53 protein-coding genes, 1 tRNA gene and 2 pseudogenes (2 of these 56 running past the window's edge) are annotated in these 56,543 nt (G+C 60.7%); 31 read left to right on the top strand and 25 right to left on the bottom strand.

All coding sequences use genetic code 11. From position 1 onward, the window contains the following. The 4 genes from argH to QDY28_RS18555 all read left to right on the top strand — a co-directional run. Position 1, top strand: a 1-nt sliver of a protein-coding gene (argH, locus tag QDY28_RS18570; RefSeq protein ID WP_331383123.1) for an argininosuccinate lyase. 1,400 nt of this gene lie to the left of the window's left edge; a 1-nt sliver of its 1,401-nt coding sequence is all that appears in the window; its start codon lies beyond the left edge, outside the window; the stop codon is cut by the window's left edge — 1 of its three bases falls inside, at position 1. A gap of 99 nt (positions 2–100) precedes the next feature. Then, a complete protein-coding gene (gene lptM / locus QDY28_RS18565) occupies positions 101–295 on the top strand; it encodes an LPS translocon maturation chaperone LptM (RefSeq protein WP_331383122.1) in 195 nt (64 codons plus the stop codon). 13 nt (positions 296–308) lie between these two features. After that, complete coding sequence (gene lysA, locus QDY28_RS18560; protein ID WP_331383121.1) at positions 309–1,580, top strand: diaminopimelate decarboxylase; 1,272 nt, start codon at positions 309–311, stop codon at positions 1,578–1,580. Positions 1,581–1,828: 248 nt separating this feature from the next. Then, positions 1,829–4,582 carry a TIGR02302 family protein gene (locus QDY28_RS18555; protein WP_331383120.1) on the top strand — a complete coding sequence of 918 codons (2,754 nt, stop codon included), beginning with the start codon at positions 1,829–1,831 and terminating at the stop codon, positions 4,580–4,582. A 50-nt stretch (positions 4,583–4,632) separates the two neighbouring features. On the opposite strand, the gene QDY28_RS18550 is transcribed toward QDY28_RS18555, so the two are convergent. The 3 genes from QDY28_RS18550 to QDY28_RS18540 form a co-directional block, all read right to left on the bottom strand. After that, positions 4,633–4,992 carry a response regulator gene (locus tag QDY28_RS18550; RefSeq protein WP_028754822.1) on the bottom strand — a complete coding sequence of 120 codons (360 nt, stop codon included), beginning with the start codon at positions 4,990–4,992 and terminating at the stop codon, positions 4,633–4,635. 186 nt (positions 4,993–5,178) lie between these two features. Further along, on the bottom strand, positions 5,179–5,721 hold the full coding sequence (gene hpt / locus QDY28_RS18545; protein WP_104824523.1) for a hypoxanthine phosphoribosyltransferase: 543 nt from the start codon (positions 5,719–5,721) through the stop codon (positions 5,179–5,181). Between the two features lie 86 nt (positions 5,722–5,807). Continuing rightward, a complete protein-coding gene (locus tag QDY28_RS18540; RefSeq protein WP_331383119.1) occupies positions 5,808–6,473 on the bottom strand; it encodes a hypothetical protein in 666 nt (221 codons plus the stop codon). A gap of 210 nt (positions 6,474–6,683) precedes the next feature. Between QDY28_RS18540 and ftsE the strand changes: the two genes are divergently transcribed. From ftsE to QDY28_RS18520, 4 genes are all read left to right on the top strand, one after another. Continuing rightward, the gene (ftsE, locus tag QDY28_RS18535; RefSeq protein WP_028754819.1) at positions 6,684–7,343 is read left to right on the top strand and encodes a cell division ATP-binding protein FtsE; all 660 of its coding nucleotides are present in this window, start codon (positions 6,684–6,686) and stop codon (positions 7,341–7,343) included. Continuing rightward, positions 7,336–8,382 (top strand): cell division protein FtsX, encoded by a 1,047-nt coding sequence (locus QDY28_RS18530; RefSeq protein ID WP_442967553.1) that lies wholly within the window; start codon positions 7,336–7,338, stop codon positions 8,380–8,382. Before ftsE ends, QDY28_RS18530 begins: the two co-directional genes overlap by 8 nt. 69 nt (positions 8,383–8,451) lie before the next feature. Beyond that, positions 8,452–9,177, top strand: coding sequence for a YdcF family protein (locus QDY28_RS18525; protein ID WP_331383118.1), 726 nt, complete (start codon positions 8,452–8,454; stop codon positions 9,175–9,177). Between the two features lie 97 nt (positions 9,178–9,274). After that, positions 9,275–10,075 (top strand): lysophospholipid acyltransferase family protein, encoded by an 801-nt coding sequence (locus tag QDY28_RS18520; protein WP_331383117.1) that lies wholly within the window; start codon positions 9,275–9,277, stop codon positions 10,073–10,075. Here the strand turns inward: QDY28_RS18520 and QDY28_RS18515 are convergent. Beyond that, a complete protein-coding gene (locus tag QDY28_RS18515) occupies positions 10,072–10,605 on the bottom strand; it encodes a gamma-glutamylcyclotransferase (protein ID WP_331383116.1) in 534 nt (177 codons plus the stop codon). The genes QDY28_RS18520 and QDY28_RS18515 overlap by 4 nt on opposite strands. 51 nt (positions 10,606–10,656) lie before the next feature. On the opposite strand from QDY28_RS18515, the gene QDY28_RS18510 reads away from it, so the two are divergent. Further along, positions 10,657–11,670 carry a DUF2125 domain-containing protein gene (locus tag QDY28_RS18510; protein WP_331383115.1) on the top strand — a complete coding sequence of 338 codons (1,014 nt, stop codon included), beginning with the start codon at positions 10,657–10,659 and terminating at the stop codon, positions 11,668–11,670. A 239-nt stretch (positions 11,671–11,909) separates the two neighbouring features. On the opposite strand, the gene QDY28_RS18505 is transcribed toward QDY28_RS18510, so the two are convergent. From QDY28_RS18505 to QDY28_RS18495, 3 genes are all read right to left on the bottom strand, one after another. Next, the gene (locus QDY28_RS18505; RefSeq protein ID WP_331383114.1) at positions 11,910–12,839 is read right to left on the bottom strand and encodes a prephenate/arogenate dehydrogenase family protein; all 930 of its coding nucleotides are present in this window, start codon (positions 12,837–12,839) and stop codon (positions 11,910–11,912) included. After that, complete coding sequence (gene hisC, locus QDY28_RS18500; RefSeq protein WP_331383113.1) at positions 12,836–13,945, bottom strand: histidinol-phosphate transaminase; 1,110 nt, start codon at positions 13,943–13,945, stop codon at positions 12,836–12,838. Before hisC ends, QDY28_RS18505 begins: the two co-directional genes overlap by 4 nt. A gap of 207 nt (positions 13,946–14,152) precedes the next feature. Beyond that, positions 14,153–14,932, bottom strand: coding sequence for a class I SAM-dependent methyltransferase (locus QDY28_RS18495; protein WP_331383112.1), 780 nt, complete (start codon positions 14,930–14,932; stop codon positions 14,153–14,155). Positions 14,933–14,985: 53 nt separating this feature from the next. Between QDY28_RS18495 and gloB the strand changes: the two genes are divergently transcribed. From gloB to QDY28_RS18475, 4 genes are all read left to right on the top strand, one after another. Beyond that, positions 14,986–15,756: a hydroxyacylglutathione hydrolase gene (gene gloB / locus QDY28_RS18490; RefSeq protein ID WP_028754810.1), complete on the top strand. Its 771-nt coding sequence runs from the start codon at positions 14,986–14,988 to the stop codon at positions 15,754–15,756. Beyond that, positions 15,756–16,181 carry a cupin domain-containing protein gene (locus QDY28_RS18485; protein WP_331383111.1) on the top strand — a complete coding sequence of 142 codons (426 nt, stop codon included), beginning with the start codon at positions 15,756–15,758 and terminating at the stop codon, positions 16,179–16,181. The genes gloB and QDY28_RS18485 overlap by 1 nt, the downstream gene beginning before the upstream one ends. A gap of 178 nt (positions 16,182–16,359) precedes the next feature. Next, positions 16,360–17,475 carry an esterase gene (locus tag QDY28_RS18480; protein WP_331383110.1) on the top strand — a complete coding sequence of 372 codons (1,116 nt, stop codon included), beginning with the start codon at positions 16,360–16,362 and terminating at the stop codon, positions 17,473–17,475. Positions 17,476–17,566: 91 nt separating this feature from the next. Then, positions 17,567–18,004, top strand: coding sequence for a VOC family protein (locus tag QDY28_RS18475; RefSeq protein ID WP_331383109.1), 438 nt, complete (start codon positions 17,567–17,569; stop codon positions 18,002–18,004). Between the two features lie 12 nt (positions 18,005–18,016). Here the strand turns inward: QDY28_RS18475 and yddG are convergent, their stop codons facing one another. Together yddG and QDY28_RS18465 are read right to left on the bottom strand one after the other, a co-directional pair. Beyond that, entirely contained in the window at positions 18,017–18,916 is a 900-nt protein-coding gene (gene yddG / locus QDY28_RS18470; protein ID WP_331383108.1) for an aromatic amino acid exporter YddG, read from the bottom strand. 43 nt (positions 18,917–18,959) lie between these two features. Beyond that, a complete protein-coding gene (locus tag QDY28_RS18465) occupies positions 18,960–19,736 on the bottom strand; it encodes a DUF3108 domain-containing protein (protein WP_331383107.1) in 777 nt (258 codons plus the stop codon). Positions 19,737–19,974: 238 nt separating this feature from the next. Here QDY28_RS18465 and rpmB point away from each other — a divergent pair, with 238 nt between their 5' ends. Together rpmB and QDY28_RS18455 are read left to right on the top strand one after the other, a co-directional pair. Then, positions 19,975–20,274: a 50S ribosomal protein L28 gene (rpmB, locus tag QDY28_RS18460; protein WP_283056090.1), complete on the top strand. Its 300-nt coding sequence runs from the start codon at positions 19,975–19,977 to the stop codon at positions 20,272–20,274. Positions 20,275–20,386: 112 nt separating this feature from the next. Beyond that, entirely contained in the window at positions 20,387–21,025 is a 639-nt protein-coding gene (locus QDY28_RS18455) for a queuosine precursor transporter (RefSeq protein WP_331383106.1), read from the top strand. A 276-nt stretch (positions 21,026–21,301) separates the two neighbouring features. Here the strand turns inward: QDY28_RS18455 and QDY28_RS18450 are convergent, their stop codons facing one another. Then, positions 21,302–21,808, bottom strand: coding sequence for a MarR family winged helix-turn-helix transcriptional regulator (locus tag QDY28_RS18450; protein WP_331383105.1), 507 nt, complete (start codon positions 21,806–21,808; stop codon positions 21,302–21,304). Positions 21,809–21,868: 60 nt separating this feature from the next. Between QDY28_RS18450 and QDY28_RS18445 the strand changes: the two genes are divergently transcribed. Beyond that, a complete protein-coding gene (locus QDY28_RS18445) occupies positions 21,869–22,837 on the top strand; it encodes a quinone oxidoreductase family protein (protein WP_331383104.1) in 969 nt (322 codons plus the stop codon). A gap of 14 nt (positions 22,838–22,851) precedes the next feature. On the opposite strand, the pseudogene QDY28_RS18440 reads toward QDY28_RS18445, so the two are convergent. The 4 genes and pseudogenes from QDY28_RS18440 to QDY28_RS18425 form a co-directional block, all read right to left on the bottom strand. Then, positions 22,852–23,859: pseudogene (locus QDY28_RS18440) on the bottom strand (esterase-like activity of phytase family protein); the annotation flags it as partial. Positions 23,860–24,047: 188 nt separating this feature from the next. Beyond that, positions 24,048–25,940, bottom strand: a complete 1,893-nt coding sequence (gene cobT / locus QDY28_RS18435) for a cobaltochelatase subunit CobT (protein WP_331383103.1) — start codon at positions 25,938–25,940, stop codon at positions 24,048–24,050. A 19-nt stretch (positions 25,941–25,959) separates the two neighbouring features. Continuing rightward, entirely contained in the window at positions 25,960–26,949 is a 990-nt protein-coding gene (gene cobS / locus QDY28_RS18430; protein WP_331383102.1) for a cobaltochelatase subunit CobS, read from the bottom strand. 310 nt (positions 26,950–27,259) lie between these two features. Beyond that, the gene (locus QDY28_RS18425; protein WP_028754800.1) at positions 27,260–27,880 is read right to left on the bottom strand and encodes a J domain-containing protein; all 621 of its coding nucleotides are present in this window, start codon (positions 27,878–27,880) and stop codon (positions 27,260–27,262) included. Between the two features lie 105 nt (positions 27,881–27,985). Here QDY28_RS18425 and QDY28_RS18420 point away from each other — a divergent pair, with 105 nt between their 5' ends. Next, entirely contained in the window at positions 27,986–28,273 is a 288-nt protein-coding gene (locus QDY28_RS18420) for a BolA family protein (RefSeq protein ID WP_331383101.1), read from the top strand. A 4-nt stretch (positions 28,274–28,277) separates the two neighbouring features. On the opposite strand, the gene QDY28_RS18415 is transcribed toward QDY28_RS18420, so the two are convergent. From QDY28_RS18415 to QDY28_RS18405, 3 genes are read right to left on the bottom strand one after another with little or no spacing between them, the layout of a single operon-like run. Next, on the bottom strand, positions 28,278–29,588 hold the full coding sequence (locus QDY28_RS18415) for an HlyC/CorC family transporter (protein ID WP_331383100.1): 1,311 nt from the start codon (positions 29,586–29,588) through the stop codon (positions 28,278–28,280). Continuing rightward, positions 29,585–30,718: a 3-dehydroquinate synthase gene (gene aroB, locus QDY28_RS18410; protein WP_331383099.1), complete on the bottom strand. Its 1,134-nt coding sequence runs from the start codon at positions 30,716–30,718 to the stop codon at positions 29,585–29,587. The genes QDY28_RS18415 and aroB overlap by 4 nt, the downstream gene beginning before the upstream one ends. Next, on the bottom strand, positions 30,715–31,305 hold the full coding sequence (locus QDY28_RS18405) for a shikimate kinase (RefSeq protein WP_331383134.1): 591 nt from the start codon (positions 31,303–31,305) through the stop codon (positions 30,715–30,717). The genes aroB and QDY28_RS18405 overlap by 4 nt, the downstream gene beginning before the upstream one ends. A 160-nt stretch (positions 31,306–31,465) precedes the next feature. Between QDY28_RS18405 and QDY28_RS18400 the strand changes: the two genes are divergently transcribed. The 5 genes from QDY28_RS18400 to QDY28_RS18380 all read left to right on the top strand — a co-directional run bounded on the left by QDY28_RS18400 (position 31,466) and on the right by QDY28_RS18380 (position 35,373). After that, the gene (locus QDY28_RS18400) at positions 31,466–31,633 is read left to right on the top strand and encodes a hypothetical protein (protein WP_028754795.1); all 168 of its coding nucleotides are present in this window, start codon (positions 31,466–31,468) and stop codon (positions 31,631–31,633) included. A gap of 14 nt (positions 31,634–31,647) precedes the next feature. Continuing rightward, positions 31,648–32,604 carry a site-specific tyrosine recombinase XerD gene (gene xerD, locus QDY28_RS18395; protein WP_331383098.1) on the top strand — a complete coding sequence of 319 codons (957 nt, stop codon included), beginning with the start codon at positions 31,648–31,650 and terminating at the stop codon, positions 32,602–32,604. 63 nt (positions 32,605–32,667) lie between these two features. Next, positions 32,668–33,621 carry an acetyl-CoA carboxylase carboxyltransferase subunit alpha gene (locus tag QDY28_RS18390; RefSeq protein ID WP_331383097.1) on the top strand — a complete coding sequence of 318 codons (954 nt, stop codon included), beginning with the start codon at positions 32,668–32,670 and terminating at the stop codon, positions 33,619–33,621. A gap of 230 nt (positions 33,622–33,851) precedes the next feature. Then, on the top strand, positions 33,852–35,147 hold the full coding sequence (locus QDY28_RS18385) for a murein L,D-transpeptidase family protein (RefSeq protein ID WP_331383096.1): 1,296 nt from the start codon (positions 33,852–33,854) through the stop codon (positions 35,145–35,147). Then, positions 35,140–35,373, top strand: a complete 234-nt coding sequence (locus QDY28_RS18380) for a sulfurtransferase TusA family protein (protein ID WP_442967552.1) — start codon at positions 35,140–35,142, stop codon at positions 35,371–35,373. Before QDY28_RS18385 ends, QDY28_RS18380 begins: the two co-directional genes overlap by 8 nt. A 213-nt stretch (positions 35,374–35,586) precedes the next feature. On the opposite strand, the gene QDY28_RS18375 is transcribed toward QDY28_RS18380, so the two are convergent. Together QDY28_RS18375 and QDY28_RS18370 are read right to left on the bottom strand one after the other, a co-directional pair. Next, positions 35,587–36,795: a CobW family GTP-binding protein gene (locus QDY28_RS18375; protein ID WP_331383095.1), complete on the bottom strand. Its 1,209-nt coding sequence runs from the start codon at positions 36,793–36,795 to the stop codon at positions 35,587–35,589. Positions 36,796–36,808: 13 nt separating this feature from the next. Further along, positions 36,809–37,975, bottom strand: a complete 1,167-nt coding sequence (locus QDY28_RS18370; RefSeq protein ID WP_442967551.1) for a D-alanyl-D-alanine carboxypeptidase family protein — start codon at positions 37,973–37,975, stop codon at positions 36,809–36,811. A gap of 216 nt (positions 37,976–38,191) precedes the next feature. Between QDY28_RS18370 and QDY28_RS18365 the strand changes: the two genes are divergently transcribed. From QDY28_RS18365 to QDY28_RS18350, 4 genes and pseudogenes are all read left to right on the top strand, one after another. After that, positions 38,192–39,352 (top strand): M20 aminoacylase family protein, encoded by a 1,161-nt coding sequence (locus QDY28_RS18365; protein WP_331383094.1) that lies wholly within the window; start codon positions 38,192–38,194, stop codon positions 39,350–39,352. Positions 39,353–39,471: 119 nt separating this feature from the next. Further along, positions 39,472–39,548 (top strand) — tRNA-Arg (locus QDY28_RS18360). A 69-nt stretch (positions 39,549–39,617) separates the two neighbouring features. Then, positions 39,618–39,891: pseudogene (locus QDY28_RS18355) on the top strand (BrnT family toxin). Between the two features lie 25 nt (positions 39,892–39,916). Continuing rightward, a complete protein-coding gene (locus QDY28_RS18350; protein ID WP_442967557.1) occupies positions 39,917–40,168 on the top strand; it encodes a BrnA antitoxin family protein in 252 nt (83 codons plus the stop codon). 66 nt (positions 40,169–40,234) lie between these two features. Here QDY28_RS18350 and QDY28_RS18345 read toward each other — a convergent pair whose 3' ends face one another. Together QDY28_RS18345 and QDY28_RS18340 are read right to left on the bottom strand one after the other, a co-directional pair. Continuing rightward, positions 40,235–41,047, bottom strand: coding sequence for a DUF2971 domain-containing protein (locus tag QDY28_RS18345; protein WP_331383093.1), 813 nt, complete (start codon positions 41,045–41,047; stop codon positions 40,235–40,237). Between the two features lie 516 nt (positions 41,048–41,563). Next, positions 41,564–41,830, bottom strand: coding sequence for a BON domain-containing protein (locus tag QDY28_RS18340; RefSeq protein WP_331383092.1), 267 nt, complete (start codon positions 41,828–41,830; stop codon positions 41,564–41,566). Positions 41,831–42,032: 202 nt separating this feature from the next. Here QDY28_RS18340 and dxr point away from each other — a divergent pair, with 202 nt between their 5' ends. Both dxr and QDY28_RS18330 read left to right on the top strand, forming a co-directional pair. After that, complete coding sequence (gene dxr / locus QDY28_RS18335) at positions 42,033–43,226, top strand: 1-deoxy-D-xylulose-5-phosphate reductoisomerase (RefSeq protein ID WP_331383091.1); 1,194 nt, start codon at positions 42,033–42,035, stop codon at positions 43,224–43,226. 35 nt (positions 43,227–43,261) lie between these two features. Next, positions 43,262–44,176, top strand: a complete 915-nt coding sequence (locus tag QDY28_RS18330) for a pyridoxal-phosphate dependent enzyme (RefSeq protein ID WP_331383090.1) — start codon at positions 43,262–43,264, stop codon at positions 44,174–44,176. Between the two features lie 83 nt (positions 44,177–44,259). Here the strand turns inward: QDY28_RS18330 and hemA are convergent, their stop codons facing one another. From hemA to QDY28_RS18310, 4 genes are all read right to left on the bottom strand, one after another. Then, positions 44,260–45,471 (bottom strand): 5-aminolevulinate synthase, encoded by a 1,212-nt coding sequence (gene hemA, locus QDY28_RS18325; RefSeq protein WP_331383130.1) that lies wholly within the window; start codon positions 45,469–45,471, stop codon positions 44,260–44,262. Between the two features lie 218 nt (positions 45,472–45,689). Then, positions 45,690–46,484, bottom strand: coding sequence for an FAD binding domain-containing protein (locus tag QDY28_RS18320; protein ID WP_331383089.1), 795 nt, complete (start codon positions 46,482–46,484; stop codon positions 45,690–45,692). A gap of 19 nt (positions 46,485–46,503) precedes the next feature. Continuing rightward, positions 46,504–48,849 (bottom strand): xanthine dehydrogenase family protein molybdopterin-binding subunit, encoded by a 2,346-nt coding sequence (locus tag QDY28_RS18315; protein WP_331383088.1) that lies wholly within the window; start codon positions 48,847–48,849, stop codon positions 46,504–46,506. Positions 48,850–48,933: 84 nt separating this feature from the next. Next, positions 48,934–49,422 carry a (2Fe-2S)-binding protein gene (locus QDY28_RS18310; RefSeq protein WP_331383087.1) on the bottom strand — a complete coding sequence of 163 codons (489 nt, stop codon included), beginning with the start codon at positions 49,420–49,422 and terminating at the stop codon, positions 48,934–48,936. A 299-nt stretch (positions 49,423–49,721) separates the two neighbouring features. Between QDY28_RS18310 and QDY28_RS18305 the strand changes: the two genes are divergently transcribed. From QDY28_RS18305 to QDY28_RS18295, 3 genes are all read left to right on the top strand, one after another. Further along, complete coding sequence (locus QDY28_RS18305; RefSeq protein ID WP_331383086.1) at positions 49,722–50,018, top strand: YMGG-like glycine zipper-containing protein; 297 nt, start codon at positions 49,722–49,724, stop codon at positions 50,016–50,018. 358 nt (positions 50,019–50,376) lie between these two features. Further along, a complete protein-coding gene (locus QDY28_RS18300; RefSeq protein ID WP_331383085.1) occupies positions 50,377–52,302 on the top strand; it encodes an autotransporter assembly complex protein TamA in 1,926 nt (641 codons plus the stop codon). Positions 52,303–52,365: 63 nt separating this feature from the next. Continuing rightward, positions 52,366–56,543, top strand: the 5' portion of a protein-coding gene (locus QDY28_RS18295) for a translocation/assembly module TamB domain-containing protein (RefSeq protein ID WP_331383084.1). 13 nt of this gene lie beyond the right edge of the window; only the first 4,178 of its 4,191 coding nucleotides appear in the window; the start codon lies at positions 52,366–52,368; its stop codon lies off the right edge, out of view.

Here is a 56,543-nt window from a genome sequence, read left to right as displayed (position 1 = left end):
AGAAAATCGCCGAAAATCACAATCAACAATCAGGGTGCACAAGGCTCGGAAACTTCGCTATGAAGGACTGCTTCCGCGTTTGCCGCCCAAGAGGATTTCGATGCAGATCAACATGCCGCAGATCATCCGCCTGACCGTCGTGCTTTCGGTCATCGGCCTTGCCGTCGTCGGATGTGGCCGCAAAGGGGATCTCGATCCGCCAAGCGCAGCAGCGACCAAGGGCGGCGACGTCAACAAGCCGACGAAACAGCCGGGCACCGAGGACAAGAAGTTCCTCCTCGATCCGCTTCTCTAAACAGGTCTCGACCGTGAACCATTTTCAGTATCGCGACGGCATTCTCTACGCCGAGGACGTTCCCGTTCCCGAGATCGCCAAGGCTGTCGGCACGCCCTTCTACATCTATTCGACGGCAACGCTCGAGCGTCACTATCGCGTCTTCTCCGAAGCATTCGGCGATGTCGACGCCATGGTCTGCTATGCGATGAAGGCCAATTCCAACCAGGCGGTGCTGAAGACGCTCGGCCGGCTCGGCGCCGGCGTCGACGTCGTTTCCGTCGGCGAACTGCATCGCGCCCTGGCCGCAGGCATTCCGGCAAGCCGCATCATGTTCTCCGGCGTCGGCAAGACGGCTGGAGAAATGGATGTGGCGCTCGAAGCGGGCATCTATTGCTTCAACGTCGAATCCGAGCCGGAGCTGGAAGTGCTGAACCAGCGCGCCGTCCGCGCCGGCAAGATCGCGCCTGTCTCCTTCCGCATCAATCCCGACGTCGATGCCCGCACCCATGCGAAGATTTCGACCGGCAAGAAGGAAAACAAGTTCGGCATCTCCTGGGAGCGTGCCCGCGCCGTCTACGGCCGCGCCGCCAATCTGCCGGGCATCAAAGTCACCGGCATCGACATGCATATCGGCAGCCAGATCACCGAGCTGCAGCCCTTCGAAGACGCCTTCAAGCTGCTGCGCGATCTCGTCGAGACGCTGCGCGGCGACGGTCACGATATTCATCATGTCGATATCGGCGGTGGCCTCGGTATTCCCTATCGCGACGACAACGATCCGCCGCCGGTGCCGGAAGCCTATGCCCATATCGTCAAGAACCAGTTGAGCGGCTTGAACTGCAAGATCGTCACCGAGCCCGGCCGCCTGATCGTCGGCAATGCCGGTATCCTGGTGACCGAGGTGATCTACGTGAAGGACGGCGGCCACAAGACCTTCGTCATTGTCGACGGCGCGATGAACGATCTGATCCGCCCGACACTTTACGAGGCCTATCACGAAATTCGCGCTGTCGAGATCACCGCCGCCAATGCCCCGCGCATCAAGGCCGATGTCGTCGGCCCGGTCTGCGAAACTGGCGACTATTTGGCGCTCGATCGGGAAATGGCGATGCCGAAGCCCGGCGATCTTCTGGCCATCAGCTCCGGCGGCGCTTACGGCGCGGTACAGGCCGGCACCTATAACAGCCGGCTTCTGGTGCCCGAAGTGCTGGTCAAGGGCAGCGATTTCCACGTCATTCGCCCACGCAAGACCTATGAAGAGCTGATCGGGCTCGATTCGATCCCGCCCTGGTTCGACGCGTAATTCGAAAATCCAAGCCGATTTCGGTGGGATTCACGCGCCTTGCCCAACCAAGCCGCTCAATCACGTTTCGGCGAAATCCGATGAAAAAGCGGCCTTTACTGCCGCTTGCCCTCGTCTTCGCCACAAAGAATGTTATCTTCCTGTAAAAGGCGTCTCGCCGGGCGCCGTGATTGCGGGCCCATGCGACGCCCCACCATCTCGAACGGAGAGATAGCCATCAACGTCAGATCGGGGAGAAAACCGGACCGATGACCAGCCCCAGCAACCTCAAGAAGGGCGCGCTCGCCACCCGTCCGGCGCTGGCGCGGCTGGTTGCGGTCAAGCGTCTCTTCGCGCGGCTGGTATTGGCCTCTGAGCAGATCTTGCCCCTGCTCCTGGTGCCGCTTTCGATCCTGGCTCTGTTCGTCTCGGCAGCATGGTTCGGCATTTTCCGCATCGCGCCCGATGCACTGCGCTTCGTCCTGCTTGCCGTTTTCGCCATCGCCTTCGCCATTTCCGTTGTTCCCTTCCGCCGCCTGCGCTGGCCGACGGTCGCTGAAGCCGACCGGATGCTGGAGGAGCGCAATGGCCTCGCCCACCAGCCGGTTACCGTGCAGGAGGACGAGCCGGCTTTCGACACGCCCTTTGCCCGGGCGCTGTGGCGGGAGCATCAAGCGCGCATGGCCGCGCGGATCGCCGCCCTGGACGCCGGCCTGCCCCGCCCCGATATCGCCCGTTACGACCGTTTCGCGCTCCGCACCATTCCGGCGCTGCTGCTGGTGACGGCCTTCAGCTTTTCCATGTCCAACAGCGGCGGCTCGCTGACGGATGCGTTCACCGCTCCGGCCGTGACCTCTGTTAATCCGGACGTGCGCGTCGACGCCTGGGTGACGCCGCCCTATTACACCGGTGAAGCCCCCGTCTACCTCACGGGCAGTGCCGCCAACACGGGTGACAGCGTCAACATCCCGCAATTCTCGGAACTCACCGTGCGCGTCACCGGCGCTTCGACGGATGAGAAAGTCCTTTTCCAGACCGCCGGCAGCGACACCGGTGCCGAGATCCCCGAGCAGGCCGCGGATGCCGGCAAGCAGCCGCCCGTTGCCGGCAACGCCGCCACGCCTCCGGCTGCGCAGCCGGTGTCGAATAGTGCCGCCGCCCCGGCTGTTGTCGACGCCATGACCGCCCGCACCCATGTATTGAAGCTCGAAAAGGGCGGCAAGCTCACCGTCAACGGCAAATCCTGGTCTTTCAAAGTGGTCACCGATAAGCCGCCGGAAATCGCATTCGACGGCATTCCGCATGCAACACCCAACGGCGCGCTCGAAATCGGCTTCAAGGTCAAGGACGATTACGGCGTCGAGGAGGCCCATGCCGAAATCGTACCTGTCGATACCGATCCCATGGCCACGCCGCTTTACGGTCTGCCGGAATACAAGCTGGAGATATCGCGTCGCGACCGGCGTAACGGCAAGGGATTGGCGAGCCATGACCTGACGCAGGATCCGCTTGCCGGCAAGCAAGTGCGCGTCAGCCTCGTCGCTCGCGACGGCGCTGGCCAGACGGGCCGCAGCGCACCCTATGAAATGACCCTCCCCTCGCGCAATTTCAGTGAGCCGCTCGCCGCCGCCGTTGCCGAGGAGCGCCAGGTTTTCGCGCTGGACACCCGCAAGATGCCCGAAGCGATCGAACTCAATCAGTCGCTGACGATCCGTCCGAATGAGACGATCCCGGATCTTGGCAACTATCTGCTGCTCGAATCGGCGCTGACACGCATGAAAATCGCGCGCGGCGATGCCGCCCTGAAGGATACTGCCGACTACCTCTGGCAGATCGCGCTCGGCATGGAAGACGCGCAACTGACCGATGCGGAAAAAGCCCTGCGAGACGCCCAGCAGAAGCTATCCGAGGCCCTGCAGCGTAATGCATCCGACGCCGAGATCAAGAAGCTGACGGACGAACTGCGCAAGGCGATGAACGACTATATGAGGGAGCTCGCCGAGCGCATGAAGAACATGCCGGCGCAGCCGAACCAGAAGTCGGCGAATATCCTGCGCCAACAGGATCTGCAGCGGATGATGGACCAGATCGAAAATCTCGCCCGCTCCGGCAATCGCGAAGCGGCGCAGCAGATGCTCTCCGAACTGCAGCAGATGATGAACAGCCTGCAGGCCGGAAGACCGCAGCGCGGCCAGAACCAGCAGCAGAACGAAGCCAACGACAAGATGCGCCAGCAGATGGACAAGCTCGGCCGCATCCTGCGCGACCAGCAGAAGCTGATGGAGCAGACCTTCAAGCTCGATCAGGCGATGCGCGACCGCATGCAGCGCGGCGATCCCAATGAGGATGGCGACGATGCGCTGAACCAACCTATGCCCGATCTGAACGATCCGACACAGCCGAACATGGGGCAGCCGGATATGGGCCAACAGGATCGGCAGCAAGGCCAGGACCAGCAGGGCCAGAAGCAGCAGGGCGGCAATCAGACGGATAACATGACCGCCGATCAACTGCGTGATGCCCTGAAGCAATTGCGCAAGCAGCAGGATGAACTCGGCAAGCAGCTCGGCGAGCTGCAGAAGGACCTCGGCTCCATGGGCATGAAGCCGAACCAGAATTACGGCAAGGCCCAACAGGAAATGAAGGGCGCCTCCGGCGACCTCGCCCAGGGCAATGGCGAAGGCGCCGTGCAGGGCCAGGGCCGCGCGCTTGACGCCTTGCGCAAGGGTACGCGCGATATGATGAACCAGCTCATGGCGCAGATGCAACAGCAGCAGGGTCAAGGTCAAGGCCAGCAGCAGGGTCAGGTCGGCCAGGGCAATCAGAACGGCCGCGATCCGCTGGGACGCGAGCGCAGCGATGGCAGTTTCTTTGACGAGACAAACGAGAATAAGATACCGAACATCATCGATACCCAGCGTGCCCGCGAAATTCTCGATGCGATCCGCGAGCGCTTGAGCAACAATCCGTCATTGTCGGAGGAACGGCGTTATCTCGAGCGCCTGCTCGACATGGGCCAATAAGGGTCACGCCAGCTTCGCCGCCGTCGGCGAAGCCCATTCCGCTTTTGCCGCTAAGCAGCCAGCGCCCGAGCCACCGCCTTGCGGATATCCGGCAAAGCAAAGGGCTTGGAAACGACGTCGACAATCTTTTCCATAAGGTCGTCGGCGCGCTCGCGCTGCTCGGCATAGCCGGTCATCAAGAGGATCTTCATGCCAGGGCAGGTCGAGGCAGCCTGATGGGCCAGTTCGATACCATCCATGACCGGCATGCGGATATCGGAGAGCAGCAGGTCGTAAGCTCCCTGCTTCAGTTTTTCCAAACCTTCGGCGCCGTCGGCCGCCTCTTCGGTCTCGTGGCCGTCCAGGCGCAGGGCGCGGGCGACAAAGGTGCGAAGAGAGTCCTCATCTTCGGTGATCAGAATTTTTGCCATGGTCTATGCTCCGTGGTCCGTCATGTTCCGCGACCGAAATCACCAGAATTCCGTTTGCGATCGGTAAACGACGGCGGTGCGATGCGGCTCCGTGGTTAATGAGTCGTCATCGCTGGAGCGTATTGGGACAGATTGCATGAGCATCGGATTGTCCCAAAACTGACAGCCATTTCTGGCCCCGAAGTCTCAGGCGTCCCCGGTTACCACGCCGACAAAGGGCAGCTCACGGAAGGCATAGGCAACGTCCATGCCGTAGCCGACGACGAAATAGTCGGGGCATTCGAAGCCGACATAATCGGCCTCCAGCTCTTCCTGGCGCTTGACGCTCTTGTCGAGCAGCACCGCGAGCGTGACGTGGCGGGCACCGCGCTCGTAGAGCAATTCCTTGGCGAATCGCAGTGTGCGGCCGGATTCCAGAATGTCGTCGATCAGCAGCACATCGCGATCCCGGACATCGCTGTCGATGTCCTTGACGATACGCACGCCCTGGGAGACCGTGCCCGCGCCATAGCTCGACAGCGTGATGAATTCGACTTCCGGCGCCAGTCCCGTCTCATGCAGCGCACGCAGCAGATCGGCGGCGAAGATGAACGAGCCCTTGAGAATGGCAATGACGAGGAGGTCCTTCGTCGGCCCGCTGGCGATTTCCTTCGCCATGGCGCGATTACGCTCGGCGATCTGCTCGGCGGTGAAAAGCGGCTCGATATTCTTCCCGCGTACGACAGGCATTGATTGGCATGCTCCATGGCTGTTGCGGCGCTTGTCCGCCGATCAAGCTCTAGCCCGTAGCACAATCCTGAGGGCCGACACACCCCCTAGGGCATAAAGGAAAGGCGAACATCCGGCATTTTTCCACCGGGATGCTGTAATCGCGTGGAAAATCCGCGGCTCTCATGCGGTCCGATGCGGTTGACCTGCGGGTTCACCACGACGCTCGACAGCAATTGCCCACCGGAGAAAATATCGGCGCGGACGGGCGGGACCGAGAGCGTGGCGCCGGTCTCGTTTTCGATGATGCCGTTGACGGTGAGCACCCGCATGCCGTTCTCGTCGCGCGGCGTCAACGTCACATGGGAGAACTGCAGCGGCTCCGACGTCGCCTGCGCCGGCGTACCTGACAATCCCGAGAATCCGCCGGCAAGGCCAAAAACGAGAATGGCCAGCGCAACGATGAGTGCCACGAAGCTGCGGCGCGAGGCCCGCTGCAGCCAGCTCTCGGCAAGATGCAGGCCTTTAAATGCATGAAGGACGGCGCCTTTGGGAGCCGGCCCTGACCGCTGTGCCGAGCGGGAAGCCGTGTTGTGGCCATTGCTGGTCGAAGCGGTTCTGATGCGGCTGGGGATGACCGTCACGAACTCTGCGTCGACGACATCCGGTTTCGGATCGAAGCGGCGCGTTAGTCCCGAACCCAATCCGCGCTCGGGCGGCAGCAGGTCATAGATCAATCCCGCCTGTTGCTGACGGTGGCGAAAAGTGCCCATGACGATCTCCCTTTCCGGTGATCCACATGGTTTCAACACCCATCTGAATTCTGGGCATTGAAACGAATCCTGCCCAGTCGTAAATTTTAATGGTTAATGCTTCGCAAAGATCGCCATGAATCGGGCGCCTTTCCAGCAAAATTTACCGGCTGTTAACGCCCTTGGTTAACAAGTCGCCTGATTGAACCCTGCGGAAGAGTGGACTGCCCGTTGATTCATTTTGAGAACGTCGGTTTGCGCTATGGTATGGGCCCGGAAATCCTCCGAGACCTGACCTTCGACATTCCGAAAAAATCGTTCCAGTTCCTGACGGGACCTTCCGGTGCCGGCAAGACGACGTTGCTTCGGCTTCTCTTCATGTCGCTGCAGCCGACCCGCGGACTGATCCGCATGTTCGACCGCGAGATTTCCTCGATCCCGCGCAACGAACTGCCGCTCCTGCGCCGCCGCGTCGGCATCGTCTTCCAGGATTTCCGCCTGCTCGAGCATTTGACGACCTATGAAAACGTCGCGCTGCCCCTGCGCGTGCGCGGCAAGGAGGAAAGCTCCTATCGCACCGACGTGCTGGAACTATTGAAATGGGTCGGGCTCGGCGAACGCATCAATGTGTTGCCGCCGGTGCTGTCGGGCGGCGAGAAGCAGCGCGCCGCCATTGCCCGCGCCCTGATCGACCGCCCGGAGATCCTGCTGGCCGACGAGCCGACCGGCAATGTCGATCCCCCCATGGCGCGGCGGCTGCTCAACCTCTTCCTCGAACTCAATCGCCTCGGCACAGCGGTGGTCATCGCCACCCACGACCTCACTCTCATGGATCAGATCGAAGCCCGGCGCATGATTCTATCGGGAGGGCATCTCGATATCTATGACTGAGCCCGCTCCCCGCAGGAAAGCCTCGAATGCCGGGGCTGCCAACAACCAGGAAAGACCCGCCGCACCTTCGCCGGAAAGGCGTCGGCCGGAAATGCGCGTGCGCCCCACCGGACCGATCGTGCCGTCCTCCAACATCCAGGGGAATGCGCTGATCGTCGTCATCGCCATCATGGCTTTCCTTGCCTGCCTGACGCTCGGCGCCGTCAGCATGGTGCGCTCCACGGCGGCAAGCTGGGAGAGCCAGATTTCCCGCGAAATCACCATACAGATCAAGCCGGACGACAATCTCGACATGGATAGGGCGCTCGCCAGCGCTCGCGACATTGCGCTTGGTTTCGTCGGCACCAAAAGCGGCCAGATCGTCGACGAGGCGGCGACGGCCCGCCTGCTCGAACCCTGGCTCGGCGCCGGCCTCGATCTTAAGGAGCTGCCCGTCCCGCGCCTGGTAATCATCACCATCGACGAAACGCATCCGCCCGATTTAGAGGCGATGCGCAATCTCCTCAAGGATCAGATTCCGCAGGCGACGCTGGATGATCATCGCACCTGGGTCGATCGGCTCGTCTCGATGGCGCATACCACCGTCCTCATCGGCACCGGCGTGCTGCTCCTGGTTTTCACCGCCATGGTGCTGACGGTGGTTTTTGCGACACGCGGCGCGCTATCGAGCAACCGCCACATCGTCGAGGTGCTGCACTTCGTCGGCGCCGAGGGCACCTTTGTCGCTACCGAATTCCAGAAGCATTTTCTGAAGATCAGTTTGAAAGGTTCGGCTGCCGGCAGCGCGCTTGCCGCCCTGTTCTTCGCCAGCGCCGGCTTTCTGCAAAGCCGCACGATCGCAACGCCGCAGACCGATCAGGCAACCGCTCTGTTCGGCACATTCTCGGTCGGCGCGCTCGGCTATCTCGGTATTCTCGCCACCATGATCATCATCGCCCTGCTCACCACGATCACGGCGCGTTTCACCGTCATGCGCACCATTTACGAGATCGATTTGATCCGTTCCGACCCGGGGAGGACCGAAACTGTGCAGAATTGACGCTACGGCGATGATTTTTTACGATCTAACGACCCGTTACTTGCCGCAATTTGCGCATAATGACGAATCATGAGCATGGACCTGACGACTCGCAAGACCGTGAGTTCGCAGACGTTGCGGGAGCAACCCCGCGGCGATAGGCCTGTGCGGCGTAGCCTCTTCCGCCGGTTTTTGCGCTGGGGCGGCTTCGGCTTCATCATCCTTGTCGCCATTGTCTTCGGCGGTTTCCTGCATTTCGCCGATTCGATCACCACGCTGAAGCCGCCGCCGGAGCCGAAGGCCGATGCCATCGTGGTATTGACCGGCGGCTATCAGCGCATAGGTCAGGCCGTGGAACTGCTGCGCACCGGCGCCGGCAACCGGCTGCTGATCTCGGGCGTCCATCCGACCACCACGCCGTCGCAAATCCGCAAACTGACCCAAAGCCCCGTCAGCCTCTTCAACTGCTGCGTCGATGTCGGCTATGACGCCCTCGACACCATCGGCAATGCGCGCGAGGCCGCGAAATGGATTCACGCCAGAGGCTACAAGAGCATTCTGGTGGTGACCAACAACTATCATATGCCGCGCAGCCTCGCCGAGTTGAAATATGTCGATCCGGGCACCGATTTCATCCCCTACCCGGTGGTCAATTCCGATCTCAAGACGAAGAACTGGTTCACCGATCCCAACGCGCTGCGCACGATGCTTTACGAATATGCCAAGGTTCTTCTCGCCGGCGCCCGCAATCTCACCGGCCTTGGACGCCCGCTCGGCTTGCGCTCGCGAGAGGCGGATGATGATGACCGGAGCTAACATCTTTGGCGAGACGCGACTGACTTTTTATTGACAGCGTAATCGTGTAGGCAAAGCTTAGGATGCTGGCGAAAGCCGGCGTGTTGGGAAAGCCTTGATGATTACCTTGCGTTCGATCCTGTTCAATATGACCTTCTATGCCAACCTGATCATTCGCATGATCGTGCTTTCACCGATCTATTTTCTGATGCCGCGCAAGGCCGGCTATGCGATTCCCAAAGCTTGGGCGAAATCCAGCGTCTGGCTGATGGAAAAGATCGTCGGCACCACCTTCGAAATCGAGGGCTTGGAGAATATTCCCGCCGGCAGCTACATCTTTGCCCCGAAACATCAATCCTTCTGGGATACCTTCGCGCTGCTGCCCTATCTCGACGATCCCGTCTACATCCTGAAGCGGGAGCTGATGTGGATTCCGCTGTTCGGCTGGTATGCGAAGAAGCAGCGCATGATTCCGGTCGACCGAAGCGCCCGCGGCAAGGTGATGTTTGACGTGCTGAAGCGCACGCGGGAAGAGCTTTCCACCGGCCGTCAGTTGATCATTTATCCCGAAGGCACCCGCCGGCCGCCGGGCGCCGAACCGGTCTACAAATACGGCATTGCACGCATGTATCGCGATCTCGACATTCCGGTCGTCGCGGTGGCCATGCATCCCGGTCTGTTCTGGCCGCGCCACACCTTCCGTAAATATCCCGGCCATTTCAAGGTGCGCATCCTGCCTCCGATCCCGCCAGGCCTCGACCCCGACGCTTTCTTCGCACGGCTGATGGAGGAGACGGAAAAGGCAAGCGACGAATTGCTGGTCGAAACCATCGCCAATAATTCGCATTTGCCGATCCCGCCCACGGCGGCACAGCGCCTGGCGGAGATCGCCAAAGCGAAAGTGGCTGCCGCGGTTTAAGACGCTTCCCGCATCCGCTCGATCTCGCCGGCTACCTGTTCCAGCCATTGGTCGCGAATGCCCATCTCGCGCAGGTGCGCCAGCGTGTTGAAGACATAGGCATCGTTCGGCCCGGACTGTCCGACGGCGGAATCGACGATATGGGCGGCCTCGATAGCGTCGAGCGTACCGGCATATTGCTGATGATACCGGTCGACGATATAGGCGACGGCGGTCACCTTTCGGCCATCGGCGAGGCGAATGGGCAGCATCCTTTCCAGATAGACGTTGGTGACCAGCTCGCGCTCGCGCAGATAATTCAGGACCTCCTCCCACTCGGCGGCGGCTATGCTGAATGCCATGCCGCGGCAGGAGCCGCCATGATCGAGGCCAAGCACCAGGCCGGGATTTGCCTGCGTGCCGCGATGGACCCAGGAATGGACGCAAAGGGAGCGGCGGTAGCCGAAAATCAAGGCCTCTGCTTTTTCAACATAGCTAAACCCCGGATTCCACATGAGTGATCCGTAGCCAAACACCCAAAATTCGTCCATATCCAACGCCAAATCACTGTGAACACATCGGTTCAACCATTGGAGAACAACATGGCAGCGTCAAGCCAGAGCGTAGCATCCGGCAGAGGCAGACGCGTGTGGCTCATCGGGCTTGGGCTGATCGTGATCCTCGCCGGGCTTTATACCGGCGGATGGTTCTATGCGACGACGATAGTGAAGACGACCGTGCTGAAGGCGCTCGGCGAGCAGAACGCCGCCGGCATCTCGGGCGAATGCAGCGACATGGCCTTCAGCGGTTTTCCCTTCTCCATCGGCCTTTCCTGCGCCAAGGTGACCGTCGATGACCATGTGAAAGGCGTCTCGGCCTCCTTCGACAATCTCAATGCCTCAGCGCCGGTCTACCAGCCGAACCATGTCGGCTGGAGCTTGAAATCGCCGGCAGAACTTCGTACCGCACAGGGCTTGACGGTATCGGCCGAGTGGACCGATCTGCAATCGAACCTCGTCGCCAAGGGCCGCGGCGTCGCGCAGAGCGAGACCGTCATCGATGGGCTGAAGGCCGGCATCGTCTCCTCCTTCACCGGCCAGAGCGCCGATGTGACCGCCGCACACACCGAAATGCACGCACGCCAGAACGGCGAAGACCTGGAGCTGGCGATCGGCATCGAAAATGCCACGGCAGTCATCAAGAATTTTCCGCAAACGCTGCCGACGGCATCGACAAGCGCCGATATCACCCTAACCGGCAAGGCCGGCCTTCTCGACGGCAGCGACGGACACGGCCTTTACGGCGCGACCGGCGTTTTGCGGCAGGTGGTGATCGATATCGGCGACGGCCGCATCATGACTCTTACCGGCCCCTTTAATTTCGACGATCAGGGCTTTCTGTCCGGCCAGTTCAAACTGGAGATCAATCAGATCGGACCATGGGGCGACAGCCTGAAGGCAACGATCCCGGGGGCCAAAAACATGATCGACACCGCCACGAAGCTCCTGAAATCGCTCGCAGCCGGCGGTGACAAAGTCTCGGTCGACCTCACCGCCGATCACGGACGCCTGTCCCTCAGCGGCTTTATCCCGCTCGGGAAGATTCCGCCGATTTGATAATCAACACCTTCGCCCCAGCGGGGGAGAAGGTGGACATGAACGGTGGAGCAAAACGAGGCCGAGATGGCCGGATGACGGGGCTTCGGAGCAAGCTTCGAAGGCCTTGAACGGGACGTCAAAGGCAATTCTCTGCCAGTAACCCCTCACCCCGCGGGTGCCGCGCGACCCTTCGGGGTTGAGCCACAGGTCTCAACCCGTCCTTCGGGACCCCCGCTGGGGCGAGGGTATGTTGATACTTACTTCTTCACATCCAGCGCGTGGCGACCGAAATCCGGCGCGTCGACGTCCTGGCCGGCCTCGACGATCGAGCGGCGAATGGCGCGGGTGCGGGTGAAGAGATCGAAGATCTTGTCACCCTCGCCCCAGCGGATCGCCCGCTGCAGATAGGCGAGGTCTTCCGAAAAACGCGCCAGCATTTCCAGGATGGCGTCGCGATTGTGCAGGCAGACGTCGCGCCACATGGTCGGGTCGGACGCGGCGAGACGGGTGAAGTCGCGGAAGCCCGAGGCGGAGTATTTGATCACTTCCGATTCCGTCACCGCCTCCAGATCATCCGCCGTGCCGACGATGTTATAGGCGATGAGATGCGGCAGATGCGATACGATCGCCAGCACCTTGTCATGATGGGCGGCATCCATTTCGTCGACGCGCGAGCCGAGCGATTCCCAGAAATGGCGAAGCTTCTTGATGGCAACTTCGTCCGTGCCGGGGATCGGCGTGAAAATGCACCAGCGGCCTTCGAACAGCCCGGCAAATCCGGCGTCAGGCCCGGACTTCTCCGTGCCCGCAATGGGATGGCCGGGAATGAAATGCACGTTGCCCGGCATATGCGGCTGCATCTGCGCGATGACGGACGCCTTGGTCGAACCGACGTCGGTGACGATGGCGCCCGGCTTCAAATGGGCGGAGATTTCCGCAGCGACACTTCCCGATGCGCCGACCGGCACGGAGACGATGACGAGATCAACATCCCTAACGGCTTCGGCCGACGACGGCGTATAGCGGCCGCCAAGCTTGAGTTCCTCGGCACGCTTCAGCGTCTCGGCGCTGCGCGTCGAGATCACCACCTCCTTGGCGAGGCCGAGCCGCTTGATATCATGGGCGATCGACGAGCCGATCAGGCCGATGCCGATCAGCGCGATACGGTCGAACTGCACGCTGCTCATGCCTTGCGTCCCATGAATTCGGTCAGCGCGTCGATGACACCCAGATTGGCCTCTTCCGTGCCGATGCTCATGCGCAGCGAATTCGGGAAGCCGTAGGCACGCACCGCGCGCAGGATATAACCGCGGCTGGTCAGGAACTCATCGGCATCGGCGGCGCGCTTGCCCTCGACGTCGGGGAAGTGGACGAGCACGAAATTGGCGACCGACGGCGTTACTTCGAGGCCGATCGCCTCGAATGCCTTCGTCACCTTCTCGATCCAGAGCGTGTTGTGCGCCACGGCCTTCTGGGTGAAAGCTTGGTCGCGGATGGCGGCGGCACCTGCGGCAATGGCTGCCGCGTTCATGTTGAACGGGCCACGCACGCGGTTCAGCGCATCCACCACATCGGCCGGCCCATACATCCAGCCGACGCGCAGCGCCGCAAGCCCGTAGATCTTCGAAAAGGTGCGGGTCATAACGACATTGGGGTTCGAGGAGACGAGCTCGAGGCCCGCCTCATAGTCGTTGCGGCGGACATATTCGGCATAGGCGGCGTCGAGCACGAGGATGACATGCTTCGGCAGACCCGCCTGCAGACGGCGGATTTCGTTGACCGGAACATAGGTCCCGGTCGGATTGGCCGGATTGGCGATGAAGACGATCTTCGTCCGCTCGGTTACCGCGGCAAGGATCGCGTCGACATCGACGGTGCGATCCTTTTCCTTGACCGTGACCGGCGTCGCGCCGGCGGCCAGGATCTGGATCTTGTAGATCAGGAAGCCGTGCTCGGTGATGATGCCCTCATCGCCGGCGCCGAGATAGACATGGCAGAGCAGACCGAGCAGCTCGTCGGAACCGTTGCCGCAGAGGATATTGGCAGTGTTCAGACCATGAACGTCGGCGATCGCCTGGCGCAGCTCCGTGGCCTGCCCGTCCGGATAGCGTTCCAAGTGTTCACCGGCTGCGCGGAAAGCTTCGATGGCCTTCGGGCTTGCACCGAACGGCGTCTCGTTCGAGGAAAGCTTGAACACCCGCGCCACGCCGTGCGCATGCTCCTTGCCCGGCACATAGGCGGCGATATCGAGAATGCCGGGGCGCGGGACGGGCTTGTTCATTTCCATGCTCATGGGATCGACCTTGGGAAGGGCCGGAAAATTCCGGCTTTAGACACCCCGTCGCATTAATGCGGATTGACGAATTTGTCGAGTGTTTGCCGGTAGGCTAGAGCATCCCGCCTTCAGGTGGAATCACCTGCAAGCGGATAAGATGCTCTAGATTCAAAAGATCAGAGCGACCTTTGTGCGTTCAAATGAACGCACGGCGCTCTGGCCAGATCATGCACCGTCGCGCGTGGTCGGAATGCCGCGCGGCGCCAGCACCGGCACGAAGACGCGGCGCGAGGCGCGGACAGCGACCGGCAGCCCCTGATAGAGCCGCTTCTGCGCTTCGACGATGATGACGCCGGAGAAGGCCGGCCAGAGGGTGCGCCCTATCCGCTCGAAGGCGCGTCTGAGACGCAGGACGGTGCGCAGTTTCGAAGGCGGAAAGAACAGCGCCTCGGCGGTTGCTCCCGGGGTGAAGTTGGTCTCGCGCAGCAACGAGGTGAGCTGCCCACGCGAATAGGGTCGGCCGGAGCCGAAGGGCGTATGCTCCATGCGTGCCCACACGCCCGTGCGGTTCGGCACGACGATGACCAGCCGACCGCCGGGCGCCAGCACCCGCCAAAGCTCCTTCAGCGTTTCGCGGGGGCTCTCGGCGAATTCCAGCGAATGCACCATCAGCACCCGGTCGATGGAACTATCCGGCAGCGGCAATTCCTCATCGAAGATCAGTGCTGTCGAGGAAACCGAGTCCATGGGCCAGTTCACGGCACCCTGCCCTGCCGGCATGAAGGCGAACGTGCGCTCGGTGTCGGCACGGAAACGATCGAGATAGGGGACGGCATAGCCGAGACCGACAAGACGCTCATCCGGCAGCCGCGACCAGATCGAGGAAAGCGCCATGGCGATAGACTGCTCGGCCAAGCGTCCAAGCTCGGAATGATAGAATTGACGGAGATCGACGATATCGGCGTGCATCGGCGCAAATGTTATCAGCCGCCCGTTGGACTTCAAGGCCGAACCGCCTACATTCCGATTCAACCGCATCGATGAGGACTATTTCGACCATGAAACCCTTGGAATTAGAGGTATTTATCTGCCGCTCCGACAATTTCGGCGTGCTCGTCCATGATCCCGAAAGCGGTTACACGGCGTCGATCGACGCGCCGGAAGCCGAGCCGATCCTGGCGGCCGCCAAGCGTCGCGGCTGGACGATCAGCCACATCCTCACCACCCATCATCACACCGATCATGTCGAAGGCAATCTGACGCTGAAGGAGCAATTCGGCTGCGAGATCATCGGCCCGATCAACGAAGCCGTCGCCATACCCGGCCTCGACCGGTCCGTCAGCGACGGTGACACCTTCGAATTCGGCGACCACACCGTCAACGTGATCGAGACGCCGGGCCACACGGCCGGCCATGTCTGTTATCACTTCGAGGATGACAAGCTGCTTTTTGCCGCCGACACGCTCTTTGCGCTCGGCTGCGGCCGGCTGTTCGAACGGCCCGCGGCCGATATGTGGGCATCCCTGCAGAAGCTTGCCGTGTTGCCGGACGAAACGGCGATCTATTTCGGCCACGAATATACGCTGTCCAACGCCCGTTTTGCCGTTACCATCGATCCCGACAATGAAAGGCTGAAGGCGCGCGCCGCCGACATCGAGGCGCTGAGGGCCGAAGGCAAATTCACCATTCCGACGACGCTTGCGCTCGAAAAGGAGACCAATCCGTTCCTGCGCGCCGCCGATCCGTCGATCCGCAGGCATCTGCTGATGGAAAGCCGCAGCAACGAGGAAGTCTTTGCCGAAATCCGCAAGCGCAAGGACAATTTCTGATGCGGCCGGAAGAGATCATCGAGGCGCTCTCCATGCAGCCGCATCCGGAAGGCGGCTGGTATGTACAGACATTCCGCGATGAGCATGGCGGAACCCGCGGCCATTCGACCGCGATCTACTACCTGTTGCAGGCGGGCGAGCGCTCGCATTGGCACCGGGTGCGCGATGCCGCGGAAGTCTGGCACTATTATGCCGGTGCGCCGCTTGCGCTGTATCGCTCCGCCGACGGCAAGGCGCGCGAGACCATCGTCCTCGGCATCGACTTCGCAAAAGGCGAGCGTCCACAGGCAATCGTCCCCGCCGACTGGTGGCAGGCCGCCGAAAGTCTCGGCGACTTCACCCTCGTCGGCTGCACGGTCGCGCCGGGCTTCGATTTCTCCAGCTTCGAAATGGCAGCTCCAGGCTGGAAGCCTTCATCGATCTAAGTTTTTTCGCATTGCCTGCTAGTCCACACGACCTAAGGTGGCTGCTTTGCGGGGGGAGCCGTCTTGAAAATGCGCGATCCTGCGTCAGCTTTACACGGGGAGAGAGAGAATTGCTCGATGTGGAGGAGGTTTTTTCGTGCGTTTGTTGTTTCCGATATTTGTCCTGGCGGGGTGCGTGATGAGCCTTCCCGCCGCTGCCCTTGACGCTCCCGCCGCACCGCCGGCGGACCGTCCGCTGAAGGAATTCGTTACCTCGGTCGAGAAGGACGGATCGATCACCTTCCGCCTCTACGCCCCTTCGGCAAAAGCCGTGGCAGTCCATCTCGGCTCGCATGATCCGATCGCGCTGCAACGCAGCGATGATGGCATTTGGACTGGTAAAACCGAGCCGTTGAAACCCAACCTCTATGAGTACTACTTCAATGTCGACGGCTTTCGCAGTATCGATCCCGGCACGAATTCGCCCAAGCCGCAGCGGCAGGTGAACACCAGCCTCATTCTGGTGCCTGGCAGCATCCTCGATACGCGCAACGTTCCGCACGGCGACCTGCGGCTGGTGACGTTGCATTCCAAAGCGCTCAATTCGGAGCGCCAGATGTACGTCTATACGCCGCCCGGCTACAGCGACCCTTCGAAGCCCCTGCCCGTCCTCTATCTCTATCACGGCTTCGGCGACACGGCCGCGTCCTGGGTCGAACAGGGCCGAGCACCGCAGATCCTCGACAATCTGCTGGCGGAAAAGAAGATCGAGCCGATGATCGTCGTCATTCCGGATACGGAAACCGATGTGCCGGATGCGATTGCCGAGAATTTTCCTGCCGCCGAACGGCGCAAGGACTTCTATCCCGCAAATGCTGAAGCAGCCGATCGCGAACTCATCGAGGATCTCATCCCCTATATGAATAGCCATTACCAGGTGCGCAGCGATGCTGACGGACGCGCGGTGGCCGGCCTGTCGCAGGGCGGATACCAGGCGCTCGTCTCCGGCCTCTCGCATCTCGGCACTTTCGGCTGGATCGGGACCTTCAGCGGGGTCAGCACGACCACCGTGCCGAACAAGGCCGTCGACGCGGCCCTGAACGAGCCGGACAAGATCAACAAGGCTCTGCGCAACCTCACGGTGACGGTCGGAAGCAAGGATCAGGTCGTCGGCAAGGATGTCGCCGGCCTGAAGGCCGTATTGGACGACAAGAAGATCGCTCACGACTATCACGAATATCAGGACCTCCAGCATGAGATGGATGTCTGGCGGCCCTCGCTCGTGGCCTTTCTGGAAAAAGTCTTCAAGAAATGACATCCGGGTCAGGCCGTAGACTCATAAGCTTATTCACCTGGCAAGTAGTTTCATAGTTTACGGCCTGGACGACACTTTGGAGTTTGGACACATGGCGCTCAAGCGGATGGACAACATAGGAATCGTCGTCGATGACCTCGAAGGGACGATTGATTTCTTTCGCGAGCTCGGCCTTGAGCTCGAAGGGCGAGCCACGATTGAAGGAGAATGGGCCGGACGTGTCACTGGACTGGGCGATCAGCGCGTCGAGATTGCCATGATGCGCACGCCGGACGGCCACAGCCGGCTCGAGCTATCCCGCTTCCTCACGCCGCCTATCGTCGCGGATCACCGCAACGCCCCGGTCAACGCTCTCGGCTACCTCCGCGTCATGTTCACCGTGGATGACATCGACGAGACGCTTGAAAGGCTCCGCAATCGCGGCGCGCAGCTCGTGGGCGAAGTCGTCCAGTATAAGGACGCGTATCGGCTCTGCTACATCCGCGGGCCTGGAGAGCTTCTCATCGGACTCGCCCAAGAATTGAGCTGACCGTGGCGGAAACTATTCCGCCGCTTCCGCCTGCGCTCTTTCGGCACTATCTCGACGCAGGATCATGCGATGCGCCGCCAGCACTGCTCCGCCCGTGACCAGAAGGCAAGCAAGCGCGATTCCCCAGCTTGGTTCGGCAAAGCCGAAAAGCGTCAGGATTAGCGTCGAGAGCAGCGGCGCGGCATAGCTGGCTGCACCGAGAATCTGGATATCCCCGTTTTTGACACCATAATCCCAGGCATAAAAGGCAGCGCCCACCGGAAAGAGTCCAAGCCCGAGCACTGCGATCCACTGCGACGCCGCGTCCGGCCAGATCGTCTCCTCCAGGCCAAGATGGCAGACGAAGGAAAGGGCTGATGTCGCCAGGCAGAACATGGTGACGACATCGGTCGACACCGCCTCGAACCGGCGAGTGATCAGTGAATAGCCGGACCAGGTGAAGGCGCAGAGGAATGCCGCGCCGTAGCCGATGGCATAGGCTCCCTCGAAATGAAATCCGTTGCGCCCGACGATCAATACGGTGCCGGCAAGCCCCATCACCGCGCCGACGATAGGGTACCAGCGCAGCCGCTCGCCCGGCAGAAGCGCCGAGCCGACAACGATCAGCAGGGGCCAGAGATAGGCAATCAACCCCGCCTCGACCGCCGGCGCGTGCCGAAGCGCGGTGAAATAGAGGAAATGATAACCAAACAGCCCGGCAACGCCGGTGATCCAGACCTTGGCGGGCTGGCGCAACAGCCGCAGGCGCTCCGGCTTCAATGCGAGAACAAGGATGCCGGGAATGCTGCCGATAGCGAAACAGACGGCGAGCAATTGAAACGGCGGCATCTTGCCCGATGCCACCGTTAACAACGCCAGGAACGACCACATCACGATGGCCGCAAATCCCGTCAATGTCGCGCGAAACTTCAAGTCGGCCCCCAGTCTGTCGCCGCGGGCGTCTGCCAAAGCCCGTTTAGCTGCCGTATTTCACTGCGGTGATCGTCACCGTGCCGTATTGCGTCGGGATACGGACGTAGACAGGCGCATATACATTCATGGCATCTGCCTTGGCAAACCAGATCTCCATGCCGTCGCTCTTGGCGAGATAAAGGTAATCCTTGCGCGTTCCCTTGTAGCCGCTCTTCGGGGTGAAGCGCACGCCGCAAGCGATCGTCTTTCCCTTGAAGCCATCAGTCGAAAACGGGTGCGATCCCTTCGGCGACAATTTCAGATCCATGCGCATCTCACCGTCGAAGACGGACAAGGTCTGATTGCAGAGATTGAGATTGGGGGTAATCGGAAAGATCATCCCGGAAATCGGATCGAGCACCGAGTGCAGATCGCCGTTGCTGAGCGGAATCCAGCTTTGCGGCCGCTTCGGCTCCGGCGTGATCGTATTCGACGTCACATTGCCATTGGTATAGGCGACATCATAGGTGCGTTCCTTTTTGCCGCTTTTGTAAAAGAGCGTGTAATGCGTCGCCTGCAGCTTGTTATCGCCGACAGTGCCGGTCACATCGGTCCTCGCATCGATGGACGTGACAAGATCGGCAAGACCGGCTGACGTGATATCGCCCCGGATGGTGAACTGCTTATCCTTGACCTCGGTCTTGAAATCCGCTCTCGCGATCGGAAAACCGGCAAGCGCGACGCGATACTGCGTTTCATGCCGCAATTCCTCGGCCGATGCCATGCAGGGCATCGACGCCAGCAGAGCCGAAATGAAAAGCCACCTTCGAAAATGAACCATGACCGAAGCCTTCAACAACGAGCAGGCAGCATATATAGGCGCTTTATGCGCTTGCTGCGACAGTTAAGAAAACAGCAGCTTTTTGACGGAATTGCGGGAAAGCTCAAGGTTTGGCTTGACGTAGCCGGCCGCGCTGACTATAGAACCGCAACTTTCCAATTATGGCCTGTTGGATTGCGCGCCGGGTTTTGCCCGGAATGACTATCCGATGGCCAAGAAAAACAAAAGTAGGTGTTTCATGTCCCGCATGTGCGAATTGACCGGCAAGGCCGTCCTCGTGGGCAACAATGTCAGCCACGCCAACAACAAGACCAAGCGTCGGTTCCTGCCGAACCTCTGCCAGGTCACGCTGATTTCTGACGTTCTTGGCCAGCGTTACCGTCTGCGCGTTTCCGCTGCAGCACTCCGCTCGGTCGAGCATCGCGGCGGCCTCGACGCTTTCCTTATCAAGGCAAGCGAAAACGAGCTCAGCATGCGTGCCCGCCTGCTGCGTCGCCAGATCGTCAAGAAGACCGCTGAAGCTGCTGTAGCCGCCTAAGCCATACTTCTCGATATCATACGGGCTAAAAGGCTTGCACGGATAACGTCCGGACAGGCCTTTTTCCATGTCCGGTTTTCCTCCAACTGGTGGCATCACCCAGGATAAAAAAATGCTGAAATCACGCTATACGCTTATCTACGTGCTGCTGATGACGCTCGTCGTCGTCGCCTCCAACATCCTCGTGCAGTATCCGCTGCAGGTGATGCTCGCCGGCATCAATCTCGCGGATATCCTCACCTGGGGTGCTTTCACCTATCCCGTTGCCTTCCTGATCACCGACCTGACCAATCGCCAGTTCGGACCTCAGGCCGCGCGCAAGGTGGTGTTCGCCGGTTTCGTCGTCGGCGTTACACTCTCCTTCTTCACTGCGCAGCCGCGCATCGCGATCGCCTCCGGTTCGGCCTATCTTGCCGGCCAGCTTCTCGATATCTCGGTGTTCAACCGCCTGCGCCGCATGGCCTGGTGGCGTGCGCCGCTGTTCGGCTCGCTGATCGGCTCGATGCTGGACACGGTGATGTTCTTCTCCTTCGCCTTCGCGCCCTTCTTCGTCTTCTTCGGCCCGAACGATCCCTTTGCGATCGAATGGGCGCCGATCCTCGGTGCCTTCTCGACGTCGGCACCGCGCTGGATTTCCTGGGCGATCGGCGATTTCTCGGTGAAGATGACCGTCGGCCTCGTCATGCTGCTGCCCTATGGCGCGCTGATGAACGTGCTGAAGCCGTTGTCGCAGCAGCAGGCACGAGCCTGACCGTAAGCACCTGAATTAAGGCGGCCGGAAGCGACCGAAACCCCCTCCCAGCTCTTTCACGCGGCCTCGCCCATCGACATCTCTCACCCTATCTGAAGCCATTTGCTGGCAGTGCCGCAGATAGGCGCGGGCGAGATCGCCAAGCTCTATCCTCAAGACCGCTACGCAAGTTCATCGCGATTCGCGGCGGTATGAACGACCCCTTCGAGGGCGGTGGCGGCATAGGTCCCGCCACCGCGTCACGAGCACGATTACGATCGCTCGAGCTCGCGGCGATCAAGACTTTGTCGCAAGCGACGAACCGACCGGCGGCTCCTCCTTTACCGCATCTGCGAACTTGCGCATAAGCCGGACCAGTTCGTCGACTTCGTCCGGATTCCAGCTTTCGAAGATAGCGAGCCCGATCCTTTCGCGCGCCGCATCGACCAGATCAGTCATTGCCTTGCCTTTTTCGGTGATGACGGCCTCACGGACACGACGGTCGGCAGCACCACCCTTTCGCTCGACGAGCCCGAGGCTTTCCAGCTTTGCGATCTGGCGGCTGACGGTGGTGTAGTCCCGCCCGACGCGGTCGGCCATTTCCACCACACCGATCGGCCCGAACCGCTCGATGCCGACAAGCAACGGAAACAATGCCCGGTCCAGCGGAATTCCCGCCTCCTTGATCAGCACTTCATCGCGCTGCGGTCGATTTATCACCGCGACGATATCGAGAACCGCCCCATGCAGTTGACGCAATTGATCAGAGATATGTGTATTTTGCACTTTTTTTGTTGACGGCATTTCTGACTCCTCATATACGTGCATTATACACACACATAGAAATCCTAAAGGATAAATGTCATGAAAGCTGCAATCGTCAGAGAAGCCGGGCGCGCGCCCGTTTACGGAGATTTCGCCGAGCCGGTGCCGTCGGTAGGTGAGGTTCGCGTCACCGTTACCGCCGCTGCCACCAGCCATGTCGTCAAGGGCCGCGCCTCGGGCAAGCACTACAGCTCGCACGGCCAATTCCCCTTTGTCGTCGGCATTGACGGCGTGGGCCGGCTTGACGACGGGCGTCGGGTCTATTTCGTCGTGCCGAAGGCGCCGTTCGGCAGCATGGCGGAATACGCCGTCGTGTCTCCGGCCCATTGCATAGCCATGCCCGACGATATCGATGATATCACCGCTGCCGCCATTGCCAATCCCGGCATGTCCTCCTGGGCCGCCTTCACAGAACGTGCCCAACTCAAGGCCGGCGAGACCGTACTGATCAACGGCGCCACCGGCACCGCCGGCCGCCTCGCCGTGCAAATCGCCAAGCATCTCGGCGCAAGCAAGGTGATCGCCACCGGCCGCAACATCGACGCCCTACGCTCGCTCGCGGCGATTGGCGCCGATGTGACGATCCCCTTGGTGGAAAACGACGCCGCTCTGGAGGAGAGCTTCAAGCAACAATTCGCCGCGGGCGTAGACGTCGTCATCGACTACCTCTGGGGCAGAAGCGCCGAACGCCTCTTGATCGCCGCCGCCAAATTCAGCCGGGATGCCGTGCCCCTACGATTCGTGCAGATCGGTTCCAGCAGTGGGGCGGATATAACATTGCCGAGCGCCGTGCTGCGCTCTTCCGCAATCGAGCTTGTTGGCAGCGGCATCGGCAGTATATCGGTTGACGGGCTCGTCCAGGCAGTCGGCAAGCTGTTGCGGGCGACCACTCCGGCTGGCTTCACGGTCGCAGCAAAGCCCGTTCCCCTCTCCGACGTCGAACGGGCATGGCCGGAGGATGACAGCGCGCGGCGCACCGTCTTCACGATGAATGCCGCGATGTCCTGAGGCCGGTATTTCATGCTGACTGCCGTATCATCCCGCAGCCGGAATTCCAGCATCAGGCTCCGCTGCAGAATGGAATGGTTGTCGTCGGAGACCATGATCAGGTGGATCGTGCCGTCGGCGGCGCGGAAGGCGTCCAGTCCTTCCATGTTGTCGATCTGCAGATTAGACCCCGCCTGGAAGATGACGTTGGCGTCGACCACGGCGCCCGGCTTGATATCGTCGCCGGCAATGCGGCGGATACGCACGCCGATGCCATGCGCCAGATCGAAGCGCCGCTCCAGCAGCAGCAGATCGCCATCGGGCAGAAAAACGCCGTCGCTGGCGTCGAAATCGTCAGAGTGGCGCACCGTGAAGCGGCCCTTCAGCGGTCCGTCGAGGATCGCCGCCAGCATGTTCCCCTGGTCGTCGAGGCTGCGCTCCGCGACGATCACCGCTGCCCCCGCAAGCGGGCTCGATGGCGGCGCGATCATCAGGGCTTCCAGACTGCGGTTGGCCCGCAATCGCCTCTTCGGAATGAGGATCGGAATGCTGCCATCCGGCGGCGATGTCTCGAAACCGGGATCTGGATAGGTGTCGACGCGATGATTCTGCTCATAGCTGACGAGCACGTGATTGCCCCGCAGCGCCAGCCCCTCCGCATCCATCGCGCCTTTGCCGGCATCCGTCTCGCCGAAGCGATCGATCATCGGCATGATGCGGGCATCGACGATGCCCTTCAGCTTGCCGTCCTCGTCGCGCTCGATGGCGCCGGTCAGCCAATGGCCGGTATCCAGCACCGAAACGAAATGACGCTGATCCGGACGGAAGCGGATGGCGGAGAGGGCGCCGAGGAGCGCATTGCTCGAGCTGAGTTCGAGACCGCCGAGAAATTCGAGCGCGCCGAAGCGTGTTTGCTCGGCCCCGGGCTTGAACGCCGAAATCGCCATCGCATGGATGTTCGCAGACCCACTCTCCGAAGTATCCACGGTGCCACAGCCGGTGAGCAGCATCACAAGCATGGTCGCGCGGCAAAGGCGTTTCATGGGGCTCTCACAGGGGCCTTGCAACTAAAGCAATTCCAGAAAAAGTGCGCAGCGGTTTTCCGTCCGGAATTGCGTGAAAACAAAGAGATAGAGCAGTTCAGCGATTCCGTGAAGCGATGAACTGCTCTAGTCGAAAAATCGGCAGAAGCATCGGCCGGAAGGCCGATGCGGGATTGACTATCAGCTATTCAGCTTGCGCGACGCATGCGCGGCAGGCTCGCCTGATCCTCAAATAGCGATGCGAGCTGCTCGGTCATGGCGCCAGCCAACTCGTCGGCATCGACAATCGTGACGGCACGGCGATAGTAGCGCGTGACGTCGTGGCCGATACCGATCGCCAAAAGCTCCACGGGCGAACGCGTCTCGATCTGTTCGATCACGGCGCGTAGGTGCCGCTCCAGATAATTGCCCGGATTGACCGACAGCGTCGAATCGTCGACCGGCGCGCCATCCGAGATCATCATCAGGATGCGGCGCTGCTCGCGGCGGCCAAGCAGGCGGTTATGCGCCCAGATCAGCGCCTCGCCGTCGATATTTTCCTTGAGCAGGCCTTCGCGCATCATCAGGCCGAGATTGGTGCGCGCCCGCCGGTAAGGCTCGTCGGCCGATTTGTAGATGATGTGGCGGAGATCGTTGAGCCGGCCAGGCGTCTGCGGTTTGCCGCCGGCAAGCCATTTCTCGCGTGCCTGTCCGCCCTTCCAGGCCTTGGTGGTGAAGCCGAGAATTTCGACCTTGACGCCGCAGCGTTCCAGCGTGCGCGCCAGAATATCGGCGCAGGTGGCGGCGACGGTGATCGGCCGGCCGCGCATGGAACCGGAATTGTCGATCAACAACGTCACGACCGTATCGCGGAATTGCGTGTCGCGCTCCATCTTGAAGGAGAGCGCCTGCATGGGATCGATGATCAGACGCGTCAGACGCGCCGGGTCGAGATAGCCCTCTTCCAGATCGAAATCCCAGGCGCGGTTCTGCTGCGCCATTAGCCGGCGCTGCAGACGGTTGGCGAGCCGCCCCACGGCACCCTGCAGATGCGCGAGCTGCTTGTCGAGAAAGGCGCGCAGGCGCTCGAGTTCCACCGTGTCGCAGAGTTCCTGCGCCGTCGTCGTCTCGTCGAATTCCTCGGTGAAGACGTGGTAATCGACCTTTTCATTGAAATCGGCAAAGGGCGTGTTCGGACGGCGGGTTTCGCCCGGCGTCTCCGAATCCTCTTCGCCTTCTTCGCTCATGTCGTCGTCGGAGATTTCGGCGCCATCCATCTCGCCGTCGTCCATCTCCTCGTCGGAGGCTTCGCTGTCCTCGGCTGGTGCGGCGTCGGAGCCCTCATCGCTCTCGACATCCTGGTCGTCCTGGTCCTCGCCGCTCGGCTTGTCCTCCTCGGCAGACTCCTCGTCGGTGTCAGGCTCCATCTCCTCGTCGCCGTATTCCTCGGCCATTTCCATGGCCGTCAGCATATTGCGGACGACGCGCGCGAAGCTCTGCTGGTCGTTGATGGCAGAAAGCAGATTGTCGAGTTCGCCGCCGGTCTTGTCCTCGATGAAGGAGCGCCAGAGATCGAGCACCTTGCCGGCGCTTTGCGGCGGCTGCTGACCGGTCAGCTTCTCGCGCACGATCATCGCCATGGCCTCGCCGAGCGGCGCGTCTTCCTGCCGCTCGATGCCGGAGAAATTCGCCTTGGCGTATTTCTCCGAATTCATCGAATTGAGGTTGGCGGCCATGCCGCTCATGCGCAGTGCGCCGATCGATTCCACACGAGCCTGTTCGACGGCATCGAAGATGGAGCGCGCCTCGGCGCCCTGTGGCGCCATGGTGGCGTGCACGCGCGCATCGTGGCAGGCAAGCCTCAACGCCATGGAATCGCCGAGACCGCGGGTCACCGCCAGCTCATGCGCCGTCGGCCGCTTCGACAGCTCCGGCAGGCGAATGCGCTCGCCCGTCATTCCCGGGCGCTCGTTGGCGAAGGCCACCTCGACCTCGGCATCGCCGGCGATCGAGCGCACGCAGCCGGTAATCGCCCGACGCAACGGCTCCATGTCCACCGGAGCGCCCGGCTTCGCTTTGGAATTGTCTCCGCGACCTGCCATGACTTGCTGGCTCTTCCTGTTAGGCTTCGAGCACGATGTTGGCGGCGCTCTCCTTCAGCTCGACGCCGAAAGCGCGCTGATATTGCTCGGCGACCAGCGGCCGCTCCAGCTCATCGCACTTGTTGAGGAAGGTCACGCGGAAGGCAAAGGCGACATCGCCGAAAATTTCCGCATTTTCCGCCCAGGTGATGACCGTACGCGGGCTCATGACGGTGGAAAGATCGCCGTTCATGAAGGCCGCGCGGGTGAGATCGGCAACGCGCACCATCTTGGACACGGTGTCGCGGCCCTTGTCATTGCGGAAGGACTTCACCTTCGCCAGCACGATGTCGACTTCGTTGTTGTGCGGCAGATAGTTCAGTGTCGTGACGATCGACCAGCGGTCCATCTGCGCCTGGTTGATCTGCTGCGTGCCGTGATAGAGACCCGTCGTGTCGCCGAGACCGATCGTGTTGGCGGTCGCGAACAGGCGGAAGGCCGGGTGAGGACGGATGACACGGCTCTGGTCGAGCAGGGTCAGGCGGCCGGACGATTCCAGCACGCGCTGAATGACGAACATCACGTCCGGACGGCCGGCGTCGTATTCGTCGAAGACGAGGGCGACGTTGTGCTGATAGGCCCAGGGCAGGATGCCATCCTTGAATTCAGTAACCTGCAGACCGTCCTTCACGACGATCGCATCCTTGCCGACGAGATCGATACGGCTGACGTGGCTGTCAAGGTTGATACGCACGCATGGCCAGTTGAGGCGGGCTGCGACCTGCTCGATATGGGAGGACTTGCCGGTGCCGTGATAGCCGGAGATCATCACGCGGCGATTATGGGCAAAGCCGGCGAGAATGGCGAGCGTCGTCTCGCGATCGAAGAGATAGTCGGTATCGAGGTCGGGCACATAGGCGTCGCCCTTGCTGTACGCCGGAACGCGGATATCGGAATCGATGCCAAAGACTTCACGGACCGAAACGGTCGTGTCGGGAAGCTCGGAAATATCAAGGTCAATCTTGCTCATCATGTCTCCAGGGCGGGCGACTGTCACCCAGCCATCTCAATCTCAGCCGTTTTTGATCCGTAACGCCGCAGCTTGTTGTCCGCATCCGTCAGGTCGGAACAACGGCGATACTTCTCCGGGACTGAAGCGAAACCTCGGCGCGATGACATGATCGCTTGCGAGCATTCTTGAACAGAGTCCCGGACAAGAAACGCCGCGTCCGGAAAATTGGCCGAGGTGCAGCCAGCCAAAAGCGCACCTTGCCGCAGTCGCCTGCGGCCTCAGCCGATTTGGACCATACCTGATTGAAGGCGGAGAGCAAGGACAGGAATTAACAAAAACCGTTCTGCTTCAACAATTGATAGGCCTGAATGACCGCGCGAAACCGTTCCTCGGACCCGCGGTCGCCACCGTTGGCGTCGGGATGGTGCTTTTTCACCAATTCCTTGTAACGGCTCTTGATCTCGGCGCTGGTGGCATTGGCACCCAGCCCCATCGTGTCGAAGGCTTTCGCCTCGAGCGTCTTCAGCTTGCGCTCCTGCGGGAAACGCGGGCCGCGGCCCGGCCCCTGTCCATCCTTGACGAAACCGAAGGGATCGCGCACGCGGGAATAGGAACCGGAACGGATGTCGGATTGCAGTGGGCTGTTGCGCGCCGACTTGTTGACGCCGACGGTCCAGGTCGGGCGATGACCGGTGATGGCTTCCTTCTGGTAGCGCGCGATCTCACCGTCCGAGAGGCCGGAGAAATAATTGTAGCCCTTGTTGTAATCTTTGACGTGCTCGAAGCAGAACAAAAAGAACTGCCCTTCCGCATTGCGCCCGACCGGCGCGCGATGCGTACCCTTTTTGTCGCAGCCGTCCCACTGGCACGTCGGCGGAGCCTGTTCCGCCTCCGGCTCGCGTTTGCGGCGGGTTCGAATACGATCGAAATATTTTGAATCGAGTCTCATGGCGCCCTAATTATGGGGCCTCAGCCACCCCACAACAAGAATTGACAAATGGGAATGTTGCAGGCTTTGTGAAACCTTTTTCGCGAACAAGGTGACGGCGGGAATATGGAAACGACGCTTCAATCCCGCATTGAGAAAAAGCTCAACGACGCCTTCGCGCCCGAACGTCTCGCTGTCATCAACGAAAGCCACCTACATGCCGGCCATCAACCCGACATGACCGGAACGGGCGAGACCCATATAAGAATTCGAATCGTCTCCGCCAAGTTCACGGGCATGACGCGCCTTGCCCGCCACAGGGCGATCACCGAACTGTTGAAGCCGGAACTCGACGCCGGCCTGCACGCGCTTGCCGTGGAGCCCGCAGCACCCGGCGAAGCGGTGCGGTGGTAACCGGCTACTCCGGCTTGCCTTCTTCTGTCTCCGCCGGCCTGATTCTGATTTTGGTAATGCGGTTCTTTTCCCGCTTCATCACGATGAAGCGCTTGCCATAGAAGGTGAAGGCCTGACGTTCTTCCGGAATGGTCATCGATTCGTGGATGACGAGGCCGGCAATCGTCGTCGCCTCTTCATCGGGCAGATCCCAGTCGAGCGCACGGTTCAGATCGCGGATAGGCACGACGCCATCGACGACGATCGATCCATCGGCTTCCTGCCGCACGCCTTGAATATCGAGGTCGTGCTCGTCGGCAATATCGCCGACGATCTCCTCGAGAATATCCTCCAGGGTAACGATGCCCTGCACTTCGCCATATTCGTCGACGACGACTGCAAAATGCTGCTTGCGGCGCAGGAAGGCGTTGAGCTGGTCTTGGAGATTGGTGCTGTCGGGTACGAACCAGGGCTTTTGGGCGATCTTGACGATATCGAGATTTTCCGGCTCGACATGCCGCTCCGCCAGCGCCCTCAACAGATCCTTGGCATGCACGACGCCGATGATGTTGTCGATTGTGCCGCGCCAGAGTGGCATGCGCGTGTAGGGGCTGTCGAGAATGGTCCGCACCACGACTTCCGGCGGATCGTCGGCATTGATGGCACGCATCGCCGTGCGGTGAACCATGATATCGGAAAGCTCCAACTCGCCAAGATCGAGCAGACCGCCCAGCCGGTCGCGGTCCACCTTGACCACCGAACCCTCGCGATGCAGCAGATCGACGGCGCCGCGCAGCTCGTCATACGCCGACAGCATCGATACTTCCCTGGAGAGATTGATGCCGAAGATGCCGAGGATCTGGCGCACGATGGCGTTGACGACGCTCGATACCGGTCCGACGACGATGACGAAGACACGTATCGCGCCGGCGACATTCAGCGCGAAACGGTCCGGCGTCGCAATGGCCCAGCTCTTCGGCAGAACCTCGGCGAAAATGACGAGGATGACCGTCATGGCGGCAGTGGCAATCGCCACGCCGGAATTGCCGAACAGGCCGAGAAACAAACTGGTCGCAAGCGACGACGACAGAATATTGGCGAGATTGTTGCCGATCAGCAGCGCGCCGATCAATCGGTCGCGGCGCTCGATCAGCAGCCGCACGATGCCGGCCCGGCTGTCGCCATTGGCTTCCAATGTGTGGATGCGGCTGCGCGAAGCCGCCGTCAGCGCGGTTTCCGAGCCGGCGAAAAAGGCCGAAAGCAGCACCAGCGCGATGATCGAAATAATCTCGGGCCAATATTCCCACAGAACAGCCAGCGTGCCTTCGACCGTCATTGCGGATGCTTTTCCCTCAGGAAACTGAGAACTTCGGAGGCCGGAACGTCATCGGCGACGAAGGATTGCCCGATGCCGCGGGTAAGAATGAAGGTCAGCTTGCCGCTCTTGACCTTCTTGTCCTGCGCGATCGCATCCATCAGCACCTCGGCTGGCGGCAGCTCGCCCGGAATGTCGCTCATCCGCGTCGGCAAGCCAACCGTCTTCAGATGCGCCTCGACGCGCTTGGCATCGTCCAGGCTTGCCAGATTGAGGCGCGAAGAAAATTCGTGCGCCAGCACCATGCCGATCGAAACACCCTCGCCATGCACCAGCCGGCGACTGTCATAAGCGGTGGCCGCCTCCAATGCATGGCCGAAGGTATGGCCGAGATTAAGCAGCGCCCGTGGGCCGTTTTCGCGTTCGTCGGCGACGACGACATCGGATTTTGCCTGACAGCTCGCGGCAATCGCCTCAATGCGCGCGTCACCGCCGGAGAACACCTCTTTCCAGTTGGCCTCCAGCCAGTCAAAGAAATCCGGCTTGTCGATCAGCCCATATTTGGCGACCTCGGCATAGCCGGCGCGGAATTCGCGTTCGCTCAGCGTATTCAGCACGTCGGTATCGGCAAGCACGAGATCGGGCTGATGGAAGACGCCGACCAGGTTCTTGCCGTGATGGGTATTGATGCCGGTCTTGCCGCCGACAGAAGAATCCACCTGCGACAGAAGCGAGGTCGGCACCTGCACGAAACGGACGCCGCGACGCACGATACCGGCGGCAAAGCCGGCGAGATCGCCGATGACGCCGCCGCCAAGCGCGATGACCGCGTCATTACGCTCGATACGCGCCGTGAGCACGGCATCGCAGACGGCCATCAGATGCTCGAAACTCTTCGTCTTTTCGCCGGCCGGCAGCACCAGCTTGGAGGGTTGGATACCGGCATCCTGAAGGCTGGCAATCAGCGCATCGAGATAAAGCGGCGCAACATTTTCGTCGGTAATGATAGCGGCTCTGCGGCCCTTCAGTCTTGCTGCGATTTCCTTGCCGGCGCGCGCAATCAGCCGAGGGCCGATCAGAATGTCATAGGCGCGCTCGCCGAGGGGCACGCGGACGAGACGCTCGGCCGATGCCGATGTGATCGCATTCATGGTGTCTTGCTTTCTTCTTTCCTGTCGACGATGGCCGCAAGGACTTCCTTGACCATGATGTCCTTGCTCACATCGCGGGACAAAACCGTGAGATCGGCTTCCGCATAGATCGGATAGCGCGCATTCATCAGCTTTTCGAGGGTCTGCTTCGGATTTTCGGTTTTGAGCAGCGGTCGCGTATCGCGCTTGTTGACCCGCTCCCAGAGCACGTCGAGATCGGCCTTCAGCCAGACCGACAGGCCGCTGCGTTTGACATGCCGGCGCGTGCGGTCGTTGATGAAGGCGCCGCCACCGGTGGAAACGACGCGGGGACCGCCCTTGAGCAGACGCTTGATCACCCGCGTTTCCAGTGCCCGGAACTCCTCTTCGCCGTAGGCTTCGAACAGCTCGGTGATCGTCATGCGCGACACGCGCTCGATCTCGACATCCGTGTCGACGAAAGGAATGCCGAGCTGGTGGGCGACCAGCCGCCCGATCGAGGATTTTCCGGCCCCCATCAACCCGACGAGGACAAGATTGCGCGTGCCCAATGCGGCGCGCGCTCTGTCTCTCAGGCTTTCGGCAAGGGTCAGCACTTCTTCGTTCATCGGCCCATTCACAATTTGTTTGGAAACGGTATCGTCAAATGCGCCGGTAGCGTCAAGACGCCGCATCATAAACATGTCTGCAATATCCTTCGGCTAACGCTTGTCGGATATGATTACAATATATCGCCGGACCAGTGATTGCGACGAGGAGAGTTTCTGAATGCCGACCCTGTTTCGCTTCCTTGTCATCTGTGCGGTCATCGCCGGATCGGTCTATGGAGCAATGTGGGCTTTGGTGCTCTTCGTCGATCCGCAGCCGCGCGATGTGACGATCCGCATACCCTCGGAACGAGTCAACCCGCCGGCAACCGGCTCGGTGAAGCCGTGAGCGCGGAGACCGCCGTGAAGGATATGAGCCGCGTTCACGTGGAAGCCTTCCTCGAAATGATGAGCGCCGAGCGCGGCGCAGCCGTCAACACGCTACAGTCCTACGAGCGCGACCTCGACGATCTCCATTCCTTCTTGTCGGAGCGCAAGGTCCGCATGACGGAAGCGGGATCGAACGATCTCGGGGCCTATCTCTCCGGCCTTTCGCGCCAAGGCTTCAAACCCTCGTCCCAAGCGCGCCGGCTGTCGGCCATGCGTCAGTTCTATAAATTTCTTTATGCCGAGGGTCTGCGCACGGATGATCCGACCGGCATTCTCGACGCGCCGAAGAAGGGCCGCGCCCTGCCGAAGACCATGGGCGTCGACGAGGTGACGCGTCTTCTCGCCCGGGCCGAACAGGAAGCGGCCGTCGAAGGTCCCGACCAATTGCAGCATCTGCGCATGCTGGTTTTACTGGAGCTGCTCTATGCCACCGGCATGCGCGTCAGCGAGCTCGTTTCCCTGCCGGCCAAAGTGCTGGACCAGGAAGGACGTTTCCTGATGATCCGCGGTAAAGGCAACAAGGAGCGGCTGGTGCCGCTATCGCAGTCGGCGATTGCTGCGCTGAAGACCTATGGCCGCCGACAGGCGCTGGAGGCGGCAAACGCCAAGCAGCCCGCCCCGGAAAGCCCATGGCTCTTTCCCGCAGCTTCCAAACAGGGCTATCTGCCGCGTCAGGTCTTTGCGCGGGACCTGAAGGATCTTGCCATTCGCGCCGGGCTCTCTCCTTCATTGATTTCGCCGCATGTCATGCGCCACGCCTTCGCCAGCCACCTGCTTGCCAATGGCGCGGACCTGCGCGTGGTGCAGGAACTTCTTGGCCATTCCGACATTTCGACCACACAAATCTACACACATGTGCTGGAAGAACGGCTTCACCAACTGGTGCAAACGCATCACCCCCTTGCCAAACAGGCCAAAAAACAGGAATAGGACCGGCACACAGGCTGTACGTGCCGTCTCTCGTCACGGGCAAAAGGATCGGAAACGCACCTCATGCACAATTATCTCGACTTCGAAAAACCCATCTCGGATCTCGAAGGCAAGATTCACGAGCTGAAGAAACTGGCAAGCGAAGACGAGAGCATCGATACGTCCGATGAAGTCGGACGGCTCGAAATCCGCGTCCGAGAAGCGATGGCCGACATCTATTCCAAGCTCAATGCCTGGCAGAAGACGCAGGTTGCCCGCCATCCGCAGCGGCCGCATTTCGTCGACTATGCCGGAGCGCTGTTTACGGAATTCACGCCGCTGGCCGGCGACCGCAAATTTTCCGAGGATGCTGCCATCCAGGCAGGCTTCGCCCGCTTCCGCGGCCAGCCGGTCGCCGTCATCGGCCAGGAAAAAGGCAATGACACCAAGACGCGGCTGAAGCACAATTTCGGCAGCGCTCGCCCCGAGGGTTACCGCAAGGCGATCCGCATCCTGGAAATGGCGGACCGCTTTCAACTGCCCGTCGTCACGCTAGTCGATACGGCAGGCGCCTATCCCGGCGTCGGCGCCGAAGAGCGCGGCCAGGCGGAAGCGATTGCCCGCTCCACGGAAATGTGCCTGGGCGTGAAGGTGCCGATCATCTCGGTCGTCATCGGCGAAGGCGGGTCCGGCGGCGCGATCGCAATTGCCACCGGCAACCGCGTCTATATGCTCGAACATTCGATCTACAGCGTGATTTCACCCGAAGGTGCGGCTTCCATCCTCTGGCGCGATTCCACCCGCGCCAAGGAAGCTGCCACCAATATGAAAATTACCGCCGAGGATCTGAAGGGGCTAGGGATCATCGACGGCATCATTCCCGAACCGCTCGGCGGCGCGCATCGCGATCCGCAGACGGTGATTGCAGCGACCGGCGACATGATTTCCAACGCGCTCGGCGAACTCGCCAGCCGTTCGGGCGAACAATTGCGCAGCGACCGTCGTCAGAAATTTCTCAATATGGGTCGTAATCTCTAACTTAAGTTCGAGATTCGTAATCTCCCAGACGGGAATGGGGCCAAATCTTGGCCACATTCTTGTTATCGAACCCATTATGACAAAGAAAAGCTTGCGGGTGCGCCGCGAGCACGTCATAGGCTGGTAAGGAATTCTCAAGTATAAGCCGTCTATGATTCTGTTTCATGTTTCGATTGGGGCGCACGAAACAGATCGTGCGGCCGCTCTTCGTGTCTATGGGCTCAGTCAGAATGCGCATCCGTCACCTTGCCTATGTTTCCCTGATGGCGCTGGCTCTCGCCGGCTGCAACGACACGCTCGAATCCGCGTCGGTCGATCTGTCGACGGTGAAAAACAAGGTCGAACAGCCGCTTCCGAGCCACATCCTTGCCGACATGACCAAAAAGGGCATGGACCGCAATTCGCCGATCATGATCCGCATCTTCAAGGAAGAAGGCGTGATGGAGATCCTCAAGGCGAACCAGAACAATCGTTTCGAAGTCATCGCCGATTATAAGATCTGCGCCTGGTCCGGCCGCCTAGGCCCGAAGGTGAAGGAAGGCGACCGGCAAGCGCCGGAAGGCTTCTACATGCTGACGCCGGCAAACCTCAATCCGAATTCCAAATATTATCTAGCCATCAACACCGGTTTTCCGAACCGCTATGACGCGGCCAATGGCCGCAGCGGCGCCAATCTGATGATCCATGGCGCCTGCTCCTCGTCGGGCTGCTATTCGATGACCGACCAGCAGGTGCTGGAGATCTACGCCTTCGCGCGCGATGCCTTCAAGGGCGGCCAGAAGGCCATCCAGCTCGAGGCCTTCCCCTTCCGCATGACGGCGGAAAACATGGTCAAGCACCGCCTCAGCCCGAATATTGATTTCTGGAAGATGCTGAAGGTCGGCTATGACAATTTCGAAGTGACGAAGCGTCCGCCGGAAGTCGAGGTCTGCGAGAAGAAATACGTCTTCAACCAGCAGGCTACCGGCCCGTTCAATGCTGGCGGCAAATGCCCGGTCATGACCACTCCACCGGCCCTGCAGACAGCGCTGCTGAGCCACGACAAGCAGTATGACGCCGATTACAGCGCCGCTCTGAAGAAATATGACGGCATGGCCTGGTACGACCCGACCGAGGCCGAACGCAAGGCCATCGTCGCCAAACAGCGTAAGGGCCACGATATCGCCTATGCCCCAACCGGCACCGCGCTTGCGGCCGGCAAGATGATGAAGGTCGCCGATCTTGAATCGATGATGGCCAACCAGTCTGCGCAGCAGGTTGCCCGCGGCGGCACGGTAGCGAGCCCAACAACCAATCCGTCGACTGCAAGCATTCGCGTCGCAGCCGCAGCTCCCGAAGCATCCGCGCAGCAGCAGGGCGGTCCCGTCGTAGCGGCCAACATTCCAACGAATGTGCCGATCCCGATGGCGAACCCGATGAACCCGGGCGTCAATCCGCTCGCCTATGCGCCGCCTCCGGCTGTCGAGACCGCGCAGACCGAAGCCAAGAAGCCTCCCTTCTGGAAGTTTTGGGCCAAGAGTGAATAGGCTGAGCGACGAGGTTTACGATCTGCGCGGGCTGAAATGCCCCTATCCAGCGATCAAGACGGAAAAGCGCCTGCGCGGCATGGCGAGCGGCGCGACCTTGACGGTCGAAACGACCGATCCCCTTGCCGTCATCGACATTCCGCATCTCTGCAATGAAAAAGGCCATACGCTTCTTTTGAGCGAAAAGACCGACAAAGGTCATCGGTTCGTGATCCGCAAGGGGTGATCAGTTGCGGCCGATGGGCCATCCTCGTGGTTCGAGGGTCGCTTCGCTCCCGCCTCACCATGAGGATGGGGCGAGTTCGTCTGCCCTTAGACACACCTGACATCGTTCTCTCATCACGGGCAACAATGCACAAAGATCAGCCTCACCCTGAGGTGGCCTGCAAGGCCCTCGAAGGGCGAGGCGGGTTGCCTGGTGTAGCCAGATTTCCGCTTCCTAAAACCGCATCCCCGGCACCGCCAGCGGATTGTCCTCAAGCGCCGCCCTGTCCGGCGTGTCGACATGCGGCTTGCTCAGGAACGCGTCGAACAGGCCCTTCACGAAATCTTCGGGCAGATCCTTGGTGATGATCACCATGCGCGTGCGCCGGTCGTCGGGATTGGGCCAGGCGGGCAGGCGCACCGGCGGATGGAAGATATTCTGCACGCCATGCAGCACGACCGGACGCTCCGGCCTGTCGGACATGGCAACGATCGCCTTCATCCGCAGGAGCTTTTCGCCATGCGCGGAACGCAGGAGGTCTATGAACATTTCCAGCGCAATCGGGTCGATCGGCTGGCTCTCGACGATCGAGAAGGAGCGGATCGACTCGCCGTGACGGTTCACATCATGGGCGTGCTGATGGCGATGGCCGTGGTGATGGTGGCTCTGACGGTGATGGCCATGTCCGCCGTAGTGACGATCGTGATCGTGCCCATGCTCGTCATGCCCATGCTCGTGATGATGGTGACCATGCTCATCATCCGCCTCGAGTTCGTCGCGCAGCCAGCGGCCGACATCGGCGATCTTGGAGGCCGGATCGTAAAGGCCGTTGACGAGAATGGCGGCGCGGCCGGCCTCATCGCTATCGGCATTCATGATCTGCGCCCGCGGATTGAGCGCCCGCAGCCGTCCCTCCAGCGTGCCGATGGACGCAGCCCCTTCCAAGCCAATTTTGGAGATGATCAGCCGGTCGGCGACCGCGACCTGCTTGCGCGCCTCTTCATGATTGTCGAGCGTCCGCAAACCGTTGACGGCATCGACGACGGTGATCACGCCATCCAGATCGAAATTGTTGGCAATGATCGGATTGCCCATGACCGACTGCATCACCGGCGCGGGATCGGCAAGGCCGGTTGTTTCGATGACGACGCGTTTCAGCGGCCGAATGCGGCCGGTCTGCATGGCATCCATCAGATTTGCCAGCGTATCCACCAGCTCGCCGCGCACCGTGCAGCAAAGGCAGCCATCGGAAAGCTCGATAATGGAATCGCCAGAGCTTTCGACCAGCAGATGGTCGATCCCGACATCGCCGAACTCGTTGATGATGACCGCGGCGTCCCGCATCTCGGCATCCTTGAGGATGCGATTCAGCAATGTCGATTTGCCGGCTCCGAGAAAACCGGTCAGGATCGAAACCGGCACCCTCTCCTGCGGAACGCTCATGGTTCAGATCCGATCAGAACGTGGGACGCGGCATGGGGATGGGTATGCCGGTGATATCGCCGGTGGCGGCGATCTTGTCGCCCTTCACGGCCTTGTCGCCCTTTGCGGCCACATCGTCCTTGTCACCCTTGCTTGCGGTCGCAACGTCCTGACCGCCGATCAGGCCGGCATAGACGAGATTCGGCTCGTGATCCATTTCGTGGATGTAGGGCGACTGCACCTTTGTGCGGCCTGTCGGGTCACGAGTCTCACTGCGGTGCTGCGCGCCCTTGGCGCTGCAGATGTCGGCGGTGATATCGGCCACCTCATCCTGGCCCGTTCCATAGGGCTGCAGGCTCGCCAGCGTGTCCCTGCCGGAGAACTGGTTCTCGAAACCCTTTTCGAGGAAGTTTGCGGAATCGTCGGCGCGCGCGGCAAGGCTGTCCGTACCGAGAACAACCGAGACCAATGTGCGGCCGTTGCGGGTCGCCGAGGCGATCTGGTTGAAGCCGGAGGCACAGATGAAACCGGTCTTCATGCCATCGGCGCCATCGAAGCGGCCGATGAGCATGTTGATGTTCTGCACCTGCTTGACGCCGTTGGTAAAGCCTTCCAGCGAGAAATAGCCGGCATATTGCGGAAATTCGCGGCGGAGCGCCACGCTGACGACGGCAAGATCCCGCGCCGTCGTGTACTGACCCTTGCCCGGCAGGCCATTGGGATTGATATAATGCGTGTCACGCATTCCGAGGCGGGCGGCTTCCGCGTTCATGCGCGCCACGAACCCCTGCTCGGAACCACCGACCGTCTCGGCGATCGCCATGGCAAGGTCATTGGCGGATTTGACCAGCATCATCTTCAGTGCATTGTCGAGCGTCAGCTTCTGGCCCGGCTTGAAATACATCTTCGCCGGCGGCTGCGAAGAGGAAAGCTTGGACATGACAACCGGCGTATCAAGCGTCACCTGGCCGGACTGAAGGGCGCGGAAAGTCACATAGACCGTCATCAGCTTGGTGAGCGAAGCCGGGTACCACTTGCGGAAGGCTTCTTCGTGGTCGAGCACGCGGCCGGTGCTGACATCGACGAGGATATGCGGATTGGCCTCGGCCACATGCGCGGTCGACAGGAAAAGCATGGATGCGGCGGCGGCCATGGGAACCAGCCGCAGGGCGGCATACAAACGATTCTGCTTCGTCGGCACGGTCAATCCTTCAGAAGTCCGGAATTTTCTCGAAAGCTCCCCCTATTTAACCTATATGGCTAAGAGAAGGCAAAGGCGATTGACGAGTTTATTGCCAACGGATCACAGCCTTGTGATCATACGCACGGCTTCAAAAAGTGCGATGTGATGTTGAGGGTTGTGCGCCGGCTTAATTGCTAAACCCGAATCCGATATTGAGCAGCAGGAAAAATCAGCATGCCGATTTTGAACAGAGCCGCCGAACTCCAGGGCGAAGTGACGGAATGGCGCCGCTATATCCATACAAGGCCCGAACTGATGTATGCGGTGGAAAATACCGCCGCCTTCGTGGCCGAAAAGCTAAGGGCATTCGGCGTCGACGAGGTCGTCACCGGCATCGGCCGCACCGGCGTCGTCGGCCTGATCCGCGGCAAGGGCGAAGGCCGCACGGTCGGCCTGCGCGCCGATATGGACGCCCTGCCGCTCACCGAAATCACCGGCAAACCCTGGGCTTCTGAGACCCCCGGCAAGATGCATGCCTGCGGCCATGACGGCCACACCGCCATGTTGCTCGGCGCTGCGAAATATCTTGCCGAGACCCGCAATTTCAATGGCAACATCGCCGTGATCTTCCAGCCGGCCGAAGAGGGTGGCGCCGGCGGCGACGCGATGGTCAAGGACGGCATGATGGAGCGCTTCCGCATCGCGGAAGTCTACGGTATGCACAATCTGCCGGGCCTGCCGGTCGGCCAATTCGCCATCCGCAAGGGCGCGATCATGGCGGCAACCGACGAGTTCACCGTGACGATCAAGGGGCGCGGCGGCCACGCCGCCATGCCGCACACAACCATCGACCCCATCGCTATCGGCGCGCAGATCGTCACCAACCTGCAGCTCATCGCCTCGCGCAGCGCCAATCCGCTGAAATCGGTGGTGGTCTCCGTCACCAAGTTCAATGGCGGCAACGCTTATAATGTCATTCCCAACGATGCCAGCTTCGTCGGCACCGTCCGCACGCTCGACGCGGAAATCCGCGACCTTGCCGAACGGCGCTTCCGGCAGATCGTCAGCGGCATTGCGGCGAGCCATGACGCCGAAGCGGATATCCAGTTCCACCGCAACTATCCGGTCACCGTCAACCACGCCGAAGAGACCGACCACGCGATTGCCGCCGCGCGCGACATAGCCGGCAGCGCCAACGTCATCGCCAACATCGATCCCATGATGGGCGGCGAGGATTTCTCCTACATGCTGAACGCACGCCCCGGCGCCTTCATCTTCGTCGGCAACGGCGACACCGCCGGCCTGCACAACCCGGCCTACGACTTCAACGACGAAGCCATCGCCCATGGTATCTCCTATTGGGTCCGGCTCGCCGAGCAGCGTCTGAACGCCTGAAGCGCCATCATCTTTCCGTGCGCCTGATCATGGCGCACGGAACACCGAAAGCAGATTGTCTCGGAGACGGGAAAAGGGCTTGGCTTCGGCCCCTTGCTTTTGTATGGATCAATCTCAGTGGTCCCGTAGCTCAGCAGGATAGAGCATCAGATTCCTAATCTGAGGGTCACGCGTTCGAATCGCGTCGGGATCACCACTAATTGCGCACCATTTTCCGTGTACAAATATTCTTGCCGCCTATTGATTTTCCGTGTACGAAAATCATATGAATATCGTATGGGATGAACTGAAGCGCGAAACAAACCTGGCCAAGCACGGTTTGGACTTTGCCGATCTCGATATTGAGTTCTTCCATCATCGTTCCCACAAATGATGGCCGCTCCATGACCATCGGCGAACTGGACGGGCAGATCGTTGCGGCTGTCGTATTCAAGCCGCTTGGCTCAGAAGCCATCTCGGTCATTTCGATGCGTCCCGCAACCGCAAGGAAAGGAAGCTCTTATTGTGAGCAAATTCTCTTCACGGCGGCCTCTCAATGAGGAAGAAGAAGCCGAAATTCAAAAGATGATCGGGTCCGATCCAGACGCGCCGGAAGCAACGGATGAGCAACTTGCCCAGGCAAAACCCTTCGCAGACGCTTTTCCGGATTTGATGGCAAGCATTAAGCGCGCCAGAGGACGGCCAAAAATGGATGCGCCGAAGGTCGCCGTCACCCTTCGGGTAGATCCGGATGTCCTTGAGCGATTCCAGTCCAAGGGAAAGGATTGGCGGAGTGATATGACGCAGGCGCTACGCAAGGCTGTCGGACTCAAATAAGCCTAGCTGATGCCATTGCATCAACTCCCGTGTGGCGCAGCATAGCTGTGGTTTTGCCTCGTCCCACTACACGCTCCGATACGGAATAGAAGACCGTGTAAACGTCTCGACACGGATTTTCTTGGTGACGGCAGCTATCGAAAAGGCGGTCTCGGCCAGTTCCTGCTCGCTATGCGGTCCGATCATGATCGAATCCAAGCCTAGATCGCTTTGTCCCTCAACAAGCGATTGCTGGAGCGGAAGATCGAAATAGGGGATTGGAAAGCCGGGGCCTGAGCGGACGCGCACCTTGTCGTGGTCTATCGTGGTGGGATCTGAGATCAGCCGCCACTCATTCTCCTCCGCAAAGCTTTTATCTTTGAAGCTTGAGGCATAGACATGGAAACCGGCGACCCACCCCTCGGCAAGGTGCCAAATATTTTCGTCTGAAAATTGCTGCTCCTCGAGTTCGAAGAGAAACGGTTCGAGATAGTTGTTTATGATCTTGATTTTGTCGTTGTCGTCATAAACGCATTTCAGCAGTTTGAAATGGTTCCGTTGCCCCGCTGCTTCGAGGGCGGATTTATGGAAGCCTAGGGAAACGCCACCGAGTGCGGCATATCCCCGCCATTGGCTAAGCAGGTCCCCATCTTCCGCAAATGACGCAACGCAGACGAAGTTTCTCCGAACCGTATGAAGGATTTTCTCTATATTCCCAAGCAGTCGCTTTCCATTTGGACCCTGCGTGTTGATCCGGCCTTCCGCAATCTCGGAAGCGAGAGCAATTCCGTGCCTGAATTCTTCCTTGTCGTTCAGAAAATGAATGCATGACGCCCACATGGACTTCGACCCGAGAATCCCGAGAGCACCGGAAAACGTGGTGTAGTGATACAGCTTCATTTATCCCTCGTCCTCAAGTGATGGGCTTTGCGTCGCCGCAACATCAACTGGCAAAGAAATCCGCTAGGGTGCCGCGACATCGATCCGCGAGCCGGAAGCTAAAACAGAGGCATTGAAAGCTGCTGCATGGCTTTCTTGCTCCGTCGAGATCGTTGCCGGCAGAACGGAGTGCGTTTTTGCGATGCGCTCTTCGGCGAATGATGGCGAACTGATCCGATATCCGAAATTTGGGAACAGAAACGATATGATAAAGAGCGGCGACGAGTGCTCTAAGTCACTATTGCGCGTCGATATATAGCATGGAGATTACTCGACGCCGATAGAATATTTTCGCTTAGGACGCGATCGGAGCAGGTATTACACAGCAGTCGAACGATCTTAATTCTCGATGCTGCGGCTGAAGATACATGGCGTCATCCGACATCATCTTCTGGAAGCATCGGCGCTCTCATAATAGGCGCCAGTAATTTCTGCGTCCACCATAAGCGACAGAGTCGTTTGGTGGAATAAAGTGCTTCACCCCACCAAAATTCTGTTCCTCACCAGCCTCACCCCCGGCACCGCTTCCGCCACGACAGTCGCCCGCTCGACTTCCTGGGGCGTGGCCGCCGTTCCGTCCAATCGGATTTCCTGGCCCACGGCGGTAACCGTGACGTCCGAGGCGTCGAGACCGCCGGCGACGGCTAAAGCATCGGCGACGGTGGATTCCAGCGCCGAGCGCCTGGCATTTTCGCTTTCTATTTCGGGCTTTAAGCCGTGAAACGTCGCTGCTTTGAAAACCATTGCCCCTTCTCCTGTGCCTCTGCCGGATGGGAAACGCGGTATCTGCGTATTGGTTCATTCGCAGGCCGAAATTCCCACTAAAGCCAGTAATTTCAGCAGGAAGGGACCGGTAAGCCCCTCGCCGACAGAGCTGCGGACTTGCCGCTTCCCGCGATCCCCTGTAGAGCCATGGACGATCACAGCAAGATGCGGATACTTGGAAATGACAACCGGGAGCAAGGCGCCGCGCCGCCTGACGATATTGGGTTCGACCGGCTCGATCGGGCAAAACACCCTCGACGTCATCGCCCAACTGGGCGGGCGCGAAGCCTTCGATATCGCTGCAATCACCGGTCACGACAATATCGATCTCCTGGCGAGCCAGGCGAAAGCCTGTGGCGCCGCGCTTGCCGTCACGGCCAATGAGGATCGGTATCAGGATCTCAAAAATGCCCTTGCCGGCTCCGGCATTGCCGCGGCCGCAGGCCGAAACGCTCTCATCGAGGCCGCCTCCATCCCTTCCGACTGGGTGATGGCGGCGATCGTCGGCACGGCAGGCCTTGCGCCGACGCTAGCGGCTGCGCGACGGGGCGCCGATATCGCGCTCGCCAATAAGGAATGCCTGGTTTCCGCCGGCGATCTCTTCGTTCGCGCCGTCAGCGAAGGCGGCGGACGGCTGATCCCGGTGGACAGCGAACACAGCGCGATTTTCCAGGCGCTCGAGGATGACCAGCAGCATGCGGTCGAGCGCATCATCCTGACCGCCTCGGGCGGCCCCTTCCGCACATGGTCGCGAGAGCAGATGGCCAACGTCACGGCGGCGACGGCGCGCGCACATCCGAACTGGTCGATGGGCCTGAAGATCTCCATCGGCAGCGCTTCGATGTTCAACAAAGCACTGGAGATGATCGAGGCCAAACATCTGTTCCATGTACGTCCGGATCAGATCGAGGTCATCGTTCATCCGCAATCCATCGTTCATTCGATGGTGGGCTATACGGATGGATCGGTGCTGGCGCAGCTCGGCTGTCCGGACATGCGCACGGCCATCGGCTATGCGCTGAACTATCCGTCCCGGCCGAAGCTCGACGTTGAGCGGCTGGATTTTGCCAAACTGGCCCGGCTGGATTTCGAAGCGCCGGACGAGGTCCGCTTTCCCGCACTGCGTCTTGCCCGCACGGCGCTGGAACGCGGCGGGCTGCAGGGCGCCGTCATGAATGCCGCCGAAGAGATTGCCTTCCAGGCCTTTGTCGACGAACGCATCGGCTTCCTCGAAATGGCCGATATCGCCGAAGCGGTCATGGACCAGATGATCGGCATCGGCAGCGCCGAAACGATGGATGCGGTCTTTGCCGCCGACGATGAGGCCCGCAGCCGCGCCAGCACGCTTGTCGCGCAAAAGGAAACGGCAGCCTAACATCCTCGCCAACAGCGCTTTGCGGAGAGATCTCCATGGCACTTCACCTCGAAACCCCGCTCCTCGAATCCCGCCCGCTTAGCCAGGCGTCGGGGCGATCCGTCTGGTTGAAGATGGATGCGCTTCAGCCGCCCGGCTCCTTTAAAATCCGGGGTATAGGGGCGGCCTGCGAGCATCACGCCAGAAGCGGAAAGCGTCGGTTTGTATCTTCCTCCGGAGGCAATGCCGGCATTGCCGTGGCCTATGCAGGACGCCGTCTCTCGATCCCGGTCTCGGTCTTCGTTCCGGAGACGACGACCGAACGGGCAAAATCGCTGATCCGTCAGGAGGGCGCCGAGGTCTTCGTTCATGGCGCATCCTGGCAGGAGGCAAACGAGCGCGCTCTCGAGGCGGTCGATGCGGAAACCGCATTTATTCACCCGTTTGACGATCCGCTTCTGTGGACGGGGCATGCGACGATCATCGATGAGGTCGTCAGAGCGGCAGTCCCATTTGATGCGGTCGTTCTTTCGGTTGGCGGCGGAGGGCTCTTGGCTGGCGTCGCCGAAGGCTTGGCCCGCAACGGACTTCAACATGTTCCGATCATAGCGGCCGAAACCGAAGGCGCAGCTTCGCTCGCCACCTCGGTAAAGGCTGGCAAGCTTACCGAACTGCCCGCCATTACCAGCATTGCAACATCGCTCGGCGCCCGAAGGGTCTGCCAACGCGCCTTCGAGATCACCCAAACTCTGCCCGTCGATTGCGTCGTCGTGGATGACCGGGCTGCCGTCGACGCATGCATGCGCTTTCTCGATGATCATCGCGTAGTCGCGGAGCCGGCCTGCGGTGCAGCATTGGCGGTCGCATATTCCCATGCCGATCGATTGGCACGGCATGAGCGAATCCTGATGATTGTTTGCGGAGGGGCGACGGCTTCGCTCGCGCAGTTGCAGGCTTTGCAAGCCTCCTGATTATCGCCCGAAATTCAAAAAAGTCAGGGCGCGGAAACAGCATTTCCGCGCCCTGATCAAAGAGTAAAAATGTAAGCGGTGACTTACGCCACCGCGCGGGCCAGCGCACAGCGCGACCAGAGCGCATGGAGCGCGCCGACGAGATGCTCAATATCGGCATCCGAATGCAGCGGCGTCGGTGTGATGCGCAGGCGTTCGGTCTTCTTCGGCACGGTCGGATAATTGATCGGCTGCACATAGACGCCCATATCGAGCAGCAGATCCGAGATCCACTTGCACTTGGCGGCATCGCCGACCAAAACCGGCACGACATGGCTCGGGTTTGGCATATGCGGAATGCCCGACGCATCGAGCTGAGCGCGCAGCCGGCGCACCCGGTCCTGATGGCGGGCGCGTTCGAACTGGCTGACCTTCAGATGCCGGATCGAAGCGACAGCGCCCGCCGCCAATGCCGGCGGCAGCGACGTCGTGAAGATGAAGCCGGAGGCAAAGGAGCGGATGAAATCGCAAAGCGCGGATGAGGCGGCGATATAGCCGCCCATGACGCCGAAGGCCTTGCCAAGCGTGCCTTCAATGACCGTCAGCCGGTCCATCAGACCTTCGCGCTCGGCAATGCCGCCGCCGCGCGGACCGTACATGCCGACGGCATGCACTTCGTCGAGATAGGTCATTGCTCCGTATTTGTCGGCGAGATCGCAGATCTCCTTGATCGGCGCGATGTCGCCATCCATCGAATAGACGCTCTCGAAAGCGATCAGCTTCGGCGCCTTCGGATCGGCGGCCTTGAGCTTGGCTTCGAGATCATGCAAGTCGTTGTGTTTCCAGATGACCTTGTCGCACTTGGCATAGCGGATGCCCTCGATCATCGAGGCATGGTTCAGCGCGTCCGAAAAGATGATCAGGCCCGGGATCTTCGCGCCGAGCGTACCGAGCGTCGCCCAGTTGGAAATATAGCCGGACGTAAAGATCAACGCGGCTTCCTTGCCGTGCAGATCGGCAAGCTCCTGCTCCAGCAGAACATGGTAGTGGTTGGTGCCAGAAATATTCCGGGTGCCTCCCGCACCCGCGCCACAGTGATCGATGGCCTCTTTCATGGCTTCGATGACCTTGGGGTGCTGGCCCATGCCGAGATAGTCGTTCGAGCACCAGACCGTTACGTCCTTGGAGCCTTCCGGCGTATGCCAGGTCGCGCGCGGAAAGCTGCCGCGCTGACGCTCCAGATCGGCGAACACACGATACCGGCCTTCCTGACGTAGACCGTCCAGTTCGCCTTTGAAAAATGCTTCGAAATCCATCATCTGCTCCAGAACCATGCGACCGTTTTCATGATTGCCGGTCTGCACGTCAACCCCTCCGCATCGCTTTCGCACTCGCTGCGGCAAATGGCCCTTAATTTTGAACTATTCCAGACAAGAATTGTCAATCACCGAGATTTGACAATCGAGCCCAATCTCCGCAATGCCCGACACCGGAAAGGCAGCCGAGCCGCCCCTCCGGTATTTTTCGCGTGATTTTATGCGGCCGCAGCCGCGCGCTTGGCCATGACCTTGATCAAGTTGGCACGATATTCGGCCGTGGCATGCAGATCCGACAGCAGCGTCGACGAATCGACAGTTGCGCTGGCGAGCGCATCCGGCGACCAGTTCGCCGCAAGCGCCTGCTCCATCCCGCTATGACGGAACACGCCATCCGCGCCCGCGCCGGTAACCGCGACCCGTACACCATCCGTCCCCTTGGCAACGAAGACGCCGGTCATGGCGTAGCGCGAGGCCGGATTGGGGAATTTGGCGTAGCCCGCTTTTTCCGGAGCCTCGAAGGTTATGGCCGTAATCAGCTCACCTTCCTCCAGCGCCGTCTCGAACAGGCCGGTGAAGAAATCATCGGCCGCGATTTGGCGCCTGTCGGTCACGATGGTGGCACCGAGGCCCAGCATGGCCGAAGGATAGTCCGCCGCCGGGTCGTTGTTGGCGACCGAGCCGCCGATCGTGCCCATATGGCGGACATGCGGATCGCCGATCATGCCGGCAAGATCGCAGAACGCCGGGCAGACGGCGCGGATCGCCGCCGAGGAGGCGACCTCGGCATGCGTCGTCGCAGCGCCGATCGTTACCCTGCGGCCGTCGACGCGGATGCCCTTCAGCGCTGGAATATGCCTGAGATCGACGAGATCGCTCGGCGACGCCAGACGCTGCTTCATGGTGGCAATCAGCGTCATGCCGCCGGAGACGTATTTCCCCTCCGGCATATCGGACAGAAGCTTGACGGCTTCGTCGACCGAGGAGGCGCGGTGATAGTTGGTTGCATACATGGTTTTCTCCTCCCCTGTCTCAGGCTACGGCTCGCGCCGCTTCCCACACCTTCAGCGGCGTGGCCGGCATCGTTAGGGCATTGTTGCCGATCGCATCGGTGATGGCGTTGATCAGCGCCGGCGGCGAGCCGATGGCGCCCGCCTCGCCGCAGCCCTTGACCCCCAGCGGATTGTTGGGGCAAGGCGTGTTTTGATGCGACAGATTGAAGGACGGCAGATCGTCGGCGCGTGGCATGGCGTAGTCCGTGAAGCTCGCCGTCAGCAACTGGCCGCTTGCATCGTAATGCACGGCCTCGAGCAACGCCTGGCCGACCCCCTGCGCGATGCCGCCATGCACCTGACCTTCGACAATCATCGGATTGATGATGTTGCCGAAATCGTCGGCGGCGACGAACTGGATGATAACGGTCTTGCCGGTTTCCGGATCGACCTCGACTTCACAGATGTAGCAGCCGGCCGGGAAGGTGAAGTTGGCCGGATCGTAAAAGGCCGTTTCCTTCAGGCCAGGCTCCAGGCCGGAGGGAAGGTTATGTGCGGTATAGGCGGCGAGCGCCACCTGGAACCAGGGCAGCGACTTGTCGGTACCGGCAACTTTGACCTCGCCGTTTTCGATGACGATATCGCTCTCGTCGGCTTCCATCAGATGAGCCGCGATCTTCTTCGCCTTGGCTTCCACCTTGTCGAGCGCCTTCACCACGGCCGACATGCCGACCGCGCCGGAACGCGAGCCATAGGTGCCCATGCCCATCTGCACCTTGTCGGTATCGCCATGAACGATCGACACGCTGTCGATCGGCACGCCCAACCGGTCGGCGACGAGCTGTGCGAAGGTCGTCTCGTGACCCTGGCCATGGCTGTGCGAACCGGTGAGCACCTCGACCGTCCCGACAGCATTCACCCGCACTTCCGCCGATTCCCAAAGGCCGACACCGGCGCCGAGCGAACCGACCGCCTGTGATGGCGCAAGTCCGCAGGCCTCGATATAGCAGCTCATGCCGATGCCGCGCTTCATGCCGCGCGCCTCCGCCGCTGCCCTGCGGGCCGGGAAACCGTTCCAATCGGCCTGCTGCATGGCGGCATCGAGCGATGCCTCGTAGTTGCCGGCGTCATAATTCATGATGACCGGCGTTTGATGGGGGAAGGAGCGGACGAAGTTGGTTCGCCTGAGTTCGGCCGGTGAAACGCCAAGCTCGCGCGCCGCCGTTTCGACGGTGCGCTCGAGAAGATAGGTCGCTTCCGGGCGCCCGGCACCGCGATAGGCGTCGACCGGCACCGTATTGGTATAGACGGTGCGAACATTGGCGTGGATCGCCGGGATCGCATATTGGCCGGACAGCAGCGTCGCATAGAGATAGGTCGGCACGCATGAGGAGAAGAGCGACATATAGGCGCCGAGATTGGCGATGGTATCGACCTTCAACGCCGTAATGCGGTTTTGGGCATCGAAGGCCATCTTCACCTTGGAGACATGGTCGCGGCCATGCGCGTCGGTCAGGAACGCCTCGGTACGATCGGCCGTCCACTTGACCGGCACGCCGGTCTTCTTCGACGCCCAAAGACAGACGATCTCCTCGGGATAGATGTAGATCTTCGAGCCAAAACCGCCGCCGACGTCAGGCGCGATGACGCGCAGCTTGTTTTCCGGCGCGACATTGTAGAAGGCGCTCATGACCAGCCGCGCCAGATGCGGGTTTTGGCTGGTGGTGTAGCACGTATAGTGATCGTCGCCGGCATCGTAGATGCCGAGGGTCGCGCGCGGCTCCATGGCATTCGGCGACAGCCGGTTGTTGTGAATTTCAAGCTCCGTCACATGGGCCGCTTCGGCGATTGCCTTGTCGGTCGCCGCGGCGTCACCCAGCTCCCAGTCGAAGATCAAATTGTCAGCCGCTTCCGGATGAAGCTGCGGCGCGCCGGGCTTCAGCGCTTCGACCGCCTGGATAACGGCGGGAAGCTCTTCATAATCCACCACGACAGCCTCGGCCGCATCGCGCGCCTCGCCAAGCGAATCGGCAACGACGATCGCCACGGCATCGCCGACATAGCGCACGGTATCGACTGCCAGCGGCCGCCATGCACCCATTTTCATCGGCGAGCCGTCCTTCGAATGAATCATCCAGCCGCAGATGAGGTTGCCGATGCCATCGGCCAGCAATTGCTTACCATCCAGCACGCCGATCACGCCTGGCATGGCCAAAGCAGCCGAGGCGTCGATACCGGTAATCTTCGCATGCGCATGCGGGCTGCGGACGAAATAGGCATATTTCATGCCCGGCGCCACCATATCGTCGGTATAGCGCCCCTTGCCCGTCAGAAATCGCTTGTCTTCCTTGCGCGCTACGCGCGCGCCAATGCCTTCAACGCCCATGATATCCTCCCATTGGGGTTCCGGGGTCGGCAGTCCGCCAAGATAAACGGTCGTTGGCGTTCGCCAGACAATCTCGGTGAAATCTTATTCGGCCGCCTGCTTGGCGGCGTGCATTTCAGCATTGGCAGAAAGGACTGCCTTGACGATATTGTGATAGCCGGTGCAGCGACAGATATTGCCTTCGAGCTCGGCACGCACCGTCCCTTCATCCAGCGCGCCGCCGTGGCGATTAATCATGTCGACGGCCGTCATCACCATGCCGGGCGTGCAGAAGCCGCATTGAAGGCCGTGATGCTCCTTGAAAGCAGCCTGAACGGGATGCAGTTCGCCATTGGCGGCCAAACCCTCGATGGTTGTAATCTCCGAACCGGACGCCTGCACCGCCAGGATCGAACAGCTCTTGACCGATTTGCCATCCATGTGAATGACGCAGGCGCCGCATTGGGTGGTGTCGCAGCCGACATGGGTTCCCGTCAGGCCAAGCTTTTCCCTGATGAAATGGACGAGCAGCATGCGATCCTCGCACTCGCCACTGACCGTCCGGCCGTTCACCGTCAAAGTCACTTTCGCCATGTTTTCCTCCTCGCCTCTCCTCCAGAGGCAGCGGCCATCATTTGACTTTTTTGTAGTCGGATCAACCTCTACTTTAGAAAGGCCGTGGATTTTTCTGCCGCTCGGTTCTTTTTGTGTACCGATTGTGGACGCGGCGAGTTTAGCACCAAAAAAACCGCAAGTGCCCAATGGACAAACATATTTTGCACGATATTTCTTCTTAGCTGCAGGACTGCAAGGACAGCCCATCGTGGTGGAGCTGGAAAATTGGGACGGCGTTCGCCGGGGGTACCGGCTAAACTAACGTTGGAGAGAGTAAAATGAAGAAAGCTCTTATGCTCGCACTGGTCGGCTTGTCTATCGCAAGCTGCACCCCGACCGAGCAAGGCGCCGGCATCGGCGCAGCATCTGGCGCCATCATCGGCGGCGCCGTAACCGGTAATGTTCGCGGTGCAGCCGTCGGTGCCGCGATCGGTGGTGTTTCGGGCGCTGTCATCGGCAGCGTCGCCGAACAGCCCGGCCAGTGCTACTACCGCGACCGCTATGGCCGCCGCTACATCGACGATTGCCCGCGCGGCGGCTATCGTCGCAGCTACTATAATGGCGGCGGTTACTGATCGAATAGCGATAGAACTATCGAAGTCCCGGGCCTAAGGTCCGGGACTTTTTGTTTCTCCTCGTCTTTTCATCTCGGAGAGGATGAAACCGCCCTCGGTCGGATGTAAACGAAGCTAATTTCAACGCTGGATCGAGGGGGGAATAGGCCGCGACGTCCGCCGCCCGCCCCACGAAAAGCGCTGGAACAGCCCTAAGTCCCGGACGGAAATCCGGGATTTTTCATTTGGGCCATCGTCTTTTTGCAGGTTTTTGACTCTAAAAGGTACACGCGAAACGCTTTTGCCTCTATGGTGGCCGCGCGTTAACCCGGGGGAAACGCCAAACTGAGAAAGTTCTTATATAACCGTAAAGCGGCGTATGCATAAAAGAACTGGTCCGAGAAAGAGTATTGCGTATCGGCGAGCGGGCACCGTAATGGCGGTTGCGGCAACGATTGCGCTCGGCCCGATCTATGTTGGAAACGCACTTGCCTTCAAACTGTTCGGCATGACGCTCTGGGGCGAAGACGACACGGCGGAGCAGGTTTCCGATCCCGTTCGCTACACCGTTGACTTCAGGACGGACAATCTTGACAAGGATCTCAAGGAGGCCCTGACCGAGAGCTCCATGCTGGTTTCGGACAAGAAGAAGCCTGTGTCCGGCGACCTCGGGGTCGTTATCAAGGCGCGCGATGATCGCGACCGGCTGATCGCCACTCTCTACGAAAAGTCGCGCTATGGCGGCGTGGTCACGATCACGATCAACGGCACGAATATCGATGCGCTGCCGCCCAATCCCGCCTTCGGACGTTCGAAACCGGTTGCCGTCACCATCAGCGTCGATCCCGGTCCCGTTTTCACGCTTGGCAAGATCAGCCTGCTCGGCGATGCGCGCGGCCTTGATCCTGCCAGCTACGGGCTTGTGCCCGGCGGCGACGCCGGCTCGCTGACAATCCTGAAAGCCGGCGACAAGATCGTCGCCGATTTCAAGAACGAAGGCCATCCGCTCGCCAAGCTGACCAAGCGCGATGTCGTCGCCGATCACCGGACAAACAGGGTCGATGTTTCGCTCAGCGTCGAAAGCGGCCCCGTGGCGCCCATCGGCAATGTCGGGGTCAGTGGCCAGAAATCGGTCGATCCGGATTTCATCAAGCGCTACGCCCGCATCAACGAGGGCAAGCCCTATTCGCCGGACGAACTGAAGAAAGCCTCGGACCGCCTGCGCACACTCGGCGTCTTTTCCAGCGTCACCATCCGCGAGGCCGACAAGCTCGCCCCGGACGGCAGCATTCCCATGACCATCGAAGTGTCTGAGGGCAAGCAGCGCTACTTCGGCGTCGGCGCCCAATATTCCACCATCGACGGCTTTGGTCTTCAGGGCTATTGGGGGCATCGCAACCTGACCGGCCGGGCGGATTCGCTGCGCATCGAAGGATCAGTCGCCCGCATCGGCGAAACGACCGATGTCGGCCAACTCGACTATAGCGCCGGTGTTACCTACGTCCGGCCTGCGACCTTCTATCCATCGGCAACCCTTACGACCGGCCTGAAGATGCAAAGCCTGCATCCCGATGCCTACGACGCCGATACCATTACCGCGAGCGGCAGCCTTGCCTACGAGCTGACCGATCAAGACACCGTCTCCGCCGGCGGAGAAGTGAGCTATGAGCAAGACAGCACCGATGCCTATGGCGATCAAAACTACCTGACGCTGGCGATCCCGCTCGAATATGTCAGGGACACGCGCGACAACAAGCTGGATCCGACCCAGGGATATCGCGCCTCGATCAGCGCCAAGCCGAGCTATGAAGCACTAGGCAGCACGGTGTTCAGCTCGTTCGAGGGTTCGATTTCCGGCTATCAGGGCGTCGGCGCCAACGATAACGTCGTCTTCGCCGGTAAGCTCTCCCTCGGCTCGCTGATCGGCACCAACGGTATCTCGGACATTCCGGCCACCCGGCGTTTTTATGCCGGCGGCGGCGGCTCGGTCCGCGGCTATGCCTACCAGGAAATCACGCCCTATAATTCCAATGGCGATGCGCTTGGCGGCCGCTCCTATGCCACCGCCTCTATCGAAGCCCGCGTCAAGATCACCGACAAGATCGGCATCGTGCCTTTCGTCGATATGGGCAGCGTCACCGGCAGCACTTTTCCTGACTTTTCCGATGTTCGCATTGGCGCGGGCGTCGGTGTGCGCTACGCTACACCCTTCGGTCCCATCAGGCTCGACGTCGCCGTTCCTCTCAGGAAATATGAGGACGGTACGGCATACGGCATCTATGCCGGCATAGGTCAAGCCTTCTGACACGCCGTACAGTCGCAGACGGTTCAGCACGCGGTTACAAAAATTGAGGTTACTGTCGCTCTCATGAGCATGTTGATTCGAATTCTCGGGAGATTGGTGCGCCTCATCGCCTATGTGGTCGTGGCAATCTTCGTACTTGCGGTCGCCGCCGTGCTGATTGTCGGCTTTGTGCCGGCCGCCACCAGCTATGCCGTCAATCAAGTTGCAAAACTCGTCTCAACCCCCGACCAAACCATTACGATTGCCGCACCGTCTGGTCTCTTGACCGGCAACCTCCGCGTCGGCTCGATTGCGGTTGCCGACACCAAGGGCACCTTCGCGAAGGTCCAGAATCTCGCCGTCGACTGGTCGCCGGCCTCGCTGCTGACAGGCACTTTTCACGCCGACCGCGTTGCCGCCGACGCCGTCGATTTTCAGCGTCTGCCGGTTTCGACGGCAAAAGCTACGGCAGAACCGCAGGCGACGCCGACGGAAAGCAAGGGCTTCTCGCTGCCCATCGCCATCGATATCGGCGCTCTCGCATTGCCAAATCTTCGCATCGGGCAGGCTGTTGCCGGTCAGGATTTCGCGATTGCCGCCAACGGCAGCGGCAAGGCGAATAGCAGCAGCGTCGACCTCGTCCTCGATGCCAACCGCCAGGATGTTCCCGACGCCAAGCTCTCCACCACCATTGCTTTTGCGCCGGCCGAAAACCGCCTGAACCTGAAAGCGGAAATCGCCGAACCTCGCGACGGCATGCTCGCCGGAATGCTCCATCTGCCGGGCGGCCCGGCGATCAACATCAATCTCTCCGGTGAGGGCCCGTTGTCGAATTGGGGCGGCAAGCTGCAGGCCGCGCTCGATGGCAAACCGACGGTATCGATCGATGGCCATCATGCCATTTCCGCCGATGGGCTCCACCATGTCGACGTAAAGGGCGGCGGCGACGTCGATTCATTGCTGCCGCCGACCTTCCGGCCTCTTTTCGCCGGCCAGACCACGATCGACTTTGCCGCTACTTTCGACGGCAAGGGCAAGATCGACATCCAGACCGGCAATCTCGCCACCGGCAGCGTCGTCATCGCCGCCTCGGGCACGCTCGATCCCTCAGGTAACAACAGCCTCAACGCCAACCTGCTCGGCACTTCGGGCCCCGTGGATTTCCGCTGGCCGATAGAAGGCGGTGAGATACGGGCGATGATTTCGCGTGCCGATGTCGCGCTGACGGGCGCGGCGCAGTCGGTGAAGATCGATGCCAAGGCCTCCCTCGACAGCGCCAGCACGCCGCAAGGCCGGATTGGCCAGGTGAACCTCATTGCCAAGAGCGACGCCTTCAACCTGACCAACGGCTCCGGCCCGCTGCAGCTTCGTCTCGTGGTCGGCCAGACCGCTTTCATCAGCCCCGATCTTAACCGCCTGATCCGCGCGCCGGTGGCGCTGACCGCGCCCCTGCAGCTCTCGCCGGACACGATCGGCTTCAACAACACGACGCTGGAAAGCGCCAGCATCGGCGGCACCGTCAATGGCAAATATACGCTGTCGTCGAAGTCGCTGACCGGCAACTTCAAGATTTTTGCCCTGCCCGCCGTGCTGCCGGACGGCGTATCGGACAAGTTCGAGGGGACCATTTCGCTCGAAGGCCAGGTCGCCGGCACGGTGCCGACGAAAATGAACCTCTCCAACCTCGCCCTGAAATCAAATGTCGGCGAAATCAGCGGCAGTGCCGCGCTCGATAACCAGACGCTGACATCGGAGATCACCGGCAAACTCCTCGATCTCTCCAAGCTCATCCCGAATGCCGAAGGACAGGCGGATATCGGCCTCAAGGCCAAGGGTCCGCTGAGCGCGCTCGGCATCGACGCGACGGTAAAGGCCGTCAACGTCAAGCTGGCAGGCCGGCTGCTGGATACGCTCGACGTGGCGCTGACCGGAACCGCCGATCCGAACGCACCGCAAGCCAGGGTGCAAGCAAACGGCGCAATCGACGGCAAACCGATCAGCATCACCGCCAATGCGACCTCGCAGAACGGCCGCACCAGCATTCCGAAGCTCGCCGTCGATGTCGGCGCCAACAAGCTGCAGGGCAAGCTGGATCTTTCGCCGAGTTTCGAACCGTCAGGCGCGTTGACCTTCGATCTGCCTGACCTCAGTCTGCTTGCCGCTCTGGCCGGGCAGAAGGTTGATGGCGATCTAAAGGGCTCGATCGATCTCTCCAGCGCCAACGGCAAGATCGGCCTGAAGGTCGACGCCAGCGGCCGCGGCATCCGCCGCGACGATCTCTCGATCGACAAGCCGGCCATCGCGCTGACGGTCGATGACCTCAAGGCGTTTTCCGCCAATGGCACGATCCGCGCCGGCGCCATCGCCTCCGGCGCCAACCGCATTACCGATCTCGGGCTGACCTTCACGCAACAGGGCAGCCGCACGGTTTTCGATCTCAAATCGAACTATGACAATGCGCCGCTGACGGCCAGCGGCAATGTCGAAACGGGCGGCGGCCAGACGGTCGTCAGTCTCGATGATTTCGCCGGCGCGCCTCGCACCATCCCGATCAAGCTGGCATCACCAACCAAGATTATCGTCAAGGACGGCGCGGCAACGCTGAACGGCTTGACGATCCGGACTGGCGGCGGTTCGGTGACGGTGAACGGTACGGCTGGACAGGTGCTGAATATCACCGCCGAGATCGCCAATCTGCCTGCCAGCCTTGCCAATGTCTTCGCGCCAACATTGGCGGCCGAAGGCGCGATCTCCGGCAAGGTGACAGTGACCGGCAAGCCGGCCGCGCCGGTCGTCGCCTTTCAGACCAATTGGTCGGGCGCCGCGACCAGCCAGACCAAATCAGCCGGCCTCGGCCCGCTTGGCGTTAAGGCGAACGGCCAGTTTGCCAACAATACGGTCACCATAAACACGAACCTTACCGGCCAGAATGGACTGGCGCTCAATGGCGGCGGCACCGTTGCCGTGGCCGGCAACAAAGCCTTGGCGATGAAATTTTCCGGCACTTTGCCCTTTGACGCGATGGCCGGGCAGCTTGCCGCGCAGGGCCTCAATATGTCCGGCACCTCGAAGATCGATATCCAGATTGCCGGCACGACTGCGGCGCCCGCCGTTACAGGCACGATTTCCACCGATGGCGCCAAGCTCGTCGACGTCCGCCGCAACCTCACCCTCAACGGTCTCGCCGTCACCGTCACGCTCGACGGCAGGCAGGCGGTGATCTCTCGGCTGAACGGCAATCTCGCCAGCGGCGGCAGCGTCTCGGCAACCGGCACGATTGGCATCGCTCCCGACAGTGGCTTTCCTGCCGATATCCAACTGAAATTCAACAATGCCACCTATGTCGACGGCACACTGGTAACCGCAACCATCAACGGAACGCTCGGCATCAAGGGACCGCTGCTGACCGCGCCGGTGCTCAGCGGAAGTCTGAAGCTGAACAAGGCATCGATCACCGTGCCGGAAAAGCTGCCGACCTCGCTCTCCGAGATCAATATCAAGCATAAGAACGCACCGTCAGCCGTCAGCGCCCAGTTCAAGGATCAGAAGCCGCAGGGACCGCGTGACAAATCCACAACCCTCGGCATCGACCTGCAACTCGATGCACCCTCGCAGATTTTCGTCCGCGGCCGCGGCATCGATGCGGAACTCGGCGGCAGCATCACCGTCCGTGGCACGGCGGCGGATCCGGTCGTCTCCGGTGGCTTCACCATGAGGCGCGGCCGCCTGACCATCCTCAGCCGCCGGCTGGATTTCACCAATTCCAGCAAGATCACCTTCGGCGGCGACCTGACGCCTGCCCTCGATATGGAAGCGACGTCCAGCGTGAATTCCACCACCATCACCGTCGACGTCACGGGTTTGGCCACCGACCCGAAGATCAGTTTCTCCTCCTCGCCTGCCCTGCCGCAGGATGAGGTGCTGGCGCAACTGATCTTCGGCCAATCGATGTCGAAGCTTTCAGCCCTGCAGATCGCCCAGCTTGCCGATGCCGCAAGCCAGCTCGCCGGCGGTCGCTCCACCTCCTTGTTCGAGGGCCTGCGCAGCCATCTCGGCGTCGACGATCTCGACGTCACCACTGATTCAAAGGGCCAGGCACAGGTGGGCGCCGGCAAGTATCTGAACAAGCGCACCTATATCGAATTGCAGCAGGGCGCCTCCAACAACACCAAGGCGATCATCAATCTCGATGTCGGCCGTGGCGTTAAGCTGCGGGGTGCGGCCGGCTCGAATGGCGCTGGCGAAGCCGGGATTGTCTATGA

The sequence above is a fragment of the Rhizobium sp. BR 362 genome (genome assembly GCF_036528765.1).
Lineage (GTDB): Bacteria > Pseudomonadota > Alphaproteobacteria > Rhizobiales > Rhizobiaceae > Rhizobium.
Note: the sequence above shows the minus strand (reverse complement) of the source record. Positions and strands in the feature narration are given on the sequence as shown.

What these genes read in the sequence shown, in the direction of transcription:
- lptM (WP_331383122.1), top strand. Translation starts at nt 101, where the DNA reads ATGCAGATCAACATGCCGCAGATCATCCGCCTGACCGTCGTGCTTTCG.
- QDY28_RS18555 (WP_331383120.1), top strand. Translation starts at nt 1,829, where the DNA reads ATGACCAGCCCCAGCAACCTCAAGAAGGGCGCGCTCGCCACCCGTCCG.
- QDY28_RS18550 (WP_028754822.1), bottom strand. Translation starts at nt 4,992, where the DNA reads ATGGCAAAAATTCTGATCACCGAAGATGAGGACTCTCTTCGCACCTTT.
- hpt (WP_104824523.1), bottom strand. Translation starts at nt 5,721, where the DNA reads ATGCCTGTCGTACGCGGGAAGAATATCGAGCCGCTTTTCACCGCCGAG.
- QDY28_RS18540 (WP_331383119.1), bottom strand. Translation starts at nt 6,473, where the DNA reads ATGGGCACTTTTCGCCACCGTCAGCAACAGGCGGGATTGATCTATGAC.
- QDY28_RS18530 (WP_442967553.1), top strand. Translation starts at nt 7,336, where the DNA reads ATGACTGAGCCCGCTCCCCGCAGGAAAGCCTCGAATGCCGGGGCTGCC.
- QDY28_RS18525 (WP_331383118.1), top strand. Translation starts at nt 8,452, where the DNA reads ATGAGCATGGACCTGACGACTCGCAAGACCGTGAGTTCGCAGACGTTG.
- QDY28_RS18520 (WP_331383117.1), top strand. Translation starts at nt 9,275, where the DNA reads ATGATTACCTTGCGTTCGATCCTGTTCAATATGACCTTCTATGCCAAC.
- QDY28_RS18515 (WP_331383116.1), bottom strand. Translation starts at nt 10,605, where the DNA reads ATGGACGAATTTTGGGTGTTTGGCTACGGATCACTCATGTGGAATCCG.
- QDY28_RS18510 (WP_331383115.1), top strand. Translation starts at nt 10,657, where the DNA reads ATGGCAGCGTCAAGCCAGAGCGTAGCATCCGGCAGAGGCAGACGCGTG.
- QDY28_RS18505 (WP_331383114.1), bottom strand. Translation starts at nt 12,839, where the DNA reads ATGAGCAGCGTGCAGTTCGACCGTATCGCGCTGATCGGCATCGGCCTG.
- hisC (WP_331383113.1), bottom strand. Translation starts at nt 13,945, where the DNA reads ATGAGCATGGAAATGAACAAGCCCGTCCCGCGCCCCGGCATTCTCGAT.
- gloB (WP_028754810.1), top strand. Translation starts at nt 14,986, where the DNA reads ATGAAACCCTTGGAATTAGAGGTATTTATCTGCCGCTCCGACAATTTC.
- QDY28_RS18485 (WP_331383111.1), top strand. Translation starts at nt 15,756, where the DNA reads ATGCGGCCGGAAGAGATCATCGAGGCGCTCTCCATGCAGCCGCATCCG.
- QDY28_RS18480 (WP_331383110.1), top strand. Translation starts at nt 16,360, where the DNA reads ATGAGCCTTCCCGCCGCTGCCCTTGACGCTCCCGCCGCACCGCCGGCG.
- QDY28_RS18475 (WP_331383109.1), top strand. Translation starts at nt 17,567, where the DNA reads ATGGCGCTCAAGCGGATGGACAACATAGGAATCGTCGTCGATGACCTC.
- QDY28_RS18465 (WP_331383107.1), bottom strand. Translation starts at nt 19,736, where the DNA reads ATGGTTCATTTTCGAAGGTGGCTTTTCATTTCGGCTCTGCTGGCGTCG.
- rpmB (WP_283056090.1), top strand. Translation starts at nt 19,975, where the DNA reads ATGTCCCGCATGTGCGAATTGACCGGCAAGGCCGTCCTCGTGGGCAAC.
- QDY28_RS18455 (WP_331383106.1), top strand. Translation starts at nt 20,387, where the DNA reads ATGCTGAAATCACGCTATACGCTTATCTACGTGCTGCTGATGACGCTC.
- QDY28_RS18450 (WP_331383105.1), bottom strand. Translation starts at nt 21,808, where the DNA reads ATGCCGTCAACAAAAAAAGTGCAAAATACACATATCTCTGATCAATTG.
- QDY28_RS18445 (WP_331383104.1), top strand. Translation starts at nt 21,869, where the DNA reads ATGAAAGCTGCAATCGTCAGAGAAGCCGGGCGCGCGCCCGTTTACGGA.
- cobT (WP_331383103.1), bottom strand. Translation starts at nt 25,940, where the DNA reads ATGGCAGGTCGCGGAGACAATTCCAAAGCGAAGCCGGGCGCTCCGGTG.
- cobS (WP_331383102.1), bottom strand. Translation starts at nt 26,949, where the DNA reads ATGAGCAAGATTGACCTTGATATTTCCGAGCTTCCCGACACGACCGTT.
- QDY28_RS18425 (WP_028754800.1), bottom strand. Translation starts at nt 27,880, where the DNA reads ATGAGACTCGATTCAAAATATTTCGATCGTATTCGAACCCGCCGCAAA.
- QDY28_RS18420 (WP_331383101.1), top strand. Translation starts at nt 27,986, where the DNA reads ATGGAAACGACGCTTCAATCCCGCATTGAGAAAAAGCTCAACGACGCC.
- QDY28_RS18415 (WP_331383100.1), bottom strand. Translation starts at nt 29,588, where the DNA reads ATGACGGTCGAAGGCACGCTGGCTGTTCTGTGGGAATATTGGCCCGAG.
- aroB (WP_331383099.1), bottom strand. Translation starts at nt 30,718, where the DNA reads ATGAATGCGATCACATCGGCATCGGCCGAGCGTCTCGTCCGCGTGCCC.
- QDY28_RS18405 (WP_331383134.1), bottom strand. Translation starts at nt 31,305, where the DNA reads ATGAACGAAGAAGTGCTGACCCTTGCCGAAAGCCTGAGAGACAGAGCG.
- QDY28_RS18400 (WP_028754795.1), top strand. Translation starts at nt 31,466, where the DNA reads ATGCCGACCCTGTTTCGCTTCCTTGTCATCTGTGCGGTCATCGCCGGA.
- QDY28_RS18390 (WP_331383097.1), top strand. Translation starts at nt 32,668, where the DNA reads ATGCACAATTATCTCGACTTCGAAAAACCCATCTCGGATCTCGAAGGC.
- QDY28_RS18385 (WP_331383096.1), top strand. Translation starts at nt 33,852, where the DNA reads ATGCGCATCCGTCACCTTGCCTATGTTTCCCTGATGGCGCTGGCTCTC.
- QDY28_RS18375 (WP_331383095.1), bottom strand. Translation starts at nt 36,795, where the DNA reads ATGAGCGTTCCGCAGGAGAGGGTGCCGGTTTCGATCCTGACCGGTTTT.
- QDY28_RS18365 (WP_331383094.1), top strand. Translation starts at nt 38,192, where the DNA reads ATGCCGATTTTGAACAGAGCCGCCGAACTCCAGGGCGAAGTGACGGAA.
- QDY28_RS18350 (WP_442967557.1), top strand. Translation starts at nt 39,917, where the DNA reads ATGATCGGGTCCGATCCAGACGCGCCGGAAGCAACGGATGAGCAACTT.
- QDY28_RS18345 (WP_331383093.1), bottom strand. Translation starts at nt 41,047, where the DNA reads ATGAAGCTGTATCACTACACCACGTTTTCCGGTGCTCTCGGGATTCTC.
- QDY28_RS18340 (WP_331383092.1), bottom strand. Translation starts at nt 41,830, where the DNA reads ATGGTTTTCAAAGCAGCGACGTTTCACGGCTTAAAGCCCGAAATAGAA.
- dxr (WP_331383091.1), top strand. Translation starts at nt 42,033, where the DNA reads ATGACAACCGGGAGCAAGGCGCCGCGCCGCCTGACGATATTGGGTTCG.
- QDY28_RS18330 (WP_331383090.1), top strand. Translation starts at nt 43,262, where the DNA reads ATGGCACTTCACCTCGAAACCCCGCTCCTCGAATCCCGCCCGCTTAGC.
- hemA (WP_331383130.1), bottom strand. Translation starts at nt 45,471, where the DNA reads ATGGATTTCGAAGCATTTTTCAAAGGCGAACTGGACGGTCTACGTCAG.
- QDY28_RS18320 (WP_331383089.1), bottom strand. Translation starts at nt 46,484, where the DNA reads ATGTATGCAACCAACTATCACCGCGCCTCCTCGGTCGACGAAGCCGTC.
- QDY28_RS18315 (WP_331383088.1), bottom strand. Translation starts at nt 48,849, where the DNA reads ATGGGCGTTGAAGGCATTGGCGCGCGCGTAGCGCGCAAGGAAGACAAG.
- QDY28_RS18310 (WP_331383087.1), bottom strand. Translation starts at nt 49,422, where the DNA reads ATGGCGAAAGTGACTTTGACGGTGAACGGCCGGACGGTCAGTGGCGAG.
- QDY28_RS18305 (WP_331383086.1), top strand. Translation starts at nt 49,722, where the DNA reads ATGAAGAAAGCTCTTATGCTCGCACTGGTCGGCTTGTCTATCGCAAGC.
- QDY28_RS18300 (WP_331383085.1), top strand. Translation starts at nt 50,377, where the DNA reads ATGCATAAAAGAACTGGTCCGAGAAAGAGTATTGCGTATCGGCGAGCG.